At 66.9% G+C, this 53,698-nt stretch carries 58 protein-coding genes (2 of these 58 cut by a window edge); 25 read left to right on the top strand and 33 right to left on the bottom strand.

The window, feature by feature from the left end:
* The 12 genes from ACXN5S_RS00275 to ACXN5S_RS00330 form a co-directional block, all read right to left on the bottom strand.
* On the bottom strand, positions 1-202 hold the start of the coding sequence (locus tag ACXN5S_RS00275; protein ID WP_458603384.1) for a cytochrome c. It extends 341 nt beyond the left edge of the window; only the first 202 of its 543 coding nucleotides appear in the window; the start codon lies at positions 200-202; the stop codon falls past the left edge of the window.
* A 42-nt stretch (positions 203-244) separates the two neighbouring features.
* Positions 245-1,354 (bottom strand): branched-chain amino acid ABC transporter permease, encoded by a 1,110-nt coding sequence (locus ACXN5S_RS00280; protein ID WP_458603385.1) that lies wholly within the window; start codon positions 1,352-1,354, stop codon positions 245-247.
* A gap of 9 nt (positions 1,355-1,363) precedes the next feature.
* Positions 1,364-2,221 carry a branched-chain amino acid ABC transporter permease gene (locus tag ACXN5S_RS00285; RefSeq protein WP_458603386.1) on the bottom strand — a complete coding sequence of 286 codons (858 nt, stop codon included), beginning with the start codon at positions 2,219-2,221 and terminating at the stop codon, positions 1,364-1,366.
* Positions 2,218-2,931: an ABC transporter ATP-binding protein gene (locus ACXN5S_RS00290; RefSeq protein ID WP_458603387.1), complete on the bottom strand. Its 714-nt coding sequence runs from the start codon at positions 2,929-2,931 to the stop codon at positions 2,218-2,220. The genes ACXN5S_RS00285 and ACXN5S_RS00290 overlap by 4 nt, the downstream gene beginning before the upstream one ends.
* A complete protein-coding gene (locus tag ACXN5S_RS00295) occupies positions 2,931-3,650 on the bottom strand; it encodes an ABC transporter ATP-binding protein (RefSeq protein ID WP_458603388.1) in 720 nt (239 codons plus the stop codon). Before ACXN5S_RS00295 ends, ACXN5S_RS00290 begins: the two co-directional genes overlap by 1 nt.
* 17 nt (positions 3,651-3,667) lie before the next feature.
* Complete coding sequence (locus ACXN5S_RS00300) at positions 3,668-4,243, bottom strand: DUF6644 family protein (RefSeq protein WP_458603389.1); 576 nt, start codon at positions 4,241-4,243, stop codon at positions 3,668-3,670.
* A gap of 29 nt (positions 4,244-4,272) precedes the next feature.
* Positions 4,273-4,788, bottom strand: a complete 516-nt coding sequence (locus ACXN5S_RS00305; RefSeq protein WP_458603390.1) for a DUF6644 family protein — start codon at positions 4,786-4,788, stop codon at positions 4,273-4,275.
* Between the two features lie 124 nt (positions 4,789-4,912).
* Entirely contained in the window at positions 4,913-5,485 is a 573-nt protein-coding gene (locus ACXN5S_RS00310) for a DUF6152 family protein (protein ID WP_458603391.1), read from the bottom strand.
* A gap of 76 nt (positions 5,486-5,561) precedes the next feature.
* The gene (locus ACXN5S_RS00315) at positions 5,562-6,764 is read right to left on the bottom strand and encodes a CaiB/BaiF CoA transferase family protein (RefSeq protein WP_458603392.1); all 1,203 of its coding nucleotides are present in this window, start codon (positions 6,762-6,764) and stop codon (positions 5,562-5,564) included.
* A 275-nt stretch (positions 6,765-7,039) separates the two neighbouring features.
* On the bottom strand, positions 7,040-8,371 hold the full coding sequence (locus ACXN5S_RS00320) for an ABC transporter substrate-binding protein (RefSeq protein ID WP_458603393.1): 1,332 nt from the start codon (positions 8,369-8,371) through the stop codon (positions 7,040-7,042).
* Between the two features lie 196 nt (positions 8,372-8,567).
* Entirely contained in the window at positions 8,568-9,590 is a 1,023-nt protein-coding gene (locus tag ACXN5S_RS00325) for a VOC family protein (RefSeq protein ID WP_458603394.1), read from the bottom strand.
* Between the two features lie 62 nt (positions 9,591-9,652).
* A complete protein-coding gene (locus ACXN5S_RS00330; protein WP_458603395.1) occupies positions 9,653-10,315 on the bottom strand; it encodes an alpha/beta hydrolase in 663 nt (220 codons plus the stop codon).
* A 99-nt stretch (positions 10,316-10,414) separates the two neighbouring features.
* Between ACXN5S_RS00330 and ACXN5S_RS00335 the strand changes: the two genes are divergently transcribed.
* The 7 genes from ACXN5S_RS00335 (at position 10,415) to ACXN5S_RS00365 (ending at position 17,303) form a co-directional block, all read left to right on the top strand.
* The gene (locus ACXN5S_RS00335; RefSeq protein WP_458603396.1) at positions 10,415-11,260 is read left to right on the top strand and encodes an IclR family transcriptional regulator; all 846 of its coding nucleotides are present in this window, start codon (positions 10,415-10,417) and stop codon (positions 11,258-11,260) included.
* A 66-nt stretch (positions 11,261-11,326) separates the two neighbouring features.
* Positions 11,327-11,929, top strand: coding sequence for an NAD(P)H:quinone oxidoreductase type IV (gene wrbA / locus ACXN5S_RS00340; protein WP_458603397.1), 603 nt, complete (start codon positions 11,327-11,329; stop codon positions 11,927-11,929).
* A gap of 192 nt (positions 11,930-12,121) precedes the next feature.
* Entirely contained in the window at positions 12,122-13,459 is a 1,338-nt protein-coding gene (locus ACXN5S_RS00345; RefSeq protein WP_458603398.1) for a hypothetical protein, read from the top strand.
* 95 nt (positions 13,460-13,554) lie between these two features.
* Positions 13,555-14,340 (top strand): MBL fold metallo-hydrolase, encoded by a 786-nt coding sequence (locus ACXN5S_RS00350; RefSeq protein ID WP_458603399.1) that lies wholly within the window; start codon positions 13,555-13,557, stop codon positions 14,338-14,340.
* A complete protein-coding gene (locus ACXN5S_RS00355; protein ID WP_458603400.1) occupies positions 14,331-15,011 on the top strand; it encodes a HupE/UreJ family protein in 681 nt (226 codons plus the stop codon). The genes ACXN5S_RS00350 and ACXN5S_RS00355 overlap by 10 nt, the downstream gene beginning before the upstream one ends.
* On the top strand, positions 15,008-15,661 hold the full coding sequence (locus tag ACXN5S_RS00360; RefSeq protein ID WP_458603401.1) for a hypothetical protein: 654 nt from the start codon (positions 15,008-15,010) through the stop codon (positions 15,659-15,661). Before ACXN5S_RS00355 ends, ACXN5S_RS00360 begins: the two co-directional genes overlap by 4 nt.
* A gap of 262 nt (positions 15,662-15,923) precedes the next feature.
* A complete protein-coding gene (locus ACXN5S_RS00365; RefSeq protein ID WP_458603402.1) occupies positions 15,924-17,303 on the top strand; it encodes an alpha/beta hydrolase domain-containing protein in 1,380 nt (459 codons plus the stop codon).
* Positions 17,304-17,382: 79 nt separating this feature from the next.
* On the opposite strand, the gene ACXN5S_RS00370 is transcribed toward ACXN5S_RS00365, so the two are convergent.
* Complete coding sequence (locus ACXN5S_RS00370) at positions 17,383-18,237, bottom strand: SDR family NAD(P)-dependent oxidoreductase (protein ID WP_458603403.1); 855 nt, start codon at positions 18,235-18,237, stop codon at positions 17,383-17,385.
* Positions 18,238-18,341: 104 nt separating this feature from the next.
* Positions 18,342-19,136 carry a citryl-CoA lyase gene (locus ACXN5S_RS00375; RefSeq protein WP_458603404.1) on the bottom strand — a complete coding sequence of 265 codons (795 nt, stop codon included), beginning with the start codon at positions 19,134-19,136 and terminating at the stop codon, positions 18,342-18,344.
* Positions 19,137-19,278: 142 nt separating this feature from the next.
* Between ACXN5S_RS00375 and ACXN5S_RS00380 the strand changes: the two genes are divergently transcribed.
* From ACXN5S_RS00380 to ACXN5S_RS00395, 4 genes are all read left to right on the top strand, one after another.
* Positions 19,279-20,019 carry an SDR family oxidoreductase gene (locus tag ACXN5S_RS00380; RefSeq protein WP_458603405.1) on the top strand — a complete coding sequence of 247 codons (741 nt, stop codon included), beginning with the start codon at positions 19,279-19,281 and terminating at the stop codon, positions 20,017-20,019.
* Positions 20,020-20,085: 66 nt separating this feature from the next.
* Positions 20,086-20,370 (top strand): I78 family peptidase inhibitor, encoded by a 285-nt coding sequence (locus ACXN5S_RS00385; protein ID WP_458603406.1) that lies wholly within the window; start codon positions 20,086-20,088, stop codon positions 20,368-20,370.
* The gene (locus tag ACXN5S_RS00390) at positions 20,361-20,678 is read left to right on the top strand and encodes an I78 family peptidase inhibitor (RefSeq protein ID WP_458603407.1); all 318 of its coding nucleotides are present in this window, start codon (positions 20,361-20,363) and stop codon (positions 20,676-20,678) included. The genes ACXN5S_RS00385 and ACXN5S_RS00390 overlap by 10 nt, the downstream gene beginning before the upstream one ends.
* 230 nt (positions 20,679-20,908) lie before the next feature.
* On the top strand, positions 20,909-21,250 hold the full coding sequence (locus tag ACXN5S_RS00395; protein WP_458603408.1) for a DUF2794 domain-containing protein: 342 nt from the start codon (positions 20,909-20,911) through the stop codon (positions 21,248-21,250).
* Positions 21,251-21,286: 36 nt separating this feature from the next.
* Here the strand turns inward: ACXN5S_RS00395 and ACXN5S_RS00400 are convergent, their stop codons facing one another.
* From ACXN5S_RS00400 to ACXN5S_RS00410, 3 genes are all read right to left on the bottom strand, one after another.
* Positions 21,287-22,147, bottom strand: coding sequence for a C40 family peptidase (locus ACXN5S_RS00400; protein ID WP_458603409.1), 861 nt, complete (start codon positions 22,145-22,147; stop codon positions 21,287-21,289).
* Positions 22,144-23,526: a leucyl aminopeptidase family protein gene (locus tag ACXN5S_RS00405; protein WP_458603410.1), complete on the bottom strand. Its 1,383-nt coding sequence runs from the start codon at positions 23,524-23,526 to the stop codon at positions 22,144-22,146. The genes ACXN5S_RS00400 and ACXN5S_RS00405 overlap by 4 nt, the downstream gene beginning before the upstream one ends.
* Before the next feature lie 77 nt (positions 23,527-23,603).
* Positions 23,604-24,005, bottom strand: coding sequence for a hypothetical protein (locus ACXN5S_RS00410; RefSeq protein ID WP_458603411.1), 402 nt, complete (start codon positions 24,003-24,005; stop codon positions 23,604-23,606).
* A 130-nt stretch (positions 24,006-24,135) separates the two neighbouring features.
* On the opposite strand from ACXN5S_RS00410, the gene ACXN5S_RS00415 reads away from it, so the two are divergent.
* A complete protein-coding gene (locus ACXN5S_RS00415) occupies positions 24,136-24,783 on the top strand; it encodes a carbonic anhydrase (RefSeq protein ID WP_458603412.1) in 648 nt (215 codons plus the stop codon).
* A gap of 58 nt (positions 24,784-24,841) precedes the next feature.
* Positions 24,842-25,300, top strand: a complete 459-nt coding sequence (locus tag ACXN5S_RS00420; protein WP_458603413.1) for a hypothetical protein — start codon at positions 24,842-24,844, stop codon at positions 25,298-25,300.
* On the opposite strand, the gene ACXN5S_RS00425 is transcribed toward ACXN5S_RS00420, so the two are convergent.
* From ACXN5S_RS00425 to ACXN5S_RS00445, 5 genes are all read right to left on the bottom strand, one after another.
* Complete coding sequence (locus tag ACXN5S_RS00425) at positions 25,297-26,319, bottom strand: aspartate-semialdehyde dehydrogenase (RefSeq protein WP_458603414.1); 1,023 nt, start codon at positions 26,317-26,319, stop codon at positions 25,297-25,299. The genes ACXN5S_RS00420 and ACXN5S_RS00425 overlap by 4 nt on opposite strands.
* A 176-nt stretch (positions 26,320-26,495) precedes the next feature.
* Positions 26,496-27,137 (bottom strand): aspartate-semialdehyde dehydrogenase, encoded by a 642-nt coding sequence (locus ACXN5S_RS00430; RefSeq protein WP_458603415.1) that lies wholly within the window; start codon positions 27,135-27,137, stop codon positions 26,496-26,498.
* Between the two features lie 65 nt (positions 27,138-27,202).
* Positions 27,203-28,705 (bottom strand): malonate--CoA ligase, encoded by a 1,503-nt coding sequence (locus tag ACXN5S_RS00435; protein ID WP_458603416.1) that lies wholly within the window; start codon positions 28,703-28,705, stop codon positions 27,203-27,205.
* A gap of 32 nt (positions 28,706-28,737) precedes the next feature.
* Positions 28,738-29,988, bottom strand: coding sequence for an MFS transporter (locus ACXN5S_RS00440; protein ID WP_458603417.1), 1,251 nt, complete (start codon positions 29,986-29,988; stop codon positions 28,738-28,740).
* Positions 29,989-30,046: 58 nt separating this feature from the next.
* Positions 30,047-30,526, bottom strand: coding sequence for an N-acetyltransferase family protein (locus ACXN5S_RS00445; RefSeq protein WP_458603418.1), 480 nt, complete (start codon positions 30,524-30,526; stop codon positions 30,047-30,049).
* Between the two features lie 160 nt (positions 30,527-30,686).
* Between ACXN5S_RS00445 and zapE the strand changes: the two genes are divergently transcribed.
* Positions 30,687-31,766: a cell division protein ZapE gene (gene zapE, locus ACXN5S_RS00450; protein ID WP_458603419.1), complete on the top strand. Its 1,080-nt coding sequence runs from the start codon at positions 30,687-30,689 to the stop codon at positions 31,764-31,766.
* Positions 31,767-31,929: 163 nt separating this feature from the next.
* On the opposite strand, the gene ACXN5S_RS00455 is transcribed toward zapE, so the two are convergent.
* The 4 genes from ACXN5S_RS00455 to ACXN5S_RS00470 form a co-directional block, all read right to left on the bottom strand.
* On the bottom strand, positions 31,930-32,340 hold the full coding sequence (locus tag ACXN5S_RS00455) for a hypothetical protein (RefSeq protein WP_458603420.1): 411 nt from the start codon (positions 32,338-32,340) through the stop codon (positions 31,930-31,932).
* 155 nt (positions 32,341-32,495) lie between these two features.
* Positions 32,496-33,785, bottom strand: a complete 1,290-nt coding sequence (locus ACXN5S_RS00460; protein ID WP_458603421.1) for a bifunctional folylpolyglutamate synthase/dihydrofolate synthase — start codon at positions 33,783-33,785, stop codon at positions 32,496-32,498.
* Positions 33,782-34,777, bottom strand: a complete 996-nt coding sequence (gene accD / locus ACXN5S_RS00465) for an acetyl-CoA carboxylase, carboxyltransferase subunit beta (protein ID WP_458604062.1) — start codon at positions 34,775-34,777, stop codon at positions 33,782-33,784. Before accD ends, ACXN5S_RS00460 begins: the two co-directional genes overlap by 4 nt.
* Positions 34,778-34,896: 119 nt before the next feature.
* Positions 34,897-35,802 (bottom strand): CPBP family intramembrane glutamic endopeptidase, encoded by a 906-nt coding sequence (locus ACXN5S_RS00470; RefSeq protein ID WP_458603422.1) that lies wholly within the window; start codon positions 35,800-35,802, stop codon positions 34,897-34,899.
* Between the two features lie 256 nt (positions 35,803-36,058).
* Between ACXN5S_RS00470 and ACXN5S_RS00475 the strand changes: the two genes are divergently transcribed.
* From ACXN5S_RS00475 to ACXN5S_RS00520, 10 genes are all read left to right on the top strand, one after another.
* Positions 36,059-36,391: an ArsR/SmtB family transcription factor gene (locus tag ACXN5S_RS00475; protein ID WP_458603423.1), complete on the top strand. Its 333-nt coding sequence runs from the start codon at positions 36,059-36,061 to the stop codon at positions 36,389-36,391.
* The gene (locus tag ACXN5S_RS00480) at positions 36,388-36,870 is read left to right on the top strand and encodes an SRPBCC family protein (RefSeq protein WP_458603424.1); all 483 of its coding nucleotides are present in this window, start codon (positions 36,388-36,390) and stop codon (positions 36,868-36,870) included. The genes ACXN5S_RS00475 and ACXN5S_RS00480 overlap by 4 nt, the downstream gene beginning before the upstream one ends.
* Positions 36,871-37,325: 455 nt before the next feature.
* Positions 37,326-39,089: a dihydroxy-acid dehydratase gene (gene ilvD / locus ACXN5S_RS00485; protein WP_458603425.1), complete on the top strand. Its 1,764-nt coding sequence runs from the start codon at positions 37,326-37,328 to the stop codon at positions 39,087-39,089.
* Positions 39,089-39,706: a dihydroxy-acid dehydratase gene (locus ACXN5S_RS00490; RefSeq protein ID WP_458603426.1), complete on the top strand. Its 618-nt coding sequence runs from the start codon at positions 39,089-39,091 to the stop codon at positions 39,704-39,706. The genes ilvD and ACXN5S_RS00490 overlap by 1 nt, the downstream gene beginning before the upstream one ends.
* Positions 39,707-39,782: 76 nt before the next feature.
* On the top strand, positions 39,783-40,550 hold the full coding sequence (locus ACXN5S_RS00495) for a DUF6478 family protein (protein WP_458603427.1): 768 nt from the start codon (positions 39,783-39,785) through the stop codon (positions 40,548-40,550).
* Between the two features lie 3 nt (positions 40,551-40,553).
* Positions 40,554-40,907 (top strand): hypothetical protein, encoded by a 354-nt coding sequence (locus ACXN5S_RS00500; protein WP_458603428.1) that lies wholly within the window; start codon positions 40,554-40,556, stop codon positions 40,905-40,907.
* A gap of 49 nt (positions 40,908-40,956) precedes the next feature.
* Complete coding sequence (locus ACXN5S_RS00505) at positions 40,957-42,141, top strand: TIGR03862 family flavoprotein (protein ID WP_458603429.1); 1,185 nt, start codon at positions 40,957-40,959, stop codon at positions 42,139-42,141.
* Between the two features lie 114 nt (positions 42,142-42,255).
* The gene (locus tag ACXN5S_RS00510) at positions 42,256-44,373 is read left to right on the top strand and encodes a YjbH domain-containing protein (protein WP_458603430.1); all 2,118 of its coding nucleotides are present in this window, start codon (positions 42,256-42,258) and stop codon (positions 44,371-44,373) included.
* On the top strand, positions 44,352-45,047 hold the full coding sequence (locus ACXN5S_RS00515) for a YjbF family lipoprotein (protein WP_458603431.1): 696 nt from the start codon (positions 44,352-44,354) through the stop codon (positions 45,045-45,047). Before ACXN5S_RS00510 ends, ACXN5S_RS00515 begins: the two co-directional genes overlap by 22 nt.
* A gap of 99 nt (positions 45,048-45,146) precedes the next feature.
* Positions 45,147-45,371 (top strand): hypothetical protein, encoded by a 225-nt coding sequence (locus tag ACXN5S_RS00520; protein WP_458603432.1) that lies wholly within the window; start codon positions 45,147-45,149, stop codon positions 45,369-45,371.
* Between the two features lie 103 nt (positions 45,372-45,474).
* Here the strand turns inward: ACXN5S_RS00520 and holA are convergent, their stop codons facing one another.
* The 5 genes from holA to ACXN5S_RS00545 all read right to left on the bottom strand — a co-directional run bounded on the left by holA (position 45,475) and on the right by ACXN5S_RS00545 (position 51,235).
* The gene (gene holA, locus ACXN5S_RS00525; protein ID WP_458603433.1) at positions 45,475-46,503 is read right to left on the bottom strand and encodes a DNA polymerase III subunit delta; all 1,029 of its coding nucleotides are present in this window, start codon (positions 46,501-46,503) and stop codon (positions 45,475-45,477) included.
* Positions 46,500-47,000, bottom strand: a complete 501-nt coding sequence (locus ACXN5S_RS00530; protein ID WP_458603434.1) for an LPS assembly lipoprotein LptE — start codon at positions 46,998-47,000, stop codon at positions 46,500-46,502. Before ACXN5S_RS00530 ends, holA begins: the two co-directional genes overlap by 4 nt.
* Complete coding sequence (leuS, locus tag ACXN5S_RS00535) at positions 46,987-49,548, bottom strand: leucine--tRNA ligase (RefSeq protein ID WP_458603435.1); 2,562 nt, start codon at positions 49,546-49,548, stop codon at positions 46,987-46,989. Before leuS ends, ACXN5S_RS00530 begins: the two co-directional genes overlap by 14 nt.
* Positions 49,549-49,632: 84 nt before the next feature.
* Entirely contained in the window at positions 49,633-50,064 is a 432-nt protein-coding gene (locus tag ACXN5S_RS00540) for a DUF3576 domain-containing protein (protein WP_458603436.1), read from the bottom strand.
* A 133-nt stretch (positions 50,065-50,197) separates the two neighbouring features.
* On the bottom strand, positions 50,198-51,235 hold the full coding sequence (locus tag ACXN5S_RS00545) for a porin (RefSeq protein WP_458603437.1): 1,038 nt from the start codon (positions 51,233-51,235) through the stop codon (positions 50,198-50,200).
* Positions 51,236-51,466: 231 nt separating this feature from the next.
* On the opposite strand from ACXN5S_RS00545, the gene ACXN5S_RS00550 reads away from it, so the two are divergent.
* Positions 51,467-52,129, top strand: a complete 663-nt coding sequence (locus tag ACXN5S_RS00550; protein ID WP_458603438.1) for a YggS family pyridoxal phosphate-dependent enzyme — start codon at positions 51,467-51,469, stop codon at positions 52,127-52,129.
* Here the strand turns inward: ACXN5S_RS00550 and ACXN5S_RS00555 are convergent.
* Positions 52,126-52,614, bottom strand: coding sequence for a L,D-transpeptidase family protein (locus tag ACXN5S_RS00555; protein WP_458603439.1), 489 nt, complete (start codon positions 52,612-52,614; stop codon positions 52,126-52,128). The two genes, ACXN5S_RS00550 and ACXN5S_RS00555, sit on opposite strands and share 4 nt — an antisense overlap.
* Positions 52,611-53,698, bottom strand: partial view of a GTP cyclohydrolase II gene (gene ribA, locus ACXN5S_RS00560; protein ID WP_458603440.1) — the 3' portion only. Its footprint extends 7 nt past the window's final position; the window shows 1,088 of its 1,095 coding nt (coding positions 8-1,095); its start codon lies beyond the right edge, outside the window; the stop codon is at positions 52,611-52,613. Before ribA ends, ACXN5S_RS00555 begins: the two co-directional genes overlap by 4 nt.

The following is a 53,698-nucleotide window of genomic DNA, read 5'->3' on the forward strand; positions in this document are numbered from 1 at the left end:
GGGCGACATCCACCTCGCCCGTGCCATCGCCCACCATCTCTTCGATCTCGGTGCGCAGGGTGGCGACCTGGGCCTTCAGCCCCTGGCGAGCCAGAACCTCGGCGTCGGGCGAGAGCATCACCTCCTGCGCGGCGGCAGCCCCGGCGGCGAGCGACAGGCAAAGCCCCGCTGCTGCCGCTCTCAACACATGTTGCAGCGTCATCGATCCCTCCTCTGATCGGCCCCCTAGGGGTGGGGGCTGCCGCTAGTTTTGATCCTTGCCGTCATGCAGAAGGCGGCGTCGGGTCGGGAAAAATTCCAGGCCCGTTCGCTCGGTGAAGAGGCCCCACAGCCCTTGCGGGGCAAAGAGCATCATCACGATGGCGAGCGCGCCAAGGAACATCAGATACCAGGGGCCGAAGCCCGACAGGTATGTCTCGAGAAGCACGAAGACGATGGCACCGATGATCGGGCCCATGATCGTGCCAAGCCCGCCGATGACCACGATGAAGATCACATAGGCCGTCCAGTCGATCACCGAGAAGGCAGAGTTCGGGTCGATCCCGCCCTTCTGCAGGTGGTAGAGCGCGCCGAACAGCGCCGCGCCCGCACCGGCGAAGATGTAGACGATGAACTTGCTACGCGTGATGTCGACACCCACGCTCTCGGCGGCCACCTCGTCATCCTTGATGGCCATCAGGGCGAGGCCGCGGCGCGAGCGCAGCATCCAGTAGGCGCCGATCACGACGATCAGCATCGCCAGCAGCATGGCCCAGTAGATCACCACCTCGCGGGCAGAGCTTTCGCGCATGTCCAGCAGCTCGGCGGTGCCCAGCATGCCGAACATCTCCGACGTGGCGCTGCGGGGCAGACCGGTGCCGGTGCCGCCGCCGAGGCCGGGGTAGATCGAAGCGAGGATGCGGAACACCTCGGCCACCACCCAGGTCATCACGGCGAAATAGGCGCCCTGCATACGGAAGGTCAGCAAGCCGATGGGGATAGAGATGATCGCCCCGCCGACAGTCGCTGCGATTACGGCGACCAGCGGGTCCATCCCCACGTAGATGATGCAGTAGAACATGAAGTAGGCGCCGAGGCCGACGAAGACCTGCTGGCCCACCGAGATGAGGCCGCCGTAGCCGGCGAGCAGGTTCCAGCACTGGGCCAGGCCGATGAGCAGCATGATCTGCATCAGGTCACGGATCTGGCTGCGGCCAAGGAAGGTGGGCGCCGCGATCAGGCCGATCACCAGAAGGACGAGCACCACCACGGTGGCCTTGAAGACCGGCGTGCTGACGGAAACGCTGTACTTGCCGCTCTCCGCCCGCCGGGGCCGGCTTGTCTCGGCGCTGGTGTTGGGTTGGGTATCGCTCATGGGGGCGGCCTATTGCTTCGAGAACAGGCCGTTGGGCCTGACGAGGATGAGAACGAGGAACACGAGGTGCCCGGTGAGCACCTGGTACTGGGGGGAGATCGTGGCACCAAGCTCCTGCGCGACGCCGAGGATGATGCCCCCCGCAAGCGTGCCCCAGAGCGATCCGAGCCCGCCGATCACCACCGCCTCGAAGGCGAAGAGCAGGCGCGCCGGGCCGACCGAGGGGTCGAAGTTGGCGCGTGCGCCCATGAAGAAGCCGGCGACGGCGATCACCACGAAGGAGATGCCCATGGCGATGGCGAAGATGTTGCGCGGGTTGATCCCCACGATCTGCGCGTAGATCGGCGAATCCGACGTGGCGCGCAGGCGGCGGCCAAGGGCGGTGCGGTAGAACAGCAGGTTCAGCCCGCCGATCACCACCAGCGCGGCGACGAAGGTGATCGCCGGCATGACGCCGAGCGAGATGCCGGCGATGGTGAACGAGGCTGTCTCGATCGAGCCGAGCTGGATGCGCACGCTGTCGGCCGAGAAGGCTTCGAGCAGGCCGTTCTGCACGATGATCTGCAGGCCGAAGGTCACCAGTAGCGGCACCAGAAGGCCTGATTGCACGGTGCGGTTGAGGATGAACTTCTGCAACGCCCAGCCAAGCGCGAAGAGGAACGGCGCCGCGATCATGAAGGCGATCACGGGCGGCAGCAGGAAGAAGCTCGACAGCGCGAGAATGACATAGGCCGCGAGGACGATGAAATCGCCATGCGCCAGGTTCACCAGCCGCATCACGCCGAAGATGAGCGAAAGCCCGGCGGCGTAGAGCGCATAGAGGCCGCCCAGCAGAAGGCCCTGAATGATCGTGTTAACGTAACTCATGCTTCTTCGCTCATTCCGAAATAGGCCTGCTGGATCTGGTCTTTCGTCAGCTCGTCCGGGCGGCCCGTCAGCGTGACGCGGCCTTCCATGAAGCAATACACCCGGTCAGAGGCGCCGAGCGCCGCGCCGAGATCCTGCTCGACCAGCAGAACGGTGGTGCCGCGGGCCTGAATCTCTTTCACCGCGGCGTAGACATCCTTCACGATGGTGGGCGCGAGGCCGAGGCTGATCTCGTCGCAGAGCAGCACCTTGGGATTGGCCATCAGGGCCCGCCCGATCGACACCTGCTGCTGCTGCCCGCCCGAGAGCGTGGTCGACATCTGCTTCGAGCGCTCCTTCAGGATCGGGAACAACCGGTAGATCTCGTCCAGCGTCCAGCCGCGATCCACCGTCTTGCCGTCGGCCCCGATGAGCAGGTTCTCCTCAACGGTCAGCGACGGGTAAAGGCGGCGCCCTTCAGGGACGAGCGCGATGCCCTTCTTGACCATCTCGAAGGCGGGCGTGCCGCCGATGGGCTTGCCCTCCAGCGTGATGGCGTCGGGCTTGGTGGTGTTGATACCGGCTAGCGCATTCAGGAACGAGCTCTTGCCCGCGCCGTTCGCGCCGATGATGGCGACGGTCTCGCCCTCCTCGACCCGCAGGTCGATTCCGAAGACGGCCTGGAAGTCGCCGTAGAAGACCTCCAGCGCATGTGTTTCCAGCAGCGCCATCAGACCTCCTCCTCGATGCCGAGGTAGCTGCGCTTCACCTCGGGGTCGTTCATCACCGCCTTGGGCTCGCCCTGCGCGATGATCTTGCCGCGCTCCAGCACGATGAGCCGGCTGACGACCGAGAGAAGCGCATGCACGATGTGCTCGATCCAGACGATGGTGATGCCCTCGGCATGCAGCGTCTTGATGAGCTCGACCAGCTCGTGGCATTCGCCTTCGGTCAGGCCGCCGGCAATCTCGTCGAGCAGCAGAAGGTCGGGCGTGGTGGCCAGCGCGCGGGCCAGCTCCAGCCGCTTGCGGTTGAGTAGCGTCAGCTTGCCGGCGGGCACATTGGCCTTGTCGGCGAGACCGGTCATCTCAAGGATGCGGGCGGTCTCGCCGACGGAGCGGCGGTCTTCCTTGCAGCCGAACTCTGCCGCGGTGAGCAGGTTCTCGAACACCGTCAGGCTCTCGAACGGTTTGGGGATCTGGAACGAGCGGCCCATCCCGTCGCGGCAGCGATCGCGCACCGACGAGCGCGTCACATCGCGGTCGTGGAACTTGATCTCGCCCGAATCCGCCTTCAGCACACCCGTGCACAGGTTGAACAGGCTCGACTTGCCGGCGCCATTTGCGCCGATGATGCCGAGCGCCTCGCCCTTGTCGACATGCATGGTGATGTCATCTGCAGCGACCACCGCGCCGAAGCGCTTGTTGACGCCTGAAAGCTGAAGCAGCATTCGTCCCCCCGTTTCGATTAAGCTACCCCGAAGCCGCCAGTGGCGAGCAACGAGAACATCAGGTTGTCGAGGTCGATGTCGATTGGCGCATCGAAATCGAACCCCTTGGTGTAGCCGATCCAGCGGCCGAGAAAGATCACCCCGGTCCACAGCGCGATCGACACAACACCGGCAAGTCGCGCACGGCCCGGCGGCGGGCGCAGCGTGTCCCACAGAGACACGGACTTCATGGTGCGCAGCTCGAAGAACATCATGTTCAGCCCCGCCAGGACGATGACGCCCATCTTGAACCAGAAAATCTTGTTCACATAGAACTCTGTCGCATTGGCCGTGACCATCAGAAGCCCGGTGATCAGCGCGCCGGCAAAGCCGACCCAGGTGAACTTGAGCAGCTCATGGGCGACGCGGGTGAAGGTGCGCGTGGGCGCCAGCACCCCGATCAGCCGAAGGTCGACCGTGATGAGTGAGCCGAAGAGCGTGACCACAGAGATGATGTGGATCGCGTTGATGGTGGCCAGCAGCAACACGGAGTCGCGCATCATCTCCCCGACGGGGGTGAATTCCAGCCACTGAAAGATTGAGTAAAGGTCCATCTGCCTGATTCCCTATTCCTGTCTCAGCCTCAGGCGGCGAAAGACCATGAGCCCCAGATTGCCGTATCCCAGGCGATGAAGCGGCCGAGCACCATGATGGCGACCCAGATCGCGAAGGACGACATTGCCAGCCGGCGCGCCCCCGCAGGTGCCACGGTACCGGTGCCCCAGGCGCCCGTTCCCCGCCGGATGCGGATCTGGAAGGTGGCGACGATGATGAGGCCGATCAGCAGCAGCGCCATCTTGGCCCAGAACGAGAACGACAGAAGCTCGCGCGCCGGTTCGGCGACGATCAGCAGCCCGCCGGTGAATGCCAGCACCACGATGGCGCCCCAGATCCAGCCCTCATAGCGCTTAGAGACGACCTGAATGGGCTCTTCGCTGGCGAAATAGCCGGCGATCTTGAGGTTGAACGTGATCAGGGCACCGGTCAGGGCCCCCACGGCAACGATGTGGAAGCACTGGATCAGCGGAACGGCCCAGCCCGCGCTCCCTATGGCGACGCTGAGGTCTGAGACACTCAGCCAGGAAATGAAATCACGCATCTTGTCCTCCCAACGCGTGTCGGTGGATTGGTCCCGCTCGGAACTGCCGGAGAAACTTGGATGGCCCGCCGCGTCTGGGCCGAAACTGCGAGGCGGCGGGCACAAGTCTTATGGTCGAGTGGGATCAGCCGTCGGCTGCATCGCCTTCTTCTTCCGCGGGCGCGGTGTAGTCCTGGCCCGGAACGAAGGGCTGATCGAGCTCGAGGTCATTGACCGGGATCTCGCCTTCGCCGTGCTGCGTGGCGCCATCGACGCTGTCGCACATCTGGCCGGGGGCCGGCGGCGTGTTCGCCGGGCATTTCCACAGGCCCATGTTCCCGCGGTCACCGCCCGGCTGGCCATTGCGCAGCGGGTAGAGGCCGACGGAGAAGATGGTCCCCGGGGCGAAGTTGTTCACCGTGATGCCCATGGCCGCCGCCTGAGCGGAGCCTGCCATCTCGACGGCCCAGATGATGGGATCGCCGGCTTCATCGCGCACGACGGAGGTATGCTCGTCGTTCAGCGGCGCGAAGAAGATCTGCAGGTGGTTGGCGTCGGGGTTGATCCGCGTCACCACACCGGTGAACACGCGCACCTGGGTGTTGTCGAACATGGCGAACGAGTGGTGCGCATAGGCTGCGCTGCTCGCCACGGTAAGGCTCAGACCGGTGGCCAAAGCGGCCGCCGTCTTCACCAGTCTCCTCAAACCGATAGTCATTGGTTTTCTCCTCCCGAATTTCGCGCCTTCCTCCAAAGGCGCACCCACGATGTAGTCCGTCCCTACTCCACCAGACTCAGACCTTCTCCTGAGCCTGGCTGACAGAGCCCGATTTGGACGAGCCGGACGACTGAAGGGTCGGCCAGCCAGAGCCCTGGGTGATGCTGTCACGGATGGCTGCACCATCGGCATCCAGCCGGGGTGCGGGACGGATCGAGGTTGCACGCGACCTGTTGGCCGTAACCGCGGGGCGCACCGCACGGTCCGCCGCATCCTCGCCATCGGGCTCTACATCGACGATGAGCCCCATGTGCTTGACCTGCGGGTCCTCGACCACCTCCTCGACCTCGTTGATCGGGGCGAAGGGCACATCGGAGCCCCCCATGATGGTGGTCCATTCGTCGCGGGTCTTGGTTTGGGTGATCTTGTTCAGCTCTGCGCCCAGCGCTTCGTAATTGTCGATCCGTGCGAGACGCGTCGAGAAGCGCTCGTCCTCTTTCATCCATTCGGCATCCAGCGCGTCGACGAGCTGGTTCCAGAACTTCTCGGGGCTCGACAGGTGCAGGGCGACGAGCTTGTCGTCTTTCGTGCGCAGGATATGGGCCTGCGCCAGACGCGGGCGGTCGAGGCCCTTGGGCGCTTCACCGAGCGTGAAGAGCGCCGTGAAGGGCTCGATCGAGAAGTGGGTCATCGCTTCGAGCATCGACACTTCGATCAGCGCGCCGGTGCCGGTGGAGCCGCGGCTGACGAGGCCACCGAGGATGCCGTAGGCCGCATAGATGCCGGTGATGGCATCGGCGAGGGCCGGGCCGAGGAAGCGCGGGTTGTCGCGGTCGGTCACGATGCTGAGGAAGCCCGAGAGGGCCTGCGACACGCTGTCGTAGGACGGGCGGTCGCGGTAGGGGCCATCGGGGCCGAAGCCGTTGATCGAGCAATAGACCAGGTTCGGGTTGATCTCTTTAAGCTGCTCGTAGCCGGCGCCCAGGCGCTCTGCCGCGCCGGGGCGGAAGTTCTGGATGAAGACATCGGCCTCGGCGATCAGCTTTTCGAAGACGGCGCGGTCTTCGTCTTCCTTCAGGTTCAGCGCGATCGACCGCTTGTTGCGGTTATAGGCCTGGAAATGGGGCGAATAGAGCCCCTCCTGATAGGTGCGGTAGGGGTCGCCCGTGTTCGGGGATTCCACCTTGATGACGTCGGCGCCAAGGTCGGCCAGCATCATGCCGGCGCAGGGGCCAGTGATGAAGGTCCCTTGCTCGACCACTTTGATATTCTTGAGCATTCCGTTCATCATGGCGTGTTCCTGTGGCCCTTTGGGCCTTTGTCGTTGCGTCTGAGAAAGCCTGGCTTCACGCCGGGACTGCAGTCGATCCTGCCGTTCAGGCCTTGCCACCGATCCCGAATTTTCGCCTTGCGAAAACTTTTTCGGGTTTCATTGTGACTGGTTCCCTTGATGTGTCAAGCAGGCGGAGTCCTTGGCTTTTTTCGACGTTATGTATGGCGTGTGCGGCGCCGGCCCCGCGCGCTGGCGGGGCCGGGCCTTGGTGCAAGGTCGGCTTAGACGATGGGCTCCATCTCGCCGCCCGTCGGGATGTCCGGGTAGGACTGGTTGTCGACGATGACGATGTCGTAGCCCGAGCCGTCTTCCTTCAGGCGCCACTGGCCACCCACGAGCGGGGCAGTCGAGACGTTCTTGGCAGCGAACTCCGGCACTCCGGTGCCGTTGAAGGCGACGGGGCCGATGATCGTTTCGACGTTGGTGGCGGCGATGGCCTCCACCAGCGCGTCACGGTCGTTCGGATCGGCCGCGCGGGAGATGACGTCCAGCGCCACTTCGAACAGCGCGTGCACATAGCCGATGGGCTGCGTCCACGGACGGCCGGTGCTCTCTTCGAACGCCGCGGCGAGCTCGGAGGCGGATTGCCCCGTGATCGACGAGTTGAACGGGTGAGAGGTCGACCACCACACTTCGCAGGACAGGTTGTGCCCGGTGTCGCCCAGCGCCTCGACGGCGGAGGGGAACAGGATGGCACGGCCCATCGTGCAGATCTTCGGCTTGTAGCCCTGCTGGATCGACTGGGTCCAATAGGTCGTGAAGTCCGGCGGGATCATCAGGCCGGTGACCACGTCGATGCCGGCGTCCTGGAACGTCGAGATCTGGCTGGCGAAGCTGTCGGTGCCGTTCGGGAACCGGCCGGGATCGACCAGCTCGTAGCCATTGGCTTCCAGCACCGGCGGGAAGCCGGCATTGGGGTCGGCAAAGGCGTTGCCGTCGGCATCGTTGGGCCACAGGGCGCCGACGACATTGCCGTGCTCCAGCTGGCTCCACATGTTCAGCGTGACGTTGTAGTAGTCAGCGCCACCCCAGAAGAAGTGGTAGGTCCACTCGAACTGCTCCCAGGTCGAGGGATCGCCCGGGTTGGCCTGACGGCCGACGTACCAGGCATCCCAGGGCGCCATGGTCGAGATGCAGGGCTGGCCCTCGATCTCGCACTGGGTGGAGACGGGGTTGGTGGTGTCGGGCGTGGAGGCCACAACCATCAGGTCGATCTCTTCGTCGACGATGAGGTCGAGCGCCACTTCGGCGGCCCGGTTCGGGTTCGACTGGCTGTCGGCGACGATGACCTCGATCTTGTAGGTCGTGCCGTTCACCTCGATGCCGTTGGCAAAGGTGTCCTGCAGCTGCTGGATGGTGAAGTCGTCGGCCTCGGCGAAACCGGCGAGCGGGCCGGATTGCGGGGTGACATAGCCGATCTTCACCGTGCGCTCCTGAGCGACGGCAGCCGTGCCGGTCAGGCCGGCAGCGGCGACGCCACCGGCAGCTGCGGATGTGCCGATGAAGTGCCGACGGGTCAGTCCGCGCCGGTTCGGGCGAAATTGTTCAGACATGGTTCTCCTCCCTGTTTTGGTGCTCCCCCCGAGCTATCGGATTGGAAGCCCCACCTTGTTCTTCGTCAACGATAAACCGGCTTGCCCGAGATGGACGTCCTCTGCCGGTATGTCAGTTATACGAATCCTGATATTAACCCCTCCCGGGGGCAGCGGAGCGACCGGACGGGCGCGAGGCCCGCCCGGTCAGCCCATATCAGAGCGTGGCCTTGGCCTTCTTGGTCGGCTCGGCGGCCGGCTCGGTCTTCAGCGTGCCGTCGGGACGGCGCGGGTTGTTGATCGGCGTCAGCTCGCGCTCAAGACGCGCGCGCAGAGGCTCGACCCGCTTGGACAGGGCCAGGCGCTCGCCCAGCTCTTCCTTCGGCTGGTCGACGAGGAAGCCGGGGCCCTTCGACGTCAGCTCGATGATGCCGCCCGGGGTTTGGGCGTAGCAGCTGTCGAAGACGTGGTGGTCGTAGATCGGCGTGGTCGGCACGGGGCCGGCATCCGAATAGTCACGCCAGCCCGAGAGATCCTCGTCGGCGTCGAAGGCGAGGTGGTGCCACACACCGATGGCGGCTTCCTGGAAGGGCAGGTCTTCCGGCACGGGGGCCGTGTACCAGCGCGAAGTCTTGCTGTCGCCTTCCATCTCGAAGCGCTGCAGCGCCTCGTTGTAGGTGAAGCCCATGTGCTCGGCATAGGGCGTCAGGTCCTTCACGGACACGTTCGAGCGGATGCCCTCGATGCCAGTGATGCGGAACTCGCCGGGGATGTCGGAGGCCGGGAAGGCCAGCGGCTTGTCGGGCGCGTCAGAGACGATGAGCTCGACCTTGTGGTCTTCGAAATCGTGGAAGACCAAGCGGCGCGGCACCGTCGGGTTGAGACGGTAAAGCTCGGAGAAGATGCCCTCTTCGGTCAGGCGATCCATCCAGTAGTCCAGCGCTTCGTTCGACTGAACGCGCAGAACGGCGGAATGGTGGTTGCCCTTGCCGGCGGGGGCCTTCGGGGCGTCGTTGAACTCGAGGAAGGTCACGACCGAGCCGAGCGAGCCGTCGGTGTCGCCGAAATAGGTGTGGTAGCGGAACGTGGTCTCGAAGTTCAGCGTCTTCTTGACGAAGCGCAGACCCATGATGCGGGACCAGAAATCGACGTTGGCCACGACATCGCCGGTAATGCCGGTGATGTGGTGGTTGCCGTCCAGCCGCTTGGCCGGCTTGTTGGTTTTGGGTTGTTCAGACACTTTGTCTTCTCCTCCTGCTTAAGGTTGTGCCGCGGCGGCCCCAGGCCGTGCGCGGCGAGTTTCTACGGGGTCAGCCGGCCTGCCAGCTCCCCGAGAAGGGCAATCTCCGCCGGGCGGACGGCGTGGTCCGCATCGGGGAATAATTCCATATGCACATCGGCACCCATCGAGCTGAGCACAGATTCGGTCGCCATGAAATCCGTCAAGGGCAACCAGGCATCGCCGCTTCCGCCAGACAGAACGATGGGCAGCGCCTCAAGGTTCTGCTGCGCGAGGCTGCGCTCTTTCAGCGCCAGCGCGGTGCCGGTGCAGATGCCCGCGGCACCTGGCCGGGCGCGGCCATCGAGCAGGTATTCCGTCACCAGACAAGCGCCCTGCGAGAAGCCGGCCAGCAGCACGCGCCCGGGGCCAAAGCCATTCTCGCCGGCGACATCCATCGCGGCGGAGAGCTGGTCGAGAGCGCGGGCGAGGTAGGGTTTGTTCTCGGCAAAGGGGGCGTCGTAGCGGCCCGGATACCAGGACTTCTCCTCGGTATAGGGCGCCAGCACCCGCAGGTGGCCGAGCATCGAATCGTCGAGCATCCCGGCCATCTCGTCCGGCGTGCCGTCACGCCCGTGCACGAGAACCACCACGGCCTCAGCCGCGGGCCAGTCAGCCCCGTATTGCGCAAGGCCGTAGCCTTCCGCCGCAGCACTGCGCGCGCTTTGTGTGGCGCTGCCTTGCATCTTTGCCTCCTCCCGTCGGAACCGCAACTTTTGGGCTTGCTTTTTTTCGCCCAGCGAAGCTATATCCGATAGGCGAACATCGTAGGGGAGTTGAGAGACATGTCAAGCGTTCTGGATGCGGGCGTCATCGACGAAAAGGAATTCAACTCGGCCATCGCCCGCGGCTTTGCGGTGCTGGAATGCTTCGACCAAACCCACACCGAAATGACGCTCAGCCAGGTGGCTGCGCGCACCGGTCTCTCACCTGCCACGGCACGCCGCTGCCTCTACACCCTAAGGGTTCTCGGCTATGTCCGGCAGGATGGGCGCAAGTTCACATTGGGCGCGCGCGTGCTGACACTGAGCTCTTCGTACATGCGCTCCAGCCAGATCGACGAGTTCCTGCTGCCCGAGGTGCGCAACATCGTCGAAGCCTTCGGCGACGCCGCCTCGGTGGCCATTCTCGACGACGGCATGGCGCTTTACCTCGCCCATACGACCCGGCAAAGCGCCGTGCGACCCACCGCCGCAGTCGGCGTGCGCTACCCGGCCCATGCGACCGCGCTGGGCAAGGTGCTGCTCGCCAATGCCGATTCGGTGACGCTGAATCGCTACGTCGCCCAGGCCCCCTTCACCCCGCTGACCGACCGCACGCTGACGGGCAAGAAAGAGATCCTGGCCAGCATGCAGGAGGTCAAACGCCTCGGCTATGCCATCGCGGTCGACGAGCTCGATTACGGCATCGCCTCGATCGCCTGCCCGATCTACGATTCCGAAGGCAACGTCGTGGCCTCGATCAACTCCTCTGGCTTCTCGGGCCGGCTGTCGACCCCCGTGCTGACAGAGGAGCGCCTGCCCCGCTTGCTGCAGGCCTCGCGGAACATCACCGCGAAACTATCGCTCTATCCGGTGCTCGTGCGCACCGCCCTTTCACCGCAGAGCGCCCAGCGCGTCGGCCCGATCTGAGCCGTGTCGCTGCACCACCGCCCCTCGGGGCAAACACCTTCAAAATAACAAGGAGGATCGAGACCTATGGTTAAGATTCTGGTATTCTACTATTCGAGCTTCGGCCACATGGAGCAGATGGCCAACGCCGCCGCCGAGGGCGCCCGCGAGGCTGGCGCCGAGGTGACGATCAAGCGCGCACCCGAGCTGGTGCCCGAAGAGGTCGCCAAGAACTCCTATTACAAGCTCGACCAGGACGCCGAGGTTCTCACCGATGTCACCGAGCTGGCCGAGTACGACGGCTTCATCTTCGGCATCAACACCCGCTTCGGCATGATGTCGTCTCAGATGAAGAACGTGCTCGACCAGACGGGCGGCATCTGGGCGCAAGGCGCGCTCGTCGGCAAGGTCGCGACGGTCATGTCCTCCTCCGCCGCGCAGCATGGCGGGCAAGAGATCGCCATCGTCACCACGCAGATGGCGCTGCAGCACCACGGCATCATCACCGTGCCGCTCGGCTATGCCTATCAGGAGCAGATGGGCGTCGATGTCGTGCGCGGCGGCTCGCCCTACGGGATGACCACCACCACACTGTCTGACGGCTCCCGCCAGCCCAGCGAGCAAGAGCTGGAGGGCGCCAAGTTCCAGGGCCGCCATCTGGCCAATATCACCAAGAAACTGATGGCTTAAGGCCATCTCTGGCCCCGACGCGACAGGCTTCGCGGCGGGGCCAGCAGGGCCCTCCCCTCCCGAACGACAGTTCAGCACCGCCCCCGCAGGTTTCCCTAGAGGCTTGACAACTGGCCCCTCGGTCGGAAGACTATTCGCTATGCGGAGGAAATTTCGCTAGGCGAATATTCGCCGAAAAGGGAGGAAAATCACATGACATTTGACCTGACTGTAAAGTCAGCGCTGCTCGGCTGTGTCTTCACCGGACTGGTCGCGGGCGCCGCCGTTGCGCAAGACGGCTCCGACAATGAAAGCGTGGGCCGCGGCTGGCCGATGGCCAACCAGCAAGACGAAACGGTTGTTGGCGCCGGCACCGGCGGGGCGTTCCATGGCGAAGCCATTGCCGCCCGCAACGGCGCCGTGCCGGAGGGTGTTGAGCCGCTCGAGGTGGACATCTTCACGTCGGAAGACTTCTACGCCGATGAAGAGCTGTGGAGCGATCCGCGCTACTTCCGTTGCAACTCGCCCATGGGCCTCGAATCGCAGTGGGGAGGCTACGGTTCGGAGATCATCGGTGACGATCCGCCGGCCTCGGGCGCCTGGGGCTTCTGCGACGCCGATTACTCGGCCGACAACATCGTCAGCCCCTACGGCTTCGCCACCGCCGAAGAGCATTACAACGCTCTGATGGAAGAGACCGTCGCCAATGGCGGGCCGACCGAATACAGCTTCGACAACATGCCGCCCGACTGGAACGGCCGCTACAACGACAGCAGCGAAAACTGGTTCTGGGGCCGCATCATCCAGGCCTCGACCGAGATCTCGCTGCTGACGCCGGAATACCAGAAGCGCGCCGTGCAGATGCACTACCACCAGGCGAACACCAACGCCGCCCAGTGGCAGTCGCAATATTGCTGGCCCGAGGGCTTCCTGCGCCGCTGGCACGAGCATGCGGTGCGTGACCACCAGATCCTGACGAACCCCGAGGTGATGCAGATCCTCACCGGCGTGGCGGACAACATCCTCACGCAGATCTTCATCGGCCGCGAGTTCAACATGGAAGGCAATGTGCCCCGCCTCGGCGAGGACGTGCCGCGCTGGTACGGCGAGACCATCGGCTTCTGGGATGACGAGACGCTCATCACCTGGACGTCGAACATCCAGGGCTGGACGGTCCACGCCGGGTTCGAGTTCTCGAACCAGATGCAGACGGTGGAAATCTACTCCGCCAACCGCGACGATGATGGCAACGTCACCGGCATCCACCACGAGGCGATCTTCTACGATCCCGAGGCGCTCAACGAGCCGATCCGCATGGTTCGCGACCTCGAGAAGATCGGCGAGCTGGTGGAAAGCGACCCCTACATCTTCGTCAACTGCGTGCAGACCATCTTCCCGATGGACGGCTACGCCACGCCGGTCTCGCCGGGCACCACGATCGAGTACACCGTGCCCGATATGTACGGCCGCCCGTGGGCGCAGATCTGGGAAGAGTACTTCGAAGACGGCATGACCCGGCCCGAGGCCGAGGGCCTGTTCGGCTTCGACTGATCCTGACAGTTGCAGGCGGGCCCGGAGGCGACTCCGGGCCCCCTGTTTTTACGGCGTCTAACGGCGGGAGGAGGACCCGCCGGGGAGGAGTGACGATGCCGCCCAGCACCAGCCGCCCGGCCCCCGGGCCGGCACCCCGCGCCACATGCCGCCGCATTGTTCGGCTGGCGGTGCTCGCCCTGCTTGCGCAGCCCCTGCCCGCCCTGGCGCAGGACAGCACGATAGCGGCAGAGCACGGAGAGATCGGCGTTGTGCCGATCACCCATGGCTCACTGGTGCTGACCTATCTGGGCCTGGGCGTTTACGTCGACCCCGTCGGCGAGCCGGCGCGCTATGCCGACCTGCCCGCCCCCGCCCTGATCCTTCTGACGAACGCCCATGGCGACCACTTCCAGCCCGAGCTGCTGAGCGCTCTTGCCGAGCCGGGCACCGAAATCGCAGCGCCCGCTCTGGTGGCCGAGGCCATGCCCGCTGCGCTCAGCGGCCAGGTCATCCGCATGGCTGCCGGCGACACCGCCACCCTGGCCGGCGGCGTGCAGATTGAGGCGATCCCGGCCGAGAACACCAGCGAGGGCCGGCTGCATTATAACCCGCCCGGCGAGGGGCTTGGCTATGTCATCACGCTCGGCGGCACCCGCATCTATATCGCCGGTGACACCGAAGCGACCGAGGCCATGCTGGCCCTGCGCGATATCGACGCCGCCTTCCTGCCCATGACCTACCCCGACACCATGTCGCCCACCGAGGCAGCCGCGGCGGCGGAGGCCTTCTCGCCTGCCATCGTCTATCCCTACCATTACTGGGGCAACGACATCTGGAGCTTTTCGGCCGTGGTCGAGCGCAGCACCGATATCGATGTGAGGGTCGCCAATTGGTACTGAGGCTCGCCCTTCTGCTGATGTTCATCGCCCCCGCCGCCTTCGCACATGGCGTGGCCGGCGGCGATGCGGAGTTCATGGCGGCGACCAGCGGCGCCGACTTCTGGCCCTATGTCTATCTCGGCGCCAAGCACATGGTGACGGGCTACGATCACCTGCTCTTCCTCGTCGGCGTGATCTTCTTCCTCTACCGGATGAAGCACATCGCGCTTTACGTGACTCTGTTCTCCATCGGCCATTCGCTGACGCTGCTCTTCGGCGTGCTCGCCGACATCCGGGTCAGCGCCTATCTCGTCGATGCAGTCATCGGGTTGTCGGTGATCTGGAAGGCGCTCGACAATCTTGGCGCGTTCCAGACTCTGTTCGGCGTGCAGCCCGGGCAGAAGGCGCCGGTGCTGATCTTCGGCCTGTTCCATGGCTTTGGCCTGGCCACCAAGCTGCAGGAGGTCGACCTCAGTGAGGCCGGGCTGATCCCCAACATGCTGGCTTTCAACATCGGCGTCGAGCTGGGGCAGATCCTCGCGCTCACCCTGGTGCTGGCACTCATGAGCCTTTGGCGCACCACGCCCAGCTTCACCCGCCACGCCATGCTCGCCAACCTGGTGCTCGCCGGGGCCGGGCTGGTGCTGTTCGAGATGCAGATGGTGGGCTTCTTTCAGGAGATACGCGCATGAGCCGGCTGTTCGACCGCTATCACACCCTGCCCCGCCGCCCTGCCGCAGCAGAGGCAGGCGACCGCCCCCGCCTGCTGCGCCAGCTTGGCATCGCGGCCCTGGCGGCGACAGCTGTTACGGTGCTGTTCGTGCTGCCCGCCGAATACGGGATCGACCCGACGGGTGTGGGCGGCGCCACGGGCCTGACCCGCATCTCGCAGCCGCAGGAACTTCGCGTCGAGCCCGTCTCGGACGTGCCCTTCGAAATCGCAACGATGAGCGAGACCCCCTACCGGGAAGACACCATTCTGGTCCGCGTGGGCGGGCTCGACGAGTTCTACGGCCAGGTCGAATACAAGATCACCATGAAGGCCGGCGACACGATGCTCTACTCGTGGTCGAGCCCCGAGGAGCTGTATTACGAGTTCCATGGCCATGACGACCCGAACGCCCATGGCGGCGGCGCCGGCCCTATGGAGGTGATGACCTACGCTACCGGCCGAGCAAACGAAGTCTCGGGCCGGCTGACGGCGCCGATCGACGGCATCCACGGCTGGTTCCTGGCCAACCGCAAGATGGAGCCGGTGATGATGGAGCTGCATCTGGCCGGCTGGTACGAGCTCGGCCCCGGCCTGATAACGCTCAGCCGGGACGATTACGCGCGGGACTGACAGACCGCGAGGAGCGCCTGAATTTCGCTGTGCGCAAGACGCCAGAGCCCCGGTGCAGCGCTTGAGCCGCTGGGCCGGGTGCCCAGCGCTTCATATATTTTCACAATATGAATCAATAGCTTATGCGGAATCTTTCCCGCTGCATCGCCTTGACAGCCCCTGAGTCGTCTGCCTATCCTTATTTCGCCAAACGGATAAATATTCGCCCTGCGAAACCCGGTCATCCGGGATGTTTGGCTTTGAGATTCATGGGAGGATCCAAATGAACATGACCAAGGCCCTCGGCAGGCTCGCCCTGCCGGCCACCGCCGCCGCCGCCCTCATGGCCGCCAGCGGTGCTTTCGCCCAGGACGTGCCCGCGATGCCCGAAGTGCAGGGCCCCGTTGCCCAGACGCTCGGCAATATGCAGCACCCCAGCCGCCGCGGCCCGACGCTCGGGCAGAACCCGCCGATGGACTGGCCGGCCGACCGGGAGCCCGCCTTCTTCGACTATGTCGAAGACGAGTTCTTCGTCACCGGCGAGGCCAATGGCGCGCCCTACACGACCCGCTTCGTCTTCCGTCACCCGGCCGATCCCGAGGCTTTCTCGGGCTATGTCGCCATTGAAACGCTGCACCCGGCCCAATCCGCGCAGATGTGGATGGCCAGCCGTGTGGGCGGCATGATGAACGGCCACGGCTATGTCGAGGTCGTCAACACGCCCGGCCTGATCGGCTCGCTGCAGGCCTATAACGACCAGCGCTATGGCGACCTCGCCATCGAAGGCGCCGTCACCGAGCAGGGCCAGCCCGACCCGGCGCAGAACGAGATCATCGCGCAGATCGCCAACCTCGTGCAGACGGCCAACCCGCTCGGCGAGGAATGGAACGCCGAGTACCTCGTGATGTCCGGCGCCTCCGCCACCTCTCGCACCGCCATGAACTTCATGGAGCAGGAGAACGGCGCCAACGCATGGACGGCCGAAGACGGCTCGCCGATCATCGACGCGATGTATGTCTGGGATACCGACGGCCCGACGCAGGAGGTGCTCGACAGCACCTACCACGTGCCCGTCATTATCCTGTCGACGCAGACGGAGTTCATGGACGGCCCGCGCACCTTCGCCGAAGACAGCGACGAGGAGGGCAGCCAGTTCCGCCTTTACCAGGTCGCCGGGATGCCGCACCTCGAAAGCCGCGAGATGTACGAGGCGGGCTGGAGCGACTGCACCGCCCCGATCGACGACTTCTGGTACAATGCCATGGTCTTCCAGGGCATGGACTGGATGTACAACTGGCTCGCCAATGGCGACGCCCCGCCGATGGCGGACAAGATCGAGTATGAGTCGGACGAGGTGGATGCCGCCATCGTCACCGACGAATACGGCAATGCCATGGGCGGCGTGCGCTCGCCGCAGGTCGAGGTGCCGCGCGAGACCTTCACCACGCCGAACGGCGGCGGCTTTGTCTGCACCCTGATGGGTGTTGTCGAGCCACTTCCCCAGGAAACGCTCGATACGCTCTACACCAGCCCCGGCGACTATGCGAAGAAGCTCACCGACGCGACGGTCGACCTGATCGAACAGGGCTATTTCCCCGAGGAATACGTGTTCGAGATCAACGAAGAGGTCGAGCGCTACGCCGAGCAGGTCGGCGCGATGTAAGCCATCCCTCCCTTCGGGGAGTGGACATGTCCTCCCTGGACAGGATTCCCCGCCGGAGCGATCCGGCGGGGTTTTTCGTTCAGGCGGCCACCGTCAGCCCGGCCATCTCTTCCGAGCGCTCCCAGAGCCCGCTGGCCAGCGCGGCATTGCTCGCCTGCCGGTTCTCGCGGCGGGCGGGCTTGTTGCGCTCGTAGTAGCGTCCCGGCTCCCAATCGCGGCCCGGCTCGCCCTGCGCCAGGAAGACCAGCCGCGAGGCCCCGACTTCGGGACTGGTGGTGAAGATCCGCCGGATGATGGGGTTCTGGAACATGACCCCCATCGGGCTGCGCGACTCCGCCGCGAAATTCGAGGCGATGACGCCGGGGTGGAAGCAGGCCGTTGAAATCCCTTGCGCGTGGTAGCGCCGGTGCAGCTCGCGCGTGACCAGGACGTTGAGCAGCTTCGACCGGTTGTAGGCCGCTACCGGGCTGTACCTCTTTTCAAGGTTCAGATCGTCCAGATCGACCTTGCCGGCAAAGCGCGCGGCGGTGCTGGCTGTCTGGATCACGCTGGCGCCGCTCTCGATGAGCTTCGGCATCAACAGGTTGGTCAGCAGGAACGGCGCCAGGTGGTTGATCTGCATGGTCTTCTCGAAGCCATCCACCGTCAGCTCGCGCTCGCTGAAGATGCCGCCGGCGTTGTTGGCGAGCACATCGATACGCGGGCGAAGCTCGGCGAGTTCGGTGGCGAGCCACCGCACGTCGTCCAGCTTGGCGTAATCGGCTGTGAGGTACGGGGCGTCGATCGCCTCGGCGACCTTGCGGGTCTTGTCGGGCGATCGACCGACGACGATGACGTCGTTGCCGGCCTCTTTCAGCATCCCGGCCGCCTTCGCGCCGATCCCGTCGCTTGCGCCGGTTATGACGATGGTGCGTGACATGGGTGCATCCTCCATTCTGCAGGAGGTGGCACCGAAGCCGGCATATTCAAGCGCCGCGCCCGAGATAGCCGCCGCCGGCATATGCACCGGCGGTGGCCATTTGCGTTGGTCCGTGAGCGTCAGTCGCGCTCGGTCGCGCCGTCGTAGCTGATCGCCTCATCGGCATTGTTCGACATGATGAAGCCGATGGAACGCTGCGACTCCTCGAAGAGGTGGGCGACGAGCCCCGCGGCGCGGGCGAGGAGCGGCACGCCCTTCATCGCCTCGATGGGCCAGCCGGCATCCAGCATCGCCGCCGGGATTGCGCCCGAAACGTTGATCGGCAGCGGGCGGTTGATGATGGTCGGCGCGTGCTCGGCGAGGCATTCCAGCACCTGGAAATATTCGCCCTTCACGCCCAGACGCTCGGCCTCTGCCGCCAGCGCATGCGCGCGCGGATCGCCAGCGGAGTGCTGCGGGTGGCCGAGGCCGGGGACCTTCTTCTTGGCCGCCTTCAGCCCCTCAAGGCTCTCCTTGCAGACCTCGTCGAGCGGCCGGCCGGAGCTTTTCCATTCCTGGTGAACCTCAACAAGGTAGCGCCCGGCGGTTTCCGACGAGCCGGCGACGACGGTGCCCATGCCGAGCAGACCGGCAGACATGGCGCCCTGCCAGGCCTCGGGGCCGGCGGCCAGCGTCATGCGGGCGGCCTGCACGCTCGGCACAAGCCCGTGCTCGGCGATGGCGACGAGGCAGGCGTCGGTCATGCCGCGCTGCGCCTCGCTCGGCTTCTCGCCGAGGACGAGCAGCCAGAAGTAGTCGGTGAAGCCGATCTGCCCGATGAGCTGCGAGCACAGGTCGTATCCGCGGACAGTCACGCTCTCTGCGTCAGAAGCGCAAATGGCCGTAAACGCCTGATCCTGCTTGCCAATTCTCATAAATCCTCCCGGCTTTTTCGTATGGCGAAAAGTTTTTCTCAACGCGAAACATGGCCCGGATGGTCGCGGAAAGTCAAGGCGGGGGCACTGGCGGCAGGGTGGGCGGCATGGCACTCTCGCGTGAAGGGAAAGGGAGGCCAGGATGGGCGGCAGATTGCAGGGAAAGCGCGCGCTGGTCACGGCGGCGGGCCAGGGCATCGGCCAGGCCAGCGCCCGCGCCATGGCCGCCGAGGGCGCCGCCGTGCTGGCGACCGACCGCAACGCAGCGGCGCTGGAGCCGCTGGCCGCCGAGGGGCTGCAGACGCGTCAGCTCGATGTCACCGATGCCGCCGCCATCGCCGCGCTGGCGGCAGAGCACCCGGCGCCCGACATCCTGTTCAACTGCGCCGGCTTCGTCGCGCACGGCACCATCCTCGACTGCGACGAAGAGCAATGGCAAGCCTCGCTCGATCTCAACCTCACCGCCATGTACCGCATGTGCCGCGCCTTTCTGCCCGGCATGCTGGCGGCAGGCGGCGGCTCGATCATCAACATGTCCTCGGTCGCCTCGTCGGTGCTGGCCGCGCCGAACCGCTTCGTCTACGGCGCCAGCAAGGCCGGCGTGATCGGGCTGACAAAAAGCATCGCCGCCGATTTCGTCACCAAAGGTATCCGCGCCAACGCCATCTGTCCCGGCACGGTGGAAAGTCCCTCGCTGGAGCAGCGCCTGCGCGACACCGGCGATTACGAGGCCGCCCGCGCCGCCTTCATCGCCCGCCAGCCACAGGGCCGCATCGGCCGGCCGGAGGAAATCGCGGCGCTGGTCGTCTACCTTGCCTCGGACGAAAGCGCCTATACCACCGGCGTCGCCCATGTGATCGACGGCGGCTGGGCCAATCTCTAAATGCATGCTGGAACCGCGATGACGCCGGTGCTTTGACCGGCGAAGACAGACCACAAGGAGAGCGCCATGCGCCTGACCCTGCTCGCCCTGCCCCTCGCCCTCGCCGCCTGCGAGATGACCCCCGTCAATACCCCGCCCGCCGAGGATCTGGCCTCCTGCGGCGGCGATGCGCAGCTGGATCTGATCGGCGCCACCCGCGCCTATGCCGCCTCCAGGCTGGCGACGCGCGTCGACGACGGCTCCGCCCGCCTGCTGGAGCCGGATTCGATCATCACCATGGATTACCGGGCCGACCGGCTGAACGTGGAGCTCGACGGGGACGGCATCGTGACCGGCGTCAAATGCGGCTGAGCGGCGGAGTAGCCCTTGCGGCGGTGCTGGCCCTCGGGGCCTGCGCCGGGCAGATGCCGGCGCCGCTGGCCCCCGCCGCCCCCAGCCTGCCGCCGCCGGATCAAGACAGCTGCCGCGCCGCCGGCTATGCCGGGCTGATCGGGCGCGAGCGCGAGGCGCTGGAGCGGGTGCTGATCCTCGGCCCGGTGCGGGTGATCGACCCGGGCGATACGATCACCGAGGAGTTCTTCGCCGAGCGTATCAACTTCTATATCGAGGGGGTCGGCCCGCCGGGTGCGGCGCGCATTGCGCGCATCGCCTGCGGCTAGGCGAACGAGGTTCCAGGCGGCGCGCGACCCATTGGGTGGGGGCTGATATCTGGGCCGTGCGCCGCCTGTCACCCTGAGATCGAGCCTCGCGGCAGATCGGGGCGCAATCTTGGCGCCCGCCTGCCGCTTTTGCGGCAATCGCGGCGCAGCGGCGGTGGGATCAACCGGCCGTGAGCCACTTTGCCGGGGCGGGGCTTGATTTGGCCCGATCGAGGCGCAATTCTGAAGGCATGAACATGACCCCGCCCCCCGGGCAGAGCTTCATTACCGCCGATCAGGTGGCCTTTCACCGCACCGAACTCGGGCCGATCCTGTCGCTCTACGGGCGCATGGTCGCTGCCGGCGAATGGCGCGATTACGGCATATCCTGCCTGCGCGACGTGGCTGTGTTCTCGATCTTCCGCCGGACGGCAGAATATCCGCTCTACCGCATCGAGAAGCGCCCGAAGATGCGCCTGCGGCAGGGGCAATACGCGGTTCTCGGGCCGGAAGGCCAGGTGCTTAAGCGCGGCAACGAGCTGGCCCAGGTGCTGCGCGTGCTGGAGCCGCGGCGCCTGCGCGTGGTGGAATAGAGCGCCTCGCGGCGCCCCCGACTCTCTGACCTCAGGCTAGAGCCGCCGCCGGTGGGTGACCGGCCCGCTGCCCTTTGCGAGGATACGCGCCTCGGCCTCTGCCGTCGGCTCGATCGCCACCTCCATGTGATGCGCGTTGGCGTGGATCATCCGCGTCTCGTCCAGCGCCATGGCGACGTGGCCCCGCCAGAAGATCAGGTCGCCGCGCTGCTGCGGGCTGGTGGCGGGGGCGCCCAGCGCCTCCTGCATATCGCTGTCGCCGGGGCAGGAGATGCCGCAGCCGAGGAGCGCCGCCTGGATGAGGGCAGAGCAATCCATCCCGAAGGTCGAATTGCCACCCCAGAGATAGGGCGTGCCGATCAGCCGCTCGGCGATTGCGGCGGGGTCGCTTTCCAGCCGGTCCAGCGGGGCGAGGTGCGGCATCGGCACGTAGATCGCGCCGGGCTTGGTATCGAGCACCGGGTCGCGCTCGGTAAAGGTGGAGATTTCGGCCCAGGTGGTGTTGCCGTCGAAATGGGTCGCAAACACCTCCACCCGGCTGCCATAGGAGAGCAGGAGCGGGTCGTCGGGGGCCTTCAGCTCGGGCTGGCCAAAGGCGTAGCTGCGCGCGGCCGTCACCCGGTGGGTCGGGCGCTCGCTGCCCTGCGGGATGAGCGCTTCCTCGCGGACATAGCCCACGTAGCCGTCGCGCCCCGCCATGCCAAAGGACCAGCCGCCCTGCCGCTCCAGCTCGAGCCATGCCTCGCCGAAGACCAATTCGCGCAAGCGGTTGGTGCCGCCCTCGCCCATGATCCCGGCAACGCTCTGCCCCACCAGCATGGGCGTGCCCTCTGCCACCCCGCCGATGGAGACATTGGCAACCCGTGCGTTCGCCGGGTGGAGGCGCGCGTCGCTCACCCCAGCAGCTCTGGCAGGGCGGCGAAGATGGCGCGGAAGCCCTGCCCGGCCCCGCCAACGGGGCGGCCGGGCGCGGCGCTGGCTGTCCAGCCGTAGATGTCGAAATGCATGTAGGGCCGGGGCGCGAAGCGGCGCAGGAACAGCGCGGCCGTGATCGAGCCGGCCATGCCGCCCTTCGGCGCATTGTCGAGATCGGCAATGCCCGGCTCGATGAGTGCCTCGTAGGGCTCGTGGAACGGCAAGCGCCAAACCGGGTCTGCCACCTGAGCGGCGGCGGTGGAGAGGGCGGTGGTGGCGCTGTCCTCCGTCGCATAGAAGGGCGCGACATCGGGGCCGAGGGCGACGCGGGCGGCGCCGGTGAGCGTGGCCATCGAGATGGTCAGCGCCGCCGGGTCTTCCGCCGCCAGCGCCAGCGCATCGGCCAGCACGAGGCGGCCTTCGGCGTCGGTATTGTTGATCTCGACCGTCAGGCCATTGCGGGCGGTCAGCACGTCCTGCGGGCGGAAGCTGTCGGCCGAGACGGCGTTTTCGACGGCGGGGATCAGCACGCGCAGGCGGCACGCGGTGCCGCGCGCCATGATCAGCGCGGCAAGGCCGAGCACATTGGCGGCGCCGCCCATGTCCTTCTTCATCAGGCCCATCGAGGCGGCGGGCTTGAGGTCGAGCCCGCCGGTATCGAAGCAGACGCCCTTGCCGACGAGCGTCAGCGCCGGGCCTTCACTGCCCCATGTCATCTCGATTAGCCGCGGCGCCCGGGCGGCGGTTGCGGCCCGGCCGACGGCGTGGATCATCGGAAAGTTCGCGGCGAGCAGATCGTCGCCCGTGGTCACCTTGATCTCGGCCCCGTGCTTGTCCGCCAGCTCTCGCGCCGCGCCTTCCAGCTCGGCGGGGCCCATATCGGCGGCGGGGGTGTTGATGAGATCGCGCACCAGCGCTTCGGCCTCGGCGGTCGCCTCGATCAGGCCGGCATCGACGCCTTCGGGCGCCACAAGCTGCGCTTTGGGCGCCGCGCCATCCTTGTAGCGGGTGAAGCGATAGCCTTCGAACAGCCAGCCGAGCGCGAATTCCTGCAGGTCGGAACCCTCGGGCGCCGAGGCGACGGCCCAGGTGCCTCCGGGCAGGTTGCGGCGGGCGGTGGCGGCGAAAAAGCGGCCGCGGGCCCGGGCGGCGTCATCGCCGAGGCCGACGAGCGCGCCGGCGGGCGCGCCATCCTCGCCCGGCAGCACCAGCACCTGCCCGGCTTTTGCCGCAAAGCAGCTCGCCTTCGCCCAGGCCGCCTGCGCTTTGGGCAGATCGGCCAAAGCCGATTCGAGCCCGCCAGGCGCGACCAGCGTCAGCGGCAAGGCGGATTCGGAAGAGGGGGCGAAGGTAAGGGACATGGGGGCAGCTCCTGCGGCTCGTTTGGCCGCCAAACTACCCCCGCCGCCGCTGCCCGCAAGGGCAGCGCGGCGTCAGCCTAGTGGCCAGAGATGCGCACCGCGCCGATGCTGTCGATCGCGGCCTCGGCCAGCCGCTCGAGCCGGGCGAAGGTGGCCGCGAGCGCGTGCGGATCCATCCCTTCGGCGCAGGAGGCCACGTTTGAAGCAGAACGGCAGAGCGTGGGCATGCCGATTTGCAGGGCCAGAACCTCGATCCGCCGGCTGAAGCGGGCCAGCCCGATCAGGTCGCCACCGCCCTGGGCCTTGCGGACAGAGCTGAGCAAGAAGGCCAGATCTTCGCGCGTGCGCAGCAACAGATCGGCGGTGAGCTGCGGGCCGAGCCCCGATTGCAGGCGATGAAGAGGCTCCGGATCGATGCGGGCGATCTCGCTCGGGTCGATCCAGGTGACCGCCGCAGGCCTGCGGACGGGGTGGGGCATATATCTGTTCGTCTCGCTCATGAGCAGAGTTCTCGCCGCCAATTGTGTCGAAGTTATTGAATGGATGCGGCAAGACCAGCGCGAAATGCTTGCAATTGATGCCGATGCTCCGTCACGCTAGATCAAAGCCATGATCGACACACAGCCCCTCCCCGAATATCTCGTCCGCCGCTACCACGGCTGGAAGGCCACGACCTATGCCGAGAACCGCGCCTGGTACCGGCGCCTCGCTGCGGAAGGGCAGCGCCCCCGGGCGATGATCATCTCGTGCTGCGACAGCCGGGTGCATGTCACCTCGATCTTCGGGGCCGATCAGGGCGAGTTCTTCATCCACCGCAACATCGCCAACCTCGTGCCGGCCTTCACGCCGGACGGTGACCATCACGGTACATCGGCGGCTGTGGAATATGCGGTGAATTACCTCGGCGTGACGCAGCTGGTGGTGCTGGGGCATTCCAGCTGCGGCGGCGTGGCCGGCGGCCATGCCATGTGCTCCGGCGCCGCGCCCGAGCTGGACGAGAAGACCAGCTTCGTCGGCCGCTGGCTGGACATCCTCCGCCCCGGATACGAGCGGGCGAAGGACAAGGTGTCCGGCGACGATCTGACGCCGCTGGAACATGAGGCGGTTCTGGTGAGCTTGGAGAACCTGATGACCTTCCCCTTCGTGAAGGACAAGGTGGAGGCCGGCGATCTGAGCCTGCACGGGCTCTGGACGCATATCGGCGAGGGCGGGCTGATGCAGTATGACAGCGCCAAGGGCGGCTTCATTCCGGTCTGAGGGCTTCAGCCTTTGCTAACCATGCCGGGCGATGATGCGGGGTATGGGACATGTCTCGATGATCTTGCCGGATGAGCTGCAGCGCGTGGCGGAAGCGATGGCGCGGGCGGAGGACGAGACGCTGGGGGCGCTCGTGCGGCGGCTGCTGGCGAAGGAGGTCTCTCGCCGGCAGAATGCGAAGCCGCCCGTCAGGGCGGATGAGCTGCTCGTCGCTCCCTTGCGGGCGCGCCTCGCCGGCGATCTGGCCCATGCGAGCGATTGGGAGGATCTGCGCCGGCGTCTCGCCGCCAAGGGCTATGCGCTGCACGAAGCTGGCGGTGGCCTGGCCCTGCACCGTCATCCCACCGGCGAGCGGCTCTGCAAGGCCTCCGATCTCGGTTTTTCCTACTCCCGGCTCATGCGCCGCTTTCAGGCGCCCTTTCCGGGACATCGCCACACCCATCTGGTGCAGCGGCATCTGGGGCCCGCCGCCCCCCGCGAGGGGGACGACGAGCCGGTTCTCTTCGAGCCGTTCTAGCCCTTCTTCAGGCACTCGCGCCCGAGCAGCTCGGCGATCTGCACGGCGTTCAGCGCGGCGCCCTTGCGCAGGTTGTCGGAGACGACCCACATGTTCAGCCCGTTATCGATCGTCGAATCCTGCCGGATGCGGCTGACGAAGGTGGCGAAATCGCCCACGCAATCGATCGGCGTGATGTAGCCGCCGTCCTCGCGCTTATCGATGACCATGACACCGGGGCTCTCGCGCAGGATGTCACGGGCCTCGTCCTCGTCGAGGAACTCCTCCGTCTCGATGTTCACCGCCTCGGAATGGCCGACGAAGACCGGCACGCGCACGCAGGTCGCGGTGACCTTGATGGACGGGTCGATGATCTTCTTCGTCTCCGCCACCATCTTCCACTCTTCCTTCGTCTCGCCGGAATCCATGAAGACGTCGATATGTGGGATCACGTTGAAGGCGATCTGCTTGGTGAACTTCTTCGGCGGCTTGTCGTCGGTCGGGTTGTAGATGCTCTTGGTCTGATCCCAGAGCTCATCCATCCCCTCCTTCCCGGCGCCGGAGACCGACTGGTAGGTCGAGACCACCACCCGCTTGATCTTCGCCCGGTCATGCAGCGGCTTCAGCGCCACAACCATCTGCGCCGTGGAGCAGTTGGGGTTGGCGATGATGTTCTTCTTGGCATAGCCGTGGATCGCCTGAGGGTTCACCTCGGGCACGATCAGCGGCACCTCGGAATCGTAGCGGTAGAGCGAGGAGTTATCGATCACCACGCAGCCCGCAGCCGCGGCCTTGGGCGCATATTGCTTCGTCGCCTCGGAGCCGATGGCAAAGAGCGCGATATCGAAGCCGGTGAAATCGAAGGTGTCGAGATCCTTGGTCTTCAGTGTCTTGTCGCCATAGCTCACTTCGGTGTTCAGCGACTTGCGGCTGGCAAGCGCGACGACCTCATCGGCGGGGAATTCCCGCTCGGCGAGGATGTTGAGCATTTCGCGGCCCACGTTGCCCGTGGCGCCGGCGACGGCGACTCTGTAGCCCATGATCCCTCCAAAGGTTGGCAAACGAAGGCGCTCTTACGACGCGGCGCCCTTGATTGAAAGGGCGGTTGTGGTGAGGCGAGGCATCGCGATCGGTGATGGGGGCATGGGGTGGAGAGCGTGGAGCGGGGGCGCTTCGCCCCCCGCACCCCCAGAGGATATTTCGGGAAAAGCGAGGATCAGCGGGAGGCGAGGGCCTTCACGAGCTGCGTCTTGGACATGTCGGAGCGGCCCTTGATGTCGGCCTTCTTGGCCTTCTTCTTCAGCTTGTCCTTCTTCATCGCCTCGAAATGGGCGCGGCTGTCCTTGGCGCGGCCGTTCTTGTCCGTCGCCTCCTCGATGGCGCTGAGGAGTTTCGTCTTGCCAATGTCGCTGCGGCCCTCGATGCCGAGGTCTTTCGCGCGCTCGAGCAGCATCTCCTTCGACGGGCCGTCCTTGCGGATCCGGGCGGCTTTCTTGGCGACGTCCTTCGGCTGCCCCACGAACTGCTGCTTGCCGCTCTTCTTCCTGACGGTCGAGCGGTCGTACTCGTCCTCCGTCAGGATCATGCGAACCTTCTTCGGCAGGTAGCGCTCACCTGTCTCGCCGGATTTCCCGCCGGACTTGGTGCCCCACTCCTCCTCGGTCCACTCGTGCAAATGCGTCTCGTCCTGCGCAGGGCCGCTGTCGTTGTAGGTGCCGCCGCGGCGCTTGTATTCCTGCACCGCCATCTGCGCCTTGCGGGCCGACCACTGGCCCTTCTTGCCGCCCTTGCTGCCTTTGGTGATCTCGTCCTTCACCTCTTTCCAGAGGCGGGGATTGTCGCGTTCTGCACTGGCCATGGGGGGACTCCTTCACTCGTCACTGGAAGGTAAGGCCCGGGCGCTGTGCGAGGTTCCCCCGGGTCTCAGCTCTGGAAGCTGTCCTTGTATCGCGCGCGCAGCTCGGCCTTCTGCACTTTGCCCATGGTGTTGCGCGGCAGCGCCTCGACCACGGCCCAGCCGCGCGGTTGCTTGAAGCGGGCGAGGCGGCCGTCCAGCGTGGCGGCGACGGCGGCGGTGTCGAGATCGACGGTCGCGGCGAGCACGGCGAAGGGCACCTCGCCGAGGTCGGGGTGGGGGACGCCGATGACGGCGCTCTCGGTCACGCCCTCGGCCTCGTCGAGCAGCTCCTCCACCTCCTTGGGGTAGATGTTGTAGCCGCCGGAGATGATGAGGTCCTTGCCGCGGCCGACGATGGTGAGATAGCCATCCTCGCTCATCTGTCCGAGGTCGCCGGTGATAAAGAAGCCGCTCTCGCGCTTCTCCTCCGCCGTCTTGTCGGGCATGCCCCAATAGCCGGCGAAGACGTTCGGCCCGCGCACCTCCACCATGCCGATCTCGCCGCGGGGAAGTTCCTCTCCGGCCTCATTGCACACCTTCGCCTCCACTCCCGGCAAGGGCGGGCCGACGGTGCCGGGGCGGCGGTCGCCGTCGTAGGGGTTGGAGGTGGCCATGTTGAGCTCGGTCATCCCGTAGCGCTCGAGGATCTCGTGGCCCGTGCGCCCGGTGAAGGCGCGGTGCGTCTCGGCCAGGAGCGGAGCGGAGCCGGAAATGAAGAGCCGCATGTGGGTGGTGAGCTCGCGAGTGAAGCGTTCTTCGGCCAGGAGGCGGGTGTAGAAGGTGGGCACGCCCATCATGGCGGTCGCCATCGGCAGGCCGGCCAGCATCTCGTCCACGTCGAACTTCGGCAGGAAGATCATGGCCCCCCCGGCGACCAGCGTGGTGTTGGTCGCGACGAACAGCCCGTGCGTGTGGAAGATCGGCAGGGCGTGCAGCAGCACGTCGTCCGCCGTGAAGGCCCAGGCCTCGGCCAGCGTCTCGGCGTTGGAGACGAGGTTGGCGTGCGTCAGCATCGCTCCCTTCGAGCGGCCCGTGGTGCCGGAGGTGTAGAGCAGCGCGGCCAGGTCGTCCGCGGCACGCGGGAGGGTCTGGAAGCCCTCTGGCGCCAGGGCGGCCAGCGGCGGCAGGGTGCCGGTCGCCTCGTCGCCCAGCGTCTCGAACATCGCGCGCGCCTCTTCGGCGACCTCGGCCACGCCTTCGGCATCGGGGTCGGCGATCAGCAGCCGCGCGCCGGAATCGGCGAGGAAGTAGCCCACCTCGCGCGGCGTGTAGCCGGTGTTCAGCGGCAGGAAGACCAGCCCGGCCTGGAGGGAGGCGGCATAGAGCGCCAGCGCATCGGCGCATTTGGGCACCTGCACGGCGATCCTGTCGCCGGGCTGCAGGCCGAGGCCCGCCAGCACCTGGGCGAAGCGCTCGGCGCGGTGCAGGAAGGCCTGATGCGTCAGCTCCGAGCCGTCGGGCAGGTAGAGGAAGGGCGTCGCCGCGCCCGCATGGCGGCCGAAGAGCCTGTCATACGCAAGGTTTGTCATGGCTCATGAGGTGGCGCGAAGCGGCGCGCCGGTCAAGCCGCGGCAGGCAGGGGCGCGCGCGTTTCGCGGATTGGCAGGTGGATGATCGCCGACAGCGCCCCGACGCCGACGCCGACCCACCAGACCAGATCGTAATTGCCGTAGATGTCGTACATCCGCCCGCCCAGCCAGACGCCGAGGAAGCCGCCGAGCTGGTGGCTGAAGAAGATGATGCCGTAGAGCGTGCCCATGTAGCGCAGCCCCCACAGATGGGCGACGAGGCCGGAGGTGAGCGGCACGGTGGCGAGCCAGAGCCCTCCCATGACGGCGGAGAAAACCAGCACGCTGAGGGGCGTGATCGGCAGCAGGATGAAGGCGGCGGCGGCGATGGTGCGCCCGGTGTAGATGGCGGCGAGGATGTATTTGCGCGGATAGCGCTTGCCGAGCCAGCCGGCGAAGAGCGTGCCGGCGATGTTGAAGAGCCCGATGAACGAGATGGCGACGGCGCCGAGCGCGCTCGTCGTCTCGATGCCGAGCGCGGAGAGGACGCCGCCGGTGCGGATCGGCCCGCAATATTCCGTCACCAGCGCGGGGAAATGCGCGGTGATGAAGGCGAGCTGGTAGCCGCAGGAGAAGAAGCCGATGAAGATCATCGCGTAGGAGGGGTCGCGGCTGACGCGGGCGAGGATCTGGCCGAGGCTCTCCTCCAGCTCGCCGCGCGTCGCCATGCGCGGGGTCTTCATCATCGGCAGCACGGCGAGCACGGCGAGGATGGCGGCGGCGAAGACAAGGAAGACGGCCTGCCACGACATGAGTGAGAGCAGGTATTCCGACAGGGGCGCGCCGAAGACCTGCCCGGCAGAGCCCGCGGCGGTGGCGATGGCGAGCGCCATCGAGCGGTTGTCGTCGCTCGCCGCGCGGCCCACCACGGCGAGGATCACGCCGAAGCCGGTGCCCGCGATGCCGAAACCCACGAGTATCTCATAGGCCTGCATGGCGAGCGGCGATTGGGCTCCGGCGGATAGCACGAGGCCCGCCGCATAAAGGACCGCGCCGATGGTGATTGCGCGGCGGTCGCCGATCTTCTCGGCGATGGCGCCGAAGATCGGCTGGCCGATGCCCCAGAAGAGGTTCTGCAGCGCGATGGCGAAGGAAAACTCCGCCCGCGGCCAGCCGAATTCCTCGGCAACCGGGATCTGGAAGACACCGAAGGCCGCGCGGATGGCGAAGCCCGTCATGATGACGAGGCAGCCCCCGATGAGAACGGGGGTGATCAGCGGGGCGCGGGCGGTCTCGGTGCTCATAGCGAGACGAAGCCGCGCGGCGCGGCCGCTGTCAATCGCGAAGCTGTGATGGCTGGCATCACGCGGGCGCCGGGGTACCCCATCCGTAGACGACATCCTCGATCACCCGCTCGCCCGGCTCCGGCGGCAACCTGGCGAGGAAGCGCGCGCCCGCCTTCTCGTAGAACCGCCGGGCGCGCGGGTTCTCCGCCAGCACGACGGCGGTCATCGGCGGGCGGAGGAGCGGGGTGAGCAGCCGCTGGCCAAGGCCGGAGCCCTTCTCGGCCTCCAGCACATAGAGAAGGTAGAGCTCTTGCGGGTACTCCGCCTCATAGCCGGCCTGCCGCTGCGGGCCGGCGGCGGCGAAGCCCTTGCCCGGGGCGATCACGACCTCGGTCTTACCGGCGGCGAGGATCTGCTCCCACATCTCAAGGCGGCGCGCCACGCTCCAGCCGGTGATGATGTCATCGGGGAGAATGCCGGGGTAGGATTCGGCATAGGCCTGCACATGCAGGCGGGCGAGCTCGGGGGCGTCGTCTGGTGTCGCGGGGCGGATCATGCCGCCCTTGTCTGCCGGGCGGCCGGCGGAGCGCAAGAGCCGCCCTTCCGCACCGCTCGAAATGCCGGTGCTCTCACCGCGAGCCGCCTTTCCCGCAAGAAGGTTTGCACCAGTTGATACCCCTTCCCTGCCATATCGCCCCGGGGTATCCGCCGCAGCCATGACAGTCTCCGCCCTCTACCGCGCCCGCATCGAAGCCGGGCAGCTCAAGCCCGACGATGCGCAGGAGGCCATGCTGCCCGCGCTCGACCGCATTCGCGAAGAGCTGGCGCAGCCCGTGAAGAAAAGCCTCTTCCGCAAGAGCCAGCCAGAGGCGGTGCGCGGGCTCTACATGTGGGGCGGCGTCGGGCGCGGCAAATCCATGCTGATGGATCTGATGGTAAAGGCCGTGCGCGAGGATGGCGTGGCCCCCGTCGACCGGCAGCATTTTCACGCCTTCATGCAATGGGTGCACACCCAGATGAACAAGGCCCGCAAGGAGGGCGTCGACGACGCCATCAAGCCGGTGGCCGACGATATCGCGGGGCGGGTGCGGCTGCTGGCCTTCGACGAGATGCAGATCAGTGACATCGCCGATGCGATGATCGTGGGCCGGCTCTTCCAGCGGCTGTTCGAGAAAGGCGTCACGCTGGTGACCACCTCGAACCGCCCGCCGGACGACCTGTACAAGGACGGATTGCAGCGCGCCCGCTTCGTGCCGTTCATCGAGCTGCTGAAAGAGCGGCTGGAGGTGGCGGAACTCGCCTCTCCCAACGATCACCGGCAGGGCCGCCTCGCCGGCTCGGCCCGCTACTTCTGCCCCGCCGATGCCGCGGCGCGCGAGGCCATCGACGGCATCTGGCAGGAGCTAACGGGCGGCGAGGGCCAGCCGGAGCTGCTGCGCGTGCACGGGCGCGACGTCGAGATCCCGCTCTTCCACAACGGCGTGGCGCGGGCGGGATTTCACGACCTTTGCTCGAAGGCACTGGGAGCGGCGGATTACCTGGCGCTGGCCGATGCGGCGCGCATCCTGATCCTCGAGAACATCCCCCGTCTCGGCTCGGAGAACTTCAACCAGGCCCGCCGCTTCGTCACGCTGATCGACGCGCTCTACGAGGCGAAGGTGCGGCTCGTCTGCTCCGCCGCCGCACCGCCGGACATGCTGTATGTCGAGGGCGAGGGCGCCTTCGAATTCGAGCGCACGGCGAGCCGGCTGATGGAGATGCAGAGCGCCGATTGGGGGGATGGGCCCGCCGGGTGAGGCCGGTGTGGGGGAGCCGTTCGGCGGCTCCTCCCGGTCACCTGCCTGGCGAGACGTTCCCCGGGAAGGGGGTCACGAATCACTAAAGCGAATCGCGATTCGCGTGTCAAAGCTTCCCGCCCCATCGAGCCTAGAAACTTTGTTAACCTTTGGCGGAGCGCGCCTAACCGAGCAGCTCTGTCGCCCGGCAATCGGGCGTCACGGGGGCTGTGGCGGCGAAGAAGGGCACGTCGGGTTCGATCGAGCTGGCGGAGATCCAGGTGCCGTCGAGGCAGACGTCCTGCGCCCAGTTGCCCGAGTTGAAGCCAAAGCCGCCCGGACCGCAGTCGTTCACTTCGCCATTGGCATTCCAGCCCTGGCTGGCGGCGCCGGGGTAATTGCCGCCGGTGGGGAAGCGACGCTCCTTGGGGTCGAAATTGAGATGCCAGGTCGTCTCGGGCGTCAGCTCGTCCAGCGACCAGGCGCCGATCTCGGCGCCATCGAGCCAGCCGGTGATCTCGAATTCGGTAACATCCCGCTCTGTCACCAGCGCCTTGCCGAGCGCGCTGTCGGGAAAGGCGATGCGGCCGGTCATGGTGTAGCCATTGGCGCCGCGCCAGCAGAAGGGGAACTCCGCTGCGGCTAAGGGAGAGGTCGGGAGGGCAAGCGCCACGGCCGCCGCAAGGCACCGATTTCCATATGGAAATCGGCCGCGGAAACCATATGGTTTCCGCCCTGCCGCGGGCCCTGTCATCCGTTCTCCCGCAGCACGTTGCCCGCAAGATAGAGCGAGCCGCAGATCAGCAGCCGCGCGCCCGGCGCCGCGCGGGCCATGCGGGTGACAGCCTCCAGCGGTGTCTCGGCGGTCGAGGCCGGCAGGCCGACAGAAGCGGCGGCGGCGGCTGTCTCTTCAGCCGGCAGCGTGTTGGGCTCGCCGGGGATCGTCACCGCCGTCAGGCTCTCGGCCACCTCGCCGAGCGGGCGGAGATAGCCCGCGATATCCTTGGTGTTGAGCATGCCGCAGATCAGATGCACGGGCCGGTCGCTCATGGCCTTCAGGCTCGCCGCCACCGCCTGCCCGCCGGCGGGGTTATGCCCCCCATCGAGCCAGAGCTCGCAGCCCTGCGCCGCCTCGACAAGCGGCCCGTGGCGGAGGCGCTGCATCCGCGCCGGCCATTCGGCCCGGCTGACCGCCGCCTCGGCATCGCCCTCGCCCAGCGCACGCAAACCGGCAATCGCGGCGCCGGCATTCTGGATCTGGTGGGGGCCGGCGAGATTGGGCAGCGGCAGGTCGACCAGGCCCGTCTCGTCCTGAAACACGAGCCAGCCGCGCTCTTCATAAACATGCCAGTGCTGGCCGTAGGCGATGAGCGGTGCGCCCTTCGACGCCGCCTCGGCCTCGATCACCTCCATCGCAGCCTCGTCCTGCGGGCCGACGATGCAGGGCACGCCGCGCTTGATGATGCCGGCCTTGGCGCTGGCGATCTCGGCCAGCGTGTCGCCGAGATATTGCTGATGGTCGACAGAGACCGGGGTGATCACCGTCAGCCGGGGGCGCGTGAAGATGTTGGTCGCATCCCAGCGCCCTCCGAGGCCCACCTCGATCAGCGCGTAATCCGCCGGCACCCGCGACATTGCGAGGTAGGCGGCGGCCGTCGTGATCTCGAAATAGGTGATGTTCTGCCCGGCATTGGCCGCCTCGGCCTCTGCCAGCACCTCTGCCAGCTCGGCTTCGGAGATGATCTCGCCGGCCAGCCGGATGCGCTCGTGAAAGCGGGCCAAATGCGGCGAAGTATAGGCGTGCACGCGCTTGCCCGCCGCCTCGAGCCCGGCGCGCATCATCGCCTGGGTCGAGCCCTTGCCGTTGGTGCCGGCGATATGAACGATGGGCGGCAGCTTCTGCTCTGGGCTGCCCAGCGCCGGCATCAGCCGTTCGATCCGCTCCAGCGTCAGGTCGATAACCTTGGGATGCATTTGCATCATCCGCGCCAGCAAGGCATCGGATTCCGCCTGGCTCGGCTCTTTGCTGTCGGTCGTCATTTCTTGGGCGGTGCCGGCTCGGCTGCGGGTTTGGCCGGCTTCTCGCCCTTGGGCGCCTCGGCGGGCTTCTTCGGCGTGGCGGGGGCGAGGGACTCCTCGTCCGACTTGATCGGCTCGATCACCGGCTCGGCAGGGATCGTCAGCTCATGGCCGGTCAGCATCGACAGGATGCTGGCGATCTCTTCCTTCAGCTTGCCCCGCTCCGTCACCCGGTCGAGCATGCCGTGGTCGAGCAGGTATTCGGCGCGCTGGAAGCCTTCGGGCAGCTTCTCGCGGATGGTCTGCTCGATCACACGGGGGCCGGCGAAGCAGATCAGCGCGCCCGGCTCGGCAATCTGCACGTCGCCCAGCATGGCGTAAGAGGCTGTGACGCCGCCGGTCGTCGGATGCGTCAGCACCACGATATAGGGCAGCCCGGCTTCCTGCAGCATCTCGACCGCCACGGTCGTGCGGGGCATCTGCATGAGGCTCAGGATACCCTCCTGCATGCGGGCGCCGCCAGCGGCGGAGAACAGCACCAGTGGACGCTTCAGCTTCACGGCGCGCTCGGCGGCGGCGATGATGGCGTTGCCCACATACATGCCCATCGAGCCGGCCATGAACGAGAAATCCTGCGCGGCCGCCACGATGGGCAGCCCCATGATCTCGCCCTCGGCGACGAGCATCGCCTCGTCCTCGCCCGTCTTCTTCTGGGCGGCCTTCATGCGGTCGGGGTATTTCTTCTGGTCGCGGAAGTGCAGCGGGTCGCTGATAGGCTCCGGCACGTCGATCTCTTTGAAGCTGCCGCCGTCGAAGAACTTCTCGAACCGCGCGCGCGGCGTGATCGTCATGTGGTGGCCGCAGTTGGTGCAGACCCGCTGGGCGGCGTCGAGCTCGCGGTGGAACAGCATCGTTCCGCACTCGTCGCACTTCGTCCACAGGTTCTCGGGCACCTCGCGGCGCGAGAACAGCGAGCCGATCGTCGGGCGGACGTAGTTGGTGATCCAGTTCATCGCTTGGCTCCGCCAGAGTTCTGCCTGCTCTGCCATGTCGTCATGCGGCAGGCGTTGAAGGAGGGAAATATTGCGGCTGAGGGCGGATTGCAATTGCAGCGCCCGCCTGCCTCGCCGCCCTAGCGGTGCACGGCCACCCGCGCTGCCAGCCAGTAGATGACGAAGGGCAGCGCGCCGAAGGCGATGATCAGGATGCCGAAGACGCTGAAGAAATCGCTGATCGCCATGCCCTGCAGCGCCGGGTCCTGCGCCGGCAGCACCGCCAGCGCTGCGCGCTGCAGCCCCGCCCCGTCTTCACCGAAGAGCAGGATCGATTGGCAATTGACGGCGAAATGAAGGGCGATGGAGGCGCCGAGGCTGCCTGTCCGCGCCGTCAAATCGGCCGAGAGCAGGGCGAAGATCGTGATGAGCGCGGCATAGAGAAAGCTGTCGGTCGGGCTGGAGCCGTTGCCCCAGTGCAGCGCTCCGAAGACGAGCGAGGGCAGCACCATCCAGACAAGCCGGCTTTCGCTGCGCACGGCGAGCTCCTGCTGGATATAGCCGCGGAAGATCAGCTCCTCCGTCGCCGTCTGGATGAGGATGGCGGGCAGGATGAAGGGCAGCGCCGCCAGCCAGGGCAGCACCGGATTGAAATACATCACCCCAAGGTCCCAGGGCGGCAGCAGCAGGATCGCAGCCATCACGCCGCCCACCCAGAGCACCGCCCGCAGGAAGTGCTGCCAGGTGCGCACGCCTGGGCCGAGCAAAGTGGTGGCCGGGCGGCGCAGCACGCGGCGGCACCATTGGATCAGCACAAAGAGCGGCGCGACATAGGTCAGCAGGAAGGCGATCACCTGCAAGCGCGACAGCGCCACCGGCGCCGCATCGCCCGGGTCGGGCGGCAGCACGATGCCGAGGATCACCGTCTGCGAGGCGATATAGGCGAAGGCGACGAGCGCCAGCCCGCCCAGCACGGCCAGGCCCGAACTCCCCCGCGCGGGGTCGGCGAAGCTCTTCAGCGGGGCATATTGGTCGCTGGCAGACATGGCGCCGGTCTCGCAGATCGCGGCGCGCTGCGCCAGCGATCACAGTGTTGCCCGGGCGGAGACGGAGGGTCAGGCGAGACGAGCCGGTCGGGGGCGGACCAGCTTGCGAATGTCTGCGCTGCGGGACGAAGCGGACCTTCGGAAACTTCGTCAATGTCTGCTCAGATGGTTGCCCGCGACGATAGCAAGGCGCGGCCAAATTGGCGTCGTATTATACCACTTGCTTAATTAACAAGGTTGTATAATAATTGCCGGCATGACTGAGTCCGAACAACTCGACGCGACATTCGCAGCACTGGCCAATCCAACCCGGAGGGCGCTTCTTGCGCGTCTCGCCAGAGGGGAGGCCACCGTTAATGCATTGGCGGAGCCGTTCGATATGACGCTGCCCGCCGTATCGAGACACATCCGCGTATTGGAGAAAGCGGGTTTGGTCACGCGTGGGAAAGATGCGCAATTCCGTCCCTGCAAACTTAATGCAGAGCCTTTGCGCGTCGTCGCAAATTGGGCCGACCAGTACCGAGATATCTGGGAGGTCCGCTTCGATGCAATGGCCAGTGTTCTGAAATCAATTGAGGAAAAGCCATGAATGATCAGCAAAGCTGGGTGAAGATTGAGCGTGAGCTTGACGCGCCCATCGAAGATGTATGGGCCATGTGGACGGACCCGGAGCTCTTCAGGTCATGGTATGGACCAATGGGGATGTCAGTTCCTGTCGCCGAGATGGATGTCGTTGTCGGTGGAACGCGCAAGGTCTGCATGGAGATGACCTCGCCGGAGCGCAAGATGTCGATGTGGTTCACGGGAGTCTACAAAGAAGTCCGGAGACCGTCGCGCCTTGTCTATACAGAGAGCATGTGCACCGAGGACGGCACGATTATTTCGCCGCAAAGCATGGGAATGCCAGAAGGCACACCAGACATCACCGAGGTGATTATCGAATTGAAGGAAGTCGATGGAAAGACCGTGATGACGATGGTCCATGTCGGTGTGCCCGAAGGGTCTGCTGGCGAAGGTGGTTGGAACCAGGCCTTCGACAAACTCGCGGAACGCTTAGCAGCTCAGTAATAGGCTTGGTTATTCTTTAAAGCGGCCTTGGTAGGAACTTCCTGAACCGCAGAGCGCCAAAAAGCGGCCATTGGTCACACTGCAGCAGTTGGAAGGTTTGGGCTCAAAGCCGACCTTCGTCGCATGGAGCACCAACGGCAGTGTCTCCTTGGCAAAGGCGATCTCGGGTCAGCGACCTGATCGGAACCTCGGCCTTGCCTGGCACCTGAAAGCAGCGGGTCGTCGCTCGGCACGGCGCCGCCGAGCTCGGCGATGTCGCGGATGCGCAGGGCGAACTGAAACCGCGGCAGCAGTTAAACGACGAGATACCACCCCAGGCACCATGAAAGCCCCGAGCCGTCTTCTCTGGCACCGCGTCTTCGCCAGCAGCCCGATGAGCCGGAAAGGCGGTCGCGCTTGCTCGTGCGGGCGGCGGGGTCTATCCCTCCGCGGGATTCCAGCGGAGGGGTAGACACATGCTCAAGAATCGTACCGACAAGTCCAAGCTGCCCAGCCGGCACGTCACCGAAGGCCCGGCCCGCGCGCCGCACCGCTCGTATTACTACGCCATGGGCATGTCGGAGCAGGAAATCGCGCAGCCCTTCGTCGGCGTCGCGACCTGCTGGAACGAGGCCGCCCCCTGCAACATCGCACTCAACCGGCAGGCCCAATCGGTCAAGCTCGGCGTCAAGGCTGCCTCGGGCACGCCGCGCGAGTTCACCACCATCACCGTGACCGACGGCATCGCCATGGGCCACGAAGGCATGCGCTCTTCGCTCGCCAGCCGTGAGGCCATCGCCGATTCGGTCGAGCTTACGATGCGCGGCCACAGCTACGACGCCCTCGTCGGCCTCGCCGGCTGCGACAAATCGCTGCCCGGCATGATGATGGCCATGGTGCGGCTCAACGTGCCCTCCGTCTTCATCTACGGCGGCTCGATCCTGCCGGGCCGCGTGCCCGCCGGCGCCGATGTGCCGGAAGATTTCGCCACCCGCGACCTCACCGTGCAGGACATGTTCGAGGCGGTCGGCCGCAACCAGAACGGCACGCTCTCCGACGTGGCGCTGGCCGTGCTGGAGCGGGTCGCCTGCCCCTCTGCCGGCGCCTGCGGCGGGCAGTTCACCGCCAACACCATGGCCTGCGTCTCCGAGGCGATCGGTCTCGCGCTGCTCAACTCCTCCGGCGCCCCCGCGCCCTACGAGAGCCGCGACCAGTACGGCGAGGCCTCCGGCCAGGCCGTGATGAACCTCATCGAGAAGAACATCCGCGCCCGCGATGTCGTCACCCGCAAGTCGCTGGAAAACGCCGCGCGCGTCGTGGCCTGCACCGGCGGCTCGACGAACGCCGGCCTGCACCTGCCGGCCATCGCGCATGAGGCGGGGATCGACTTCGACCTGTTCGACGTCTGCGACATCTTCCACGACACGCCCTACTTCGTGGACCTCAAGCCGGGCGGCCAGTTCGTTGCCAAGGATCTGTACGAGGCCGGCGGCATCCCCGTGGTGATGAAAGAGCTGGCGAAGGCCGGCCTCATGCACCTCGACTGCATGACAGCCAGCGGCGAGACGCTCGGCGAGGCGCTCGACAAGATCAAGGGCAAGGCCGATGGCCGCGTCATCCACACTGTCGAGGCCCCCATCACCAAGACGGGCGGCGTCGTGGGCCTGAAGGGCAACCTCGCGCCCGACGGCGCAATTGTGAAGGTCGCCGGCATGAAGGCCGAAGAGCAGGTCTTCTCCGGCCCCGCCCGCGTGTTCGAATGCGAAGAGGATGCCTTCGAGGCCGTCAAGCAACGCTCCTACGAGGAAGGCGAAGTGCTCGTCATCCGCAACGAAGGCCCCGCTGGCGGCCCTGGCATGCGCGAGATGCTGGCCACCACCGCCGCCCTCTCCGGGCAGGGCATGGGCAAGAAGGTCGCGCTCATCACCGATGGCCGCTTCTCCGGCGCCACCCGCGGCTTCTGCGTGGGCCATGTCGGCCCCGAGGCGGCCCATGGCGGCCCCATCGCGATGCTCAAGAACGGCGACCGCATCACCATCGATGCCGTGAAGGGCGAGATCTCTGTCGACCTGACCGAAGACGAGCTGGCCGCCCGCACGAAAGACTGGGCCGGTGCGCGTGAGACGATCTACGCCTCGGGCGCGCTGTGGAAATACGCCAAGCTCGTGGGCGGCGCGCGCTGGGGCGCTGTCACGCATCCCGGCGGGGCCGCCGAGAAGCACAGCTACATGGACCTGTGATGAAGCGCGCCCTCGCCGCCGCATTGGTGCTCGCGCTGTCGGGCTGCGACGAAAACGTCGCGGCCCTCGGCGCGCCCACCGGCGAGGGGGCGCGGGCCATCGCGCTTTACGAGGGCGACATCGTCGCCACCGCACCCTACGGCTATTGCGCCGATACCGAGGCCAGCCGACCCGGCCAGGGCTTTGCGCTCTTCGCCGGCTGCGGGCTGATCTCGGCGCTCGACATCATGCCCTCAGCCGAAGCGCTGCTGTCGATCCAGGTGGGCGAGGCTGGGTCCGCCGCCGTGACCGGGCAGGAGGGCGAGCTGGCCGGCCTGCTGATGACTTCGGCCGGCGCCACGCTGCTGTCGGAAGACGGCAATGGCGCCGAAGTGACGGTGGATGACGTGCAGCCCCGGCAGGGTATCGTCTTCGTGCATTTCACCGATGAGGGCGCCCCGCCGGCGGCCGGCATCGAAACCCGCGAATGGCGCGCCTTCTTCGACATGAAGGGCCGGCTCGTCACCATCGCGCTGCGCGGCCTCGCGCGCGCCCCGCTGTCGACAGCGGTGGGGCTGGAGCTGCTGCAAAGCGCCGCCGACACCTTGCGCCGCGCCAATACCGAAAGCGACGGCTAGCACCCCCGGGCTGTTCAACCGCCGGCTGTTCTGGCTAAGAAGGCGCAACGAGGGGCAGCAGGCGCAGGCCAGGCAGATGGGCATTACCGGCATGAGCCGCATCGAGCGCGGCCTGACAGAACGGGCCGAGCAACGCTGGGCACGCTGGGCCCGGCAGGCCCCGCGCACCGCGCCGGGCCGGCTGGCCGCGCAGGCCGCCGCCGCACATAAGCTGCGCCATCACCTCGGCGAAGTGATCGCCACCGCCGACGACCGCCTGCCCCTGCACCGCCTTGGCAGCGCCGAGCCCGAGCGCCCGCCGGGCTGCGACTGGGCCTGGCGCCCCCGGCTGTGGCAAAGCGCCACCGCCGACCCCGGGCTGGCGGGCGCCGAAAGCCGCAGCGCCATCGGCGACGACATCACCCTGTTCCACGATTGCCCCCGCGCCGAGATCATCCTGCGTCAGACCCGTCAGGAGGGCGGCCCCGCGCCCTACGGCCTCGGCATGGAGGTCTTCGCCTTCGAGGGCAGCTTCCTCAGCCTGGTGCTGGAGTTGCCGGCCGCCGCCGGGGCGGGCCTTGGCAAGCGCCATCTGGTGCGGCTGAAGCTGGATGTCACCTGCGAAGAGCCGCTGGAGATCTTCGCGCGGCTCAACATCCGCCACGGGCCGAACACCGAGCAGATCGTGCGCGAGATCCCACCGGGTGCCGGCCCGGCGGAGGTGGAGTTCGACCTCGCCTATTCTGCCCTCAACGAGAAGCGCATCGAGCGGCTCTGGCTCGACCTGATCTTCGAGCGCCCGCACATGAACCGCGTGACCCTCAGCGACGTGACGCTGCTGCGCCATCCGCGTGCGGAGCTCTAGGCGATGACGAAGCTGATCGACTCCCGCCTGCAAAGCGGCATCTGGCACGGCGAGATCGCCGGCCCCCTGCCCGCCCGGCTGATCGCCACCTATCTCGGCCGCGCGCTCGACGGGCTGCAGATCGAGCCGCATGACACCGGCACCACGCTGCGCCTGCCGCTGCCGCCCGAGATGATCTCTGACGGCGTGCAGACCTGCGTGATCGCCGATGCCGATACCGGCGATGTGCTCGCGAGCGTCACGCTGGTCGCCGGGCAGATGCTGGCGGAGGATCTGCGCACCGAGGTGACGATGCTGCGGGCCGAACTCGATCTGGTGAAGGCGGTGCTTCGGCGGCTGGGGCGCGAGGCCGAATAGGGTGCCACGCCCCTTGTCCCCCGCCACCGGCCGCGCATAAGCCCGGCGCATGGCTGAGAAACTCGACGCATTGGTGATTGGCGCCGGCCCGGCCGGGCTGATGGCGGCGGAGGAGATGGCCGCAGCCGGCCTCTCAGTGACCGTCGCCGAGGCCATGCCATCCCCCGCCCGTAAGCTGCTGATGGCGGGCAAGTCGGGGCTGAACCTGACGAAGGAGGAGGAGGCAGAGCGCTTCTTCGCCGCCTACGCCCCCCTCCCCCCGGCCCTTCGCACCGCGTTGGAAGGCTTCGGGCCGGCGGAGGTGCGGGCCTGGGCCGAGGGGCTGGGCCAGCCGCTCTTCACCGGCTCGACCGGCCGGGTCTTCCCGACCGCGATGAAGGCCTCGCCACTCCTCCGCGCCTGGCTGGCCCGGCTGGAAGAGGGTGGCGTCACCCTCCGCCGCCGCTGGCGCTGGACGGGGTTCGACGGGGCCGCCCTGCGCTTCGACACGCCGGACGGGACCGCGCTACTGGAGCCCCGCTTCACCGTACTGGCGCTCGGCGGGGCGAGCTGGCAGCGGCTCGGCTCTGATGGCGCCTGGGCGGCGCAGTTCGAAGGCGACGTCGCCCCATTCGCCCCGGCGAACTCCGGTCTTCGCATCGACTGGTCCGCCCACATGGCCCCGCATTTCGGCCAGCCGGTGAAGGGCATCCGCCTGACCGCCGGCGCGCTCTCCAGCCGCGGCGAGATCGTGCTCTCGGCCCGGGGCATCGAGGGGGGTGGGATCTATCCGCTCAGCCCGGCGCTGCGGGAGGGCGCGGCGCTCACCGCCGACCTCACGCCCGATCTTGGCACCGAAGAGATCCGCACCCGCCTCGCCCGCCAGCCCGCCAAGCTGAGCCTGCCCAACCGTCTGCGCCGCGCGCTCCGCCTCGGCCCAGAGAAGACCGCCCTGCTCATGGAATTCGGCCGCCCCCTGCCCGATGACCTGGCCCCGCTCATCAAAGCGCTGCCCATAGCGCATGCCGGCCTGCGCCCGCTCGACGAGGCGATCTCCACCGCCGGCGGTCTGCGCTTCGAGGCGCTCGACGACGGCCTGATGATGCGCGCCCGGCCTGGCCTTTATGCCGCGGGCGAGATGCTCGACTGGGAGGCGCCGACGGGCGGTTACCTGATCAGCGCCTGTCTCGCGACGGGCCGTCTGGCGGGCCGATCGGCGGCTGCGGCGGCGCTCTCCGGGCCCTCCGCCCCCTAGCCGGCATCACAATGTGGGGGTAGCGGCGACTTGCTGCCCAAAATCATCGCCTTGTCCTTTCCAACCCGGCAAAGGATCGGTTAGAAAACTCTAAACTTTCGGAGGCCCGAGCACATGACCAAGACTGGCCGCCTGCTGGCCGCCGCAAGCCTTGCCGCTTTCGGAAGCGGCCTCGGGCCCTTCGCCACCCCGGCCTGGGCCGATGACGGCATCAGCTGGGCGCTCTTCGGCACCCCCGGCGTGATCGACACGCCCACGGCAGCCCTGCCCGATACCGGCACCGTCAGCGGCACGGTGACCTATTTCGACAACCAGCTGCGCAACACCTTCACCTTTCAGGTCAACGACCGGCTGAACGTGGCGCTGCGCTATTCGACCTTCTTCGATTATTATCAGGGCCTCGCGGTCAACAACCTGTACGACCGCAGCTTCGACCTCGCCTTCAAGCTGGTCGACGAGAGCGAATACATCCCCTCGGTCACCGTGGGCCTGCGCGACTTCCTCGGCACCGGCATCCTTTCGGGCGAGTATCTCGTCGCCTCGAAGACCTTCGGCACCTCGGTGCGCGCCTCTGTCGGCCTGGGATGGGGGCGGCTCGCGACGGCGAACAGCTTCGACAACCCGCTCTCTGTCTTCGGCGAGTATTTCGACGAGCGGCCCAAGAACGATTTTGGCGAGGGCGGCACGCTCGCTTATGAAAGCTGGTTCCGCGGCCCCACCGCCGCCTTTGCGGGGGTGGAATACGTCGCCACCGAGAAGCTGACCTTCAAGGTGGAATATTCCTCCGATGGCTACGACATGGAGCAGCGGCGCAACGAGTTCGGCTACAGCACGCCGTTCAACGTGGGACTCGTCTACTTCCCGCGGCCGGGGCTGCAGCTGAGCTTTAACTACCTGCATGGCAACGAGCTGGCGCTGACGGCCACCGTGCTGCTCAACGCCGCCGAGCGCCCGCTGGCGAGCGGCTTCGATTCGCCGCCGCCGGCCGTGCATGTGCGTGGCGCCGCCGCCGCAGCCAGCTGGCAGGGCGCGACCACGCAGGCCGACCTGACGCCGCGCCTTCAAGCGGCGCTGGAGGCCGAGGGCATCGAGCTGCGCGGGGTGGAGCTGTCAGGCGACACGCTGCGGGTGCGCTATTCCAACCAGCGCTACCGGGCCGAGGCCCAGGCCATGGGCCGAATCGCCCGCATCCTCACGCAGGAGGCGCCGCCGCAGGTGGAGGTCTTCGAGCTGGAATCCGAGAACCGCGGCATCCCCACCTCGGGCGTCACACTGGCGCGCCGCGATATCGAGACGCTGGAAAACCGCGTCGGCGGCACGACGGCCATCTTCCAGCGCGCCGATCTCGGCGCCGCCGGGCCCGATGCCTCGTTGCAGAGGGTTCGCGATGACGACCCGGCCTTCACCTGGGGCCTCGCGCCCTATTTCGGGCTGGTACTGTTCGACCAAGACGAGCCGGTGCAGCTTCAAGCCGGTCTCGAAGCGCGGGCGCGCTATGAGATCCAGCCGAACCTCGTGGCCTCTGGCGCGGTGCGCTATGCCCTGACACCGCAGCGCGACGTGAAGGCCTCGAACTCGGCCCTTCCGCCCGTTCGGTCGAACACCGGGCTCTATGCCAACACCGGCAATCCCAGCATCCAGCATCTGACGCTGGCCTGGTACGGCCGCCCGGCGCCGGAGATCTACTCGCGCGTCACGCTCGGCTACCTCGAGCCCATGTTCGGCGGCGTCTCTGGCGAGCTGCTCTGGGCCCCGCCCGACACCCGCTATGCCGTGGGCGCCGAGGTGAACTACGCCGTGCAGCGTGACTTCGATCAGCTCTTCGGCTTTCAGGATTACGACGTCGTCTCCGGGCACCTGTCGTTCTACTACGACCTGACCAACGGCTTTCACGCCCAGATCGACGCCGGCCGCTACCTTGCCGGCGACTGGGGCGCGACCTTCGCGCTCGACCGCGAGTTCGAGAACGGCTGGCGGGTTGGCGGCTACTTCACGCTGACCGACGTGCCCTTCGACGATTTCGGCGAGGGCTCTTTCGACAAGGGTATCCGCATCTCGGTGCCCATCGACTATTTCACCGGCACCCCCACCCAGCAGACGCTCGACAACACCATCGCCTCGCTCACGCGCGATGGCGGGGCGCGGCTGGATGTCGAGGGGCGGCTTTACGAGACGGTGCGGTCTGGCCAGCTCAGCGACCTGCAAGACGGATGGGGACGGTTCTGGAGATGATGCGCAACGCTCTGCTCGCCGCCGCGGCTCTGACGGCCCTCGCTTCCTGCGGGACGATGAACGAAGGCTCGCCGGCGCTGGCCATCGCCCGCGCCGCGGTGCCGGCCCTCGCCAATGTCGAACTGCTGGGCGGCGAGCCCGCGGCTGACCCCAACGTGCTGCCGCCGGGCTTTACCGCCAATGAGCTGGCCGCGAATCCCGATGCCTATGTGCTCTTCACCGTGCAGGGGCTCTACCCCGCCGGGCTGGCCCGCGTCGTCGAATCGCAGAACGGCCACGTGACCTACGAGAGCCAGTACAATTTCTCCGCCGCCTTCCGCGACGGGGTGTTGGTGGCGACTCGCGGGCTGGCCGACGACCTGATGGCGGCCGATCCCGGCCAGCTGCTCGCGGCGATTCGCGCCGGCGGCGGGACCACACGGCGCATTCACGAAACGCTCACGGGGCTCGATCAGATCGAAACCACAAGCTTCGATTGCACTGTCGCAGGCGGCGCGCGCGAGACGACGAATCTCGGCCTTCGCGAGGTTGAAGCGGTGGCCTGGGAAGAGACCTGCCTGGGCGGCGGGGTGCAATTCACCAACAAGTACTGGCTTGATAACGCTGGAGAAATCATTTCCAGCCGCCAGTTCGTGACCCAGACTGTTGCATATTTGCGCGAAAGCGAACTTTGATTGGCGGAGCGACGCCCGCGCAAAGAGATGCGGGTTGAGTTTCAAGAAATGAAGGGCTATAGCCAACGTAACGCCTTGTTTATCAACTGGAGAAGTTACATGCGCCTCAGCAATATCCTCACCGCCGCTGCCATCGCGTCGACGGTTGCCGGTTCGGCCATGGCCGGCGGTTTCGCCCCGGTCGTCGAAGTTCCGGAAGTTGTCGTCATCGAAGACGATGTCGCCACCGGCTTCTCGCTCCCCGTCTGGGTCATCCCGGCCGCCGTTCTTGCTGGCCTGGTCGCGATCGCCGCTGCGTCCGACTCGTCCGGCGAAGAAGACTAATATCGACCTCCCCTTCGGGGATCGTCATGAACCGGCGGGCCATCGGCCCGCCGGTTTTCGTTTGTGCTGTTGAGATGTCTGCGAGGCGCTGACGCGCGGGCCTTCAGCCCCGGTCGCGCCCCATCATCGCCAGGCGAATGAGCAGCCGCTCCAGCAGCGGCATGGCCGGTGCCCGGCTCGCGGAGCGCAGCGTCATGTCCGCCTCGATGAGCAGGCCGATGGCGCTTTCCAGCCGGATGCGCCCCCATTTCGCGGCAGAGCGGATCATCGCATCGCGGCGCGGCCCCCAAATCGGCGGGCGGGCGCGGGCAATGCCCTTGGCCGGCCCTTCAGGGTCGCTCGCCGCCGCATGCATCTGGCGGAAGTGCCGGAGCACGGCAATGGAAAGGCTGACAGCGCCGCTGCCCTGCGCCTCCAGCCGGCTGACGAGGCCGGGCACAAGATCGGCCCGCCCATCACCCAGCGCCAGCAGCAGCTCGTCGAGTTCGGCCTCGGCCGAGACGGGGGCGACGGCGGCGACATCCTCCGGCTGCACGGGCGCCGAATCGCCGTACTTGTAGAGGCCGAGCTTCTCGACGGTCTGGCGGAAGTCCCCAGGCTCCAGCGCACGAGCGAGTTCCGCCAGATCGGCGCGGGCCTCGGGCGAGGCATCGCGCAGGCCGGCGGCCTGCAACATCTCGGCAATCTCCTCCGGACCCGGCGGGTCGTCGTAGAGGGCGATGCAGGCGGCCCCCTTGTCGCCCTCGAAGAGTTTCCGCAGGGCCGAGCGGGCGGCGAGCGCACCGGCGGTGACGACGATGGTGGCGTCGCCCTCCTGCCGCGCGCCTATCGCCGCCTTGATCGTCGGGGCGAGTCCGTCCGCCGCTTCCTCCACCAGCGCCACCCGAGCGCCGGGGAAAAAGCTCTGCGCCCGCATGGCATCGTCGAGCAGGGCGCCGTCTTTGCGCAGCTCGGCAGCCGGCAGGCGGGTGAGGCGCATCTCGGCCTCTCCCTCGGGGCCGATGAGGGCCGCGACCAGCTTCTGACGGGCGGCGGCAACACGCATCGGGTCAGCGCCGTAGATCAGCACCGCGCCCATGCGCGGATCGGGGCGCGTCAGAAAGCTCCGGGCATCGCGGGTGGAGAGCTTCATCCGCCCGCCCCGGCGACCGCCCCCAGCGCCTCTGTCACGATGAGATCGGCGAGCTGCACGGCGAGACGGCCCCGGGCATCGTCCTCTGCCGCGCGCACGGCCACTGTGGAGCCGCTGGAGGGCCAGGCGACGAAGCTGGAGACGGTGCCGGACGCGAGCTCACCCATGGGCCCGCTGAGCGCCCAGGGCGCCTCTCCGCGCAGGGCACGGCGCACGACCTCTCCACCGGGCGACAGCGCCGCCTCGCGCGGGATAAGCGTGAGGGTCGCCGTCAGGCTATAGGGCGCGTCGGCGCCCGCCTGGCCCAGCCGCTCCTGCAGGCGGGCGCGCAGGCGGTAGCCCTCGGGGGTATCGGGCACATCATAGGCGGTGGCGCCGAAGAGCTCGCTGCCGGCGCCGCCGGGCGCGAAGGCGGGGGTAAAGCCGCAGCCCGCCCCCAAACCGGAGATGGCGACGGCCGGCAGAGCCAGAAGGAAGCCCCGCCTAGACCACGACATTGACGATGCGCCCGGGCACGACGATCAGCTTCTTCGGCGCGCCGCCGTTCAGCTGCTTCTGCACAGCCTCATGCTCCAGCACCAAAGCCTCGATCTCGGCCTTGCCCATTTCTTTGGGCACGGTGATCTCGGCGCGGCGCTTGCCGTTCACCTGGATCGGCAGCGTCACGCTGTCATCGGTGAGCAGGCTCTCGTCGGCCTCCGGCCAGGGCGCGCCGGTGACCATCCCCTCGCCCCCGAGCGCGGCCCAGACCTCTTCGGCCAGATGCGGCGTAAAGGGCGACATCAGCTGCGCCAGCATGCGGGCGGCCTCTGTCTTCGCGGCGCGCGAGGCGGGCGATTTGGAGAGGGCGCTCGTCAGCCCGTAGAGCTTGGCGATGGCGGCGTTGAAGCCAAAGCTTTCCAGCCCCATCGTGACATCGTGGATCGTGCGGTGCACCACCTTCGCCAGCTCCTCGTCGGCCCCTTGCGGCGCCGTCTCGGGCGCCTCGGGCAGCTCGGTGACGATGCGCCAGACGCGGGCGAGGTGCTTCGCCGACGCCTCGGCTCCAGAGGCTGTCCATTCCACGTCGCGCTCGGGCGGGCTGTCGGAGAGGACGAACCAGCGCGCGGTATCGGCGCCGAACTGGCTGACGATATCCACCGGGTCGACGACGTTGCGCTTGGATTTCGACATCTTGGCGGAGGGGATCACCTCTACCTCGGCGCCGCCTTCCTTCAGATAGGCGCGGTCACCGCGCAGCTCGACCTCTTCGGGGAAGTGGTAGACGGCCCGGCCATCGGCGCCGGCGCTCTTGTAGATGGCGTGCGTGACCATGCCTTGCGTGAAGAGCGCGTTGAACGGCTCGATGGCGAAGGCCGGCAGGTGGCCGGTCTTGTGCATCGCCCGAGCGAAGAAGCGGGAGTAGAGCAGGTGCAGGATCGCGTGCTCGATGCCGCCGATATACTGGTCGACGTTCATCCAGTAGGCCGCCGCCTCCGGATCGGTCGGCGTCTCCGCCCGGGGCGCGGTGAAGCGCGCGTAGTACCAGGACGAATCGACGAAGGTGTCCATCGTGTCCGTCTCGCGCCGGGCGGGGGCGCCGCAGCTCGGGCAGGCGCAGTCGCGCCACGTCGGGTGGCGGTCCAGCGGGTTGCCGGGCACGTCGAAGCTGACGTCATCCGGCAGGCGGATCGGCAGGTTCTCCTTGCGCTCGGGCACGACGCCGCAGGCCTCGCAATGGACGACGGGGATCGGGCAGCCCCAGTAGCGCTGGCGGGAGAGGCCCCAGTCGCGCAGGCGGAACTGGGTGTGCGCGTGGCCCCAGCTCTTCTCTTCGTAGAGCGCGAGCGTGCGGTCCATCGCCTCCTGGCAGGTGATCTCGGTGCCGGGGTCGCCGTGCCAGCAGACGTAGCGCACCATCTCGGTCTTCGCGGGCACGAAGGCGGTGTCGCCGACGCTCTCGTCGCTGCCGAGCGGCTTGAAGACGTCGATCACCGGCAGCCCGTATTTGCGGGCGAAGTCGAGGTCGCGCTGGTCATGGGCAGGGCAGCCGATGACGGCGCCGGTGCCGTAATCCATCAGCACGAAGTTGGCGATGTAGAGCGGCAGCTCGAAGGAGGGATCGGCGGGGTGGGTGACCTTGATGCCGGTGTCGAAGCCCAGCTTCTCGGCCGTCTCCAGCGCCTCTTCCGTCGTGCCGCCCTTGCGGGCCTCGGCGCAGAAGGTCGCAACCTCCGGCGAGGAGGTAGCCAGCTCGCGCGCCAGCGGGTGATCGACGGCGATGGCGGCGAATGTGGGGCCCATCATCGTGTCGGGGCGGGTGGTGTAGACCGGCAGGCTCTCCCACCCGGCCGGGGCACCCTTGAGGCCGAAGTCGAAGGACAGGCCGCGCGACCGGCCGATCCAGTTGGCCTGCATCAGCTTCACCTTGGCGGGCCAGTCATCGAGGCTGTCGATGGCGTCCAGCAACTCCTCCGAATAGGCGGAGATCTTGAAGAACCACTGCGTCAGCTCGCGCCGCTCGACCTCGGCGCCCGAGCGCCAGCCGCGGCCGTTCTCGACCTGCTCGTTGGCGAGCACGGTCATGTCGACCGGATCCCAGTTCACCACGGCATTCTTGCGGTAGACGAGGCCGGCCTCGAGCATGTCGAGGAAGAGGGCCTGCTGCTGGCCGTAGTACTCCGGGTCGCAGGTCGCGAACTCGCGGGACCAGTCCAGAGACCAGCCGAGCGGCTTCATCTGCGCCTTCATGTCGGCGATGTTCTGGTAGGTCCACTCCTTGGGGTGCCCGCCGGAGGCCATGGCGGCGTTCTCCGCCGGCATCCCGAAGGCGTCCCACCCCATCGGGTGCAGAACGTTGAAGCCGCGCGCCAGCTTGTAGCGCGCGATGACGTCACCCATCGTGTAATTGCGCACATGGCCGATGTGAATTCGCCCCGACGGGTAGGGGAACATCTCGAGCACGTAGTATTTCGGCTTGTCGGAAATCTCGGCGCGGAAGGTGCCGGCCTCGTCCCAGGCGGCCTGCCATTTCGGCTCGATTTCACTCGGCGTATAGCGCGACATCTGCATATCCTCTTCGGCCCCGCTGGCGGGCTCGTCTTTGCGTGGCGTGATAGCGGGCTTCCGCCCCCGGGGCCAGAACAGCCTTTAAAGCGCGCCGTCGGCGATGCGGATCTGGCGGGCGCGGGTGAGGATGGCATCCTCGATGGCGATCTGCGTCTCGGCCGCAACGGCGCCGCCGCGGGTGGCGAGCGCGACGTTCAGCGAGCGCGCGTCGAGCGCCGGGTCCTTGACATGCACCGTGGCACGATAGGCCGTGCTGCCGCCGGGCGGCGTGCCGTAGCCGAAGACGATAACGCCGGTGAAGGGGTCGACGCTTTCGATCGGCAGGAAGGAGAGCACATCCAGCGCGGCGGACCAGAGGTAGCGATTCACCGCCACATTCTCGGCCCCCGCCGTGCGCGCGGCCTGGCGGACGGCCGGCTCGCTGGGGGTGCCGCCGAACAGCGTGCTGCAACCGGATAGGGCCAGAGCCGCCAGCAGCAGAACGCCTGTCTTGAGCGATGCAGCCTTTACCATGGCTCCCCCGATACGCCTTGTTGCAGTCGGCAAAGGTCTAGCGAAGGCAATGGCCTGTCACAAGCCGCAATGCCCGCAAACGCAAAGAGCGGCCCCCGGGGGGCCGCTCTCGCTAAGATCGATCCGGTTTGGATCAGAACTCGAAGGTCGCCTCGACGGTGAGGCCCTGCTGGTACTCGGGATCGCCGATTTCGTCTTCGGCGGATTCGTCCGGGTCTTCCGCGTAGGAGAAGAGCAGGGACGCGCCCGAACCCAGATCCCACTCGGCGCCGACGTAGTAGTCGGGGTCGGTGGCGGCCAGGTCGATCAGACCGGCGCGGACCATGATGCCGTTGCCGAGATCGTAGGAGCCTTCGATGCCGTAGTCGTCGGCACCCGTGTCATCGGTGTCGTAGTACACGCTCACCATGATCGGGCCGTTCGAGTAGTCGGCGGAGAGGCCGTACTCGTCCGGAACGTCGCTGTTCATGGCGTAGTAGCCACCAACCGTGACGGGGCCGATCGGGTAGGACGCTTCGATGCCGGTGGAGTCGGCGTCGGTCGTCTGGTTCTTCGTGTAGGCAACGGTCAGGTCAGCAGCGCCGAAGGTGGTGCCGACAGACACACCGAAGACTTCGTTGCCGGAGTCGCCCTGGTCGTCCTGGTAGGCGGCCATCACGTCGAAGGCGCCGAAGGAGCCGGAGAGAACCGTCTGCACGCCCTGGAACGAACCGTCAGCGAAGATGCTGTAGGACGTGTAAGTCGAGAAGGTGCCGAAGGTGAACTCGCCACGGAGAACCGCGTCGCCCACACCGTCGCCGTCGAAGCCGACATCCATGCCGTCGGTCGTCGAGAAGTACTCGTCGGCGGCCAGGGCGGTGTCGCCCACGTAGACGGAGGCCATGTCGGTGGTGACATAGAGCTCGTAGCCGTCGAGAGCGAGGGCCATGCCCAGATCGTCGTCGACCAGGTCGCCGCCGATGGTGAAGCCGATGGTCAGACCGTTGTCGAGCTGCTGCTCGGCGGTGATGTCGAGCTCGGCGCTCCAGTAGAAGCCGGTCGGATCGTCAGCAACAGCGGCGACGTCCGTGTCGTTGTAGCCAACGGTAGCTTCGGCCGTGAAGGAAACTTCAGCTGCCGCCGCGCCCGCGAAGGCGAAGACAGAGGCCGAGGCGAGGAGGATGCTTTTCATGTTTTTCCCTCGTGATTGCATTCTCAGAATGCCAGTCCTGCTAGCATTGGGGATGCTTTTGCGCAGAAGCGGCCACGACCTCAAGAGAATTGGGCCAGCCTGCCGGCGGGCCGCGCCATATGATGCATGTGAGACACACAGATGGCTATCGGGCCATGCCTGTGGCAAATTCCGGGCGAGGCGCCCGGATACGCCTGGGGCCTTTAACGCAAGAGAATTCAGAGGTCTAAGATGGGCTTGGCAACGATCCAGGGCAGAATCGACGCGGCGCTCGCCCGGGCGGGCCGAAGTGCGGAGAGCCTGAGGCTCATCGCCGTATCGAAGCAGCAACCAGCGGATCGAATCGAAGCGGTGCTGGAAGAGGGCCAGCGGATCTTCGGTGAAAACCGCGTGCAGGAGGCGGCGGGCCGCTGGCCCGAGCTGCGCGAGCGCTACTCCGGAATCGAGTTGCACATCATCGGCCCGCTGCAAACGAACAAGGCCCGCCAGGCTATGGAGCTGGCCGAGGCCATCCACACGCTCGACCGCCCCAAGCTCGCAGCCACCATTGCGCGCCTGGCGCAGGAGATGGGGCGTTGCCCAGAGCTGATGGTACAGGTGAACACCGGCGCCGAGCCGCAGAAGGCCGGCGTGCTGCCGGACGAAGCCGAGGGATTCGTGCGGGAGTGCCGGTCGATGGATCTGCCGGTGCGCGGTCTCATGTGCATCCCGCCGGTGGACGAAGACGCAGCCAAGCATTTCGCCCTGCTGCGCGGCCTGGCCGAAGAGCTCGGGCTGCCCGAGCTCTCGATGGGCATGAGCGCCGATTTCGAGACCGCCATCGAAGAGGGGGCGACTTTGGTGCGCGTCGGCTCCGCCATCTTCGGCGAGCGGACGCCGCGCCAGCCGGGCTAGACGATCAGCTCGGCTCCGGGGGCGAGCCGCTGCGCGATGTGCGAGAGCACCGGGCGCGGCAGCGCGATGCAGCCGGCGGTGGGAAAGCCCGGCCGGCGCCATTGGTGGATGAAGATGGCCGAGCCGTAGCCCGGGCGCGCGGGCTCCATGTTCCAATCCGTCACCAGGATCAGATCGTAGAGAGGGTTGGCCAGGCGCAGCTTCTCGTGCGAGGCGGCATGGGGCGCGCGAATGCGGCTGTTGTACGCCGGATCATCGGGATCGTCAGACCAGAGGTCGCCGGGCCGGATCGGCTCTGCCCAGGGCGCCGGAGGCGCAAGCCTGTCCGGCCGATAGAGCGTCGATGTGATGCGGTGCCGCCCCCGGGGGGTGGCGCCATCCCCCTCAACTTTCGCACCCGTCAGGCCGCCGCGCCCGATGCTGCAGGGATAGAGCTCCCCCTGAAACAGCAGCCCGCGCGGGGTGAGGCGCAACTCTGCCGTCAAAGGACGTGCCCGGATTTCTGCGCCTTGGTGTCGAGGTAGCGCGAGTTCAGCGGGTTGCGGCCCACCTGCAGCGGCACCCGCTCGGTCACCTGCAGCCCACTTTCCTGCATTCGAGCCACCTTGGCGGGGTTGTTCGTCATCAGCCGCACCGAGGAGAAGCCGAGCTGGCGGAGGATCTCGGCACCCAGCCGGAAATCGCGCTCGTCATCCTCAAAGCCGAGCCGGTGGTTCGCCTCGACCGTGTCGAAGCCCTGATCCTGCAGCGCATAGGCGCGCATCTTGTTGGCCAGGCCAATGCCCCGCCCCTCCTGATTGAGATAGAGCAGCACGCCGGCGCCCTCGGCCCCCATCTGCGCGATGGCGGCGCGCAGCTGCGGGCCGCAATCGCATTTGAGGCTGCCGAGCAGATCGCCAGTAAGGCAGGCCGAATGCAGGCGGGCGAGGACGGGGGCGTCGCGGTCGGGCGTGCCGATCTCCACAGCGTAATGCTCTTCGCCGCCATCCGCGGGCCGAAAGATATGCAGCCGCGAATTTTCGGCGCCCAGCAACGGCACGAAGGCCTGCGCCACTGGGGCGAGCGCCGTCATCTCTTTGGTCAGCAGAGCGTCCGCGGGCAGCAGCGTAAGGTTCTGCTCCCTCGCGATGCGGCGCACCTCGGTCACCGGGAGCTCCAACACCAGCGCCGCGGGCAAGAGCCGCGCATCCTTGCCCAGCCGTAGCGCCGCGCGCGCCAGCCCGGGCCCGCCGCCGCGCCGGGCCTTCAGCGGGCCGCGCAGCGGTGCGCCCAGATCGCCCGACGGGTCAGCGAGCTTGGAAACCCAGGACGGCCCCGCATCGGCCGGCAGGATCACGCGGGCCAGATCGTCATCGTAAACCTGAATGCGCAGTGTCTCGGCCCGGCGGCGCGTCAGCGCCAGGCTCAGCTCCCCGCCCAGCCGGCGCAGCTCTTCCAGCCGATCGGCTGTCACCGTTTCTGCCGAGAGCACCAGCGCGCCCGCCTCGGCCCCCTCGGTCAGGGCCACGGGCAGGCCGATGCGCAGATCGGCCCGGGCCCGAGCCTTCAGCTCATGAATATTGGGTAGAA

The organism is Pseudoroseicyclus sp. H15, from assembly GCF_054353345.1.

Excerpts from the sequence above, each read along its gene's own strand:
- ACXN5S_RS00395 (WP_458603408.1), top strand. The coding sequence starts at position 20,909 with ATGAACATGACCCCGCCCCCCGGGCAGAGCTTCATTACCGCCGATCAG.
- ACXN5S_RS00350 (WP_458603399.1), top strand. The coding sequence starts at position 13,555 with ATGCCGCCCAGCACCAGCCGCCCGGCCCCCGGGCCGGCACCCCGCGCC.
- ACXN5S_RS00550 (WP_458603438.1), top strand. The coding sequence starts at position 51,467 with ATGGGCTTGGCAACGATCCAGGGCAGAATCGACGCGGCGCTCGCCCGG.
- ACXN5S_RS00505 (WP_458603429.1), top strand. The coding sequence starts at position 40,957 with ATGGCTGAGAAACTCGACGCATTGGTGATTGGCGCCGGCCCGGCCGGG.
- ACXN5S_RS00295 (WP_458603388.1), bottom strand. The coding sequence starts at position 3,650 with ATGCTGCTTCAGCTTTCAGGCGTCAACAAGCGCTTCGGCGCGGTGGTC.
- ACXN5S_RS00490 (WP_458603426.1), top strand. The coding sequence starts at position 39,089 with ATGAAGCGCGCCCTCGCCGCCGCATTGGTGCTCGCGCTGTCGGGCTGC.
- ACXN5S_RS00455 (WP_458603420.1), bottom strand. The coding sequence starts at position 32,340 with ATGACCGGCCGCATCGCCTTTCCCGACAGCGCGCTCGGCAAGGCGCTG.
- ACXN5S_RS00545 (WP_458603437.1), bottom strand. The coding sequence starts at position 51,235 with ATGAAAAGCATCCTCCTCGCCTCGGCCTCTGTCTTCGCCTTCGCGGGC.
- ACXN5S_RS00415 (WP_458603412.1), top strand. The coding sequence starts at position 24,136 with ATGATCGACACACAGCCCCTCCCCGAATATCTCGTCCGCCGCTACCAC.
- ACXN5S_RS00420 (WP_458603413.1), top strand. The coding sequence starts at position 24,842 with ATGATCTTGCCGGATGAGCTGCAGCGCGTGGCGGAAGCGATGGCGCGG.
- ACXN5S_RS00385 (WP_458603406.1), top strand. The coding sequence starts at position 20,086 with ATGCGCCTGACCCTGCTCGCCCTGCCCCTCGCCCTCGCCGCCTGCGAG.
- ACXN5S_RS00480 (WP_458603424.1), top strand. The coding sequence starts at position 36,388 with ATGAATGATCAGCAAAGCTGGGTGAAGATTGAGCGTGAGCTTGACGCG.
- ACXN5S_RS00510 (WP_458603430.1), top strand. The coding sequence starts at position 42,256 with ATGACCAAGACTGGCCGCCTGCTGGCCGCCGCAAGCCTTGCCGCTTTC.
- zapE (WP_458603419.1), top strand. The coding sequence starts at position 30,687 with ATGACAGTCTCCGCCCTCTACCGCGCCCGCATCGAAGCCGGGCAGCTC.
- ACXN5S_RS00315 (WP_458603392.1), bottom strand. The coding sequence starts at position 6,764 with ATGCTCAAGAATATCAAAGTGGTCGAGCAAGGGACCTTCATCACTGGC.
- ACXN5S_RS00380 (WP_458603405.1), top strand. The coding sequence starts at position 19,279 with ATGGGCGGCAGATTGCAGGGAAAGCGCGCGCTGGTCACGGCGGCGGGC.
- ACXN5S_RS00530 (WP_458603434.1), bottom strand. The coding sequence starts at position 47,000 with ATGTCGTGGTCTAGGCGGGGCTTCCTTCTGGCTCTGCCGGCCGTCGCC.
- ACXN5S_RS00290 (WP_458603387.1), bottom strand. The coding sequence starts at position 2,931 with ATGGCGCTGCTGGAAACACATGCGCTGGAGGTCTTCTACGGCGACTTC.
- ACXN5S_RS00445 (WP_458603418.1), bottom strand. The coding sequence starts at position 30,526 with ATGATCCGCCCCGCGACACCAGACGACGCCCCCGAGCTCGCCCGCCTG.
- ACXN5S_RS00425 (WP_458603414.1), bottom strand. The coding sequence starts at position 26,319 with ATGGGCTACAGAGTCGCCGTCGCCGGCGCCACGGGCAACGTGGGCCGC.
- ACXN5S_RS00320 (WP_458603393.1), bottom strand. The coding sequence starts at position 8,371 with ATGTCTGAACAATTTCGCCCGAACCGGCGCGGACTGACCCGTCGGCAC.
- ACXN5S_RS00470 (WP_458603422.1), bottom strand. The coding sequence starts at position 35,802 with ATGTCTGCCAGCGACCAATATGCCCCGCTGAAGAGCTTCGCCGACCCC.
- ACXN5S_RS00305 (WP_458603390.1), bottom strand. The coding sequence starts at position 4,788 with ATGCGTGATTTCATTTCCTGGCTGAGTGTCTCAGACCTCAGCGTCGCC.
- ACXN5S_RS00300 (WP_458603389.1), bottom strand. The coding sequence starts at position 4,243 with ATGGACCTTTACTCAATCTTTCAGTGGCTGGAATTCACCCCCGTCGGG.
- ACXN5S_RS00430 (WP_458603415.1), bottom strand. The coding sequence starts at position 27,137 with ATGGCCAGTGCAGAACGCGACAATCCCCGCCTCTGGAAAGAGGTGAAG.
- ACXN5S_RS00405 (WP_458603410.1), bottom strand. The coding sequence starts at position 23,526 with ATGTCCCTTACCTTCGCCCCCTCTTCCGAATCCGCCTTGCCGCTGACG.
- holA (WP_458603433.1), bottom strand. The coding sequence starts at position 46,503 with ATGAAGCTCTCCACCCGCGATGCCCGGAGCTTTCTGACGCGCCCCGAT.
- ACXN5S_RS00440 (WP_458603417.1), bottom strand. The coding sequence starts at position 29,988 with ATGAGCACCGAGACCGCCCGCGCCCCGCTGATCACCCCCGTTCTCATC.
- ACXN5S_RS00375 (WP_458603404.1), bottom strand. The coding sequence starts at position 19,136 with ATGAGAATTGGCAAGCAGGATCAGGCGTTTACGGCCATTTGCGCTTCT.
- ACXN5S_RS00330 (WP_458603395.1), bottom strand. The coding sequence starts at position 10,315 with ATGCAAGGCAGCGCCACACAAAGCGCGCGCAGTGCTGCGGCGGAAGGC.
- ACXN5S_RS00310 (WP_458603391.1), bottom strand. The coding sequence starts at position 5,485 with ATGACTATCGGTTTGAGGAGACTGGTGAAGACGGCGGCCGCTTTGGCC.
- ACXN5S_RS00370 (WP_458603403.1), bottom strand. The coding sequence starts at position 18,237 with ATGGAGGATGCACCCATGTCACGCACCATCGTCATAACCGGCGCAAGC.
- ACXN5S_RS00360 (WP_458603401.1), top strand. The coding sequence starts at position 15,008 with ATGAGCCGGCTGTTCGACCGCTATCACACCCTGCCCCGCCGCCCTGCC.
- ACXN5S_RS00495 (WP_458603427.1), top strand. The coding sequence starts at position 39,783 with ATGGGCATTACCGGCATGAGCCGCATCGAGCGCGGCCTGACAGAACGG.
- ACXN5S_RS00520 (WP_458603432.1), top strand. The coding sequence starts at position 45,147 with ATGCGCCTCAGCAATATCCTCACCGCCGCTGCCATCGCGTCGACGGTT.
- ACXN5S_RS00335 (WP_458603396.1), top strand. The coding sequence starts at position 10,415 with ATGTCAAGCGTTCTGGATGCGGGCGTCATCGACGAAAAGGAATTCAAC.
- ACXN5S_RS00345 (WP_458603398.1), top strand. The coding sequence starts at position 12,122 with ATGACATTTGACCTGACTGTAAAGTCAGCGCTGCTCGGCTGTGTCTTC.
- ACXN5S_RS00435 (WP_458603416.1), bottom strand. The coding sequence starts at position 28,705 with ATGACAAACCTTGCGTATGACAGGCTCTTCGGCCGCCATGCGGGCGCG.
- ACXN5S_RS00410 (WP_458603411.1), bottom strand. The coding sequence starts at position 24,005 with ATGCCCCACCCCGTCCGCAGGCCTGCGGCGGTCACCTGGATCGACCCG.
- ACXN5S_RS00285 (WP_458603386.1), bottom strand. The coding sequence starts at position 2,221 with ATGAGTTACGTTAACACGATCATTCAGGGCCTTCTGCTGGGCGGCCTC.
- ACXN5S_RS00515 (WP_458603431.1), top strand. The coding sequence starts at position 44,352 with ATGGGGACGGTTCTGGAGATGATGCGCAACGCTCTGCTCGCCGCCGCG.
- leuS (WP_458603435.1), bottom strand. The coding sequence starts at position 49,548 with ATGTCGCGCTATACGCCGAGTGAAATCGAGCCGAAATGGCAGGCCGCC.
- ACXN5S_RS00460 (WP_458603421.1), bottom strand. The coding sequence starts at position 33,785 with ATGACGACCGACAGCAAAGAGCCGAGCCAGGCGGAATCCGATGCCTTG.
- ACXN5S_RS00500 (WP_458603428.1), top strand. The coding sequence starts at position 40,554 with ATGACGAAGCTGATCGACTCCCGCCTGCAAAGCGGCATCTGGCACGGC.
- ACXN5S_RS00390 (WP_458603407.1), top strand. The coding sequence starts at position 20,361 with ATGCGGCTGAGCGGCGGAGTAGCCCTTGCGGCGGTGCTGGCCCTCGGG.
- ACXN5S_RS00365 (WP_458603402.1), top strand. The coding sequence starts at position 15,924 with ATGAACATGACCAAGGCCCTCGGCAGGCTCGCCCTGCCGGCCACCGCC.
- ACXN5S_RS00475 (WP_458603423.1), top strand. The coding sequence starts at position 36,059 with ATGACTGAGTCCGAACAACTCGACGCGACATTCGCAGCACTGGCCAAT.
- accD (WP_458604062.1), bottom strand. The coding sequence starts at position 34,777 with ATGAACTGGATCACCAACTACGTCCGCCCGACGATCGGCTCGCTGTTC.
- ACXN5S_RS00540 (WP_458603436.1), bottom strand. The coding sequence starts at position 50,064 with ATGGTAAAGGCTGCATCGCTCAAGACAGGCGTTCTGCTGCTGGCGGCT.
- ACXN5S_RS00280 (WP_458603385.1), bottom strand. The coding sequence starts at position 1,354 with ATGAGCGATACCCAACCCAACACCAGCGCCGAGACAAGCCGGCCCCGG.
- ilvD (WP_458603425.1), top strand. The coding sequence starts at position 37,326 with ATGCTCAAGAATCGTACCGACAAGTCCAAGCTGCCCAGCCGGCACGTC.
- wrbA (WP_458603397.1), top strand. The coding sequence starts at position 11,327 with ATGGTTAAGATTCTGGTATTCTACTATTCGAGCTTCGGCCACATGGAG.